The sequence below is a fragment of the Crocinitomix catalasitica ATCC 23190 genome (genome assembly GCF_000621625.1).
GTDB lineage: Bacteria > Bacteroidota > Bacteroidia > Flavobacteriales_D > Crocinitomicaceae > Crocinitomix > Crocinitomix catalasitica.
In genome coordinates this window covers 420,638-465,555 of record NZ_JHXV01000001.1, presented here as the reverse complement: position 1 = coordinate 465,555, position 44,918 = coordinate 420,638, and the positions used below count along the sequence as shown (strand labels likewise).

Below are 44,918 nucleotides of genomic sequence, written 5' to 3'. Positions count from 1 at the left end.
GCATGGTAGAAAGAGTAAATAGAACCATTAAGTCTAATACAATTTTAAAACACTCTTATAATTCATACGACCAGATGCATAAAGATCTCTTTAATTTTATGTGTAACTACAATTTATACAGAAGACATGGCTCACTGAGAAAAGAACTTGATGTTAAAACACCAATTCAAGCAATTTATAAATGGTATCAATTAGAACCTGAAATATTTATTGTAGAACCAAAAAAGTTTGAAAATAAACTACTAAATTTACAAGACAAGATTAATCAACTTCCGTTAACAACCTTGTGAAACTTTACAGTTAGTTGGTAGTGATTAGATAATAGTTGTTAGTTGTCATTCCTTGTTATAGCTTCGGAGGACGAGTTAGTTGATTCCCCAATGATATTTATTTTGCCACTGGCTTCGGTAAACGAGGTAGTTTTTCCTCCTTCGTTATATCACACATCGACGAAAGCTTCAGAGAAAAGGTAGTTGATTCTCTCCATATGAAATCAATAACATCTTTTAACTTATAGGTTTTTTATCGAAATCTTTTCTTCTCAATTCGAAATTCTCTCCAAGATATACCTTTCGCACCATTTCATCTGCTGCCAAGTCTTCGGCTTTGCCTTCACGAAGAATACTCCCTTCAAACAGAAGATATGTTCGATCAGTAATAGATAATGTTTCTTGTACGTTGTGATCAGTTATGAGGACCCCAATATTTTTCTCTTTTAGTTGTGCAACAATTTTTTGAATATCCTCAACAGCAATAGGATCGACACCTGCAAAAGGTTCGTCTAATAAAATAAATTTAGGATCCGTAGCCAAGGCTCTTGCAATTTCTGTTCGTCTTTTTTCACCACCAGAAAGACTTTGTCCTAAATTTTTTCTGACATGTGTCAAACCAAACTCATCTAATAAACTTTCTAATTTCTCTAAACGTTCGGCCTTTGTCCGTTTTGTCATTTCTAATACCGTCATGATATTATCCTCAACTGACATCTTTCTAAAAACAGACACTTCTTGTGGAAGATAACCAATCCCCAATTGCGCCCTTTTATACATGGCGTATTTGGTTATGTCAGTACCATCTAAATATACTTTACCTTCATTAGGCTTAACCAAACCAACAATCATATAAAAAGAAGTTGTTTTCCCAGCACCGTTAGGACCTAATAAACCAACAATTTCACCTTGATTAACTTCAACAGATACCCCTCTTACAACTTGTCTACCTTTATATGATTTCTTTATATTATCTGTTCTTAATTTCATACTTTAAAAATCTGATGAAAATTTAAATTTAATGCCAAAGTTTGTAACTGGCTGTCCATAGAGATCTAAATTATCTCTATATGATAAACGCCAAACTGCATCAACGCGTATAAATTTAAGAATATTTTCTAAGCCTAAACTTACTTCATAATACGGGCTCGTAAATTTATTTGAAAATGCAGGCAATAACATTTCAGCATTATGTCTATCATCATATCTACCAATAACCATTCGCGCATTGTACACCAATCTCAGTTTCAATTTGCGGACCAAAGGAATTCTATCCATAATAAATCCTTGTAAATGATGTTCAAAATCTACCCCTACCCACTCATCACTAATGAATTCGTAATAATTCATTAAATTAAACGATGTCGCTTGCAAATAATAGGTCTCATTCCCCGGATGAATCTGCAAAAAAGGATAAGGAACAGAACCAAATATCTTTCCTGCGTAGACAGTATAATTTATTCGACCTAACAAACCTAGACGAGGTCTATGATTCCAAATAAAATCAAGTCGATGAAAACCATATTCACTTGCTAAAAAATCTTTTATTCCCCAGGTATGGGTAAGTGATATAATTGGATATTTAGACCCCATTGAGATTCGATCAAATTGGCCAGCGAGGAATTTTTCTTCCCTTGTATACATTATTTGATTTCGAATTTGGAAGGATGTAATATCAGAAATCTGAATGGTATCTCCCGACTCTGGATTCAATCGGCTATAATCAGAACTTCCCAAAGGAATATAGTTTTTCCATTCTACCGTATGAAAGGTACGCATATCAACACGATAATCTTTTTCAAATCCTACAGTAGCCTGATGAACCATTGTTAACTTATCAACTGGACCGACTGACAATAAACTGGTTATTGAATTCCCCACATCTCCAACAGTCGATGTCAATCCTAATTGTTCAATTTTTTTTCGATAACCAAAACGCAACATCTCTCTCGGATTGTCACTAATCTTCCATCGCAATGACCCTCCATACTTTATAACTTCGTCCTTTAAACCATAAGCTGCAAAACCTGAAATTTCTACTTTTTTACTGAATTTATTCGATGTTCTTAAACTCAACATAAAACGAGTCCCTTCCACTACATTCCTATTGTAAGCGTCGTATAAACTACCTATCTCAATTGGTCCGACCTTCCAAAAACCAGTATAAGCGAGGTAAACAAGATTTTCCATAAATTTATAACTCGCATTCCCTTTTAAAGAATCAACCATTTCTATTACACCTGCCTCCTCTTTGCTTAAACTTGTAAAACGTTGGGCATCCCAATAACTATTATCACGCGATTCTGCACTATCAGACAAAACAACATCTGAAAGGTAAAAGTCGAACGGTTTAGGTTGATTGAGTATAAAATCTTTTCTGGTGACATTCTTGTGAATAGTTACCCCCATCAATTTCACGTCTTTCGAATCATTAAAGAGATCAAAATTGGCTTCCATCTTTTCAGACGCCAATAAAAACAAACTATCATTTACAGCTTTATATTCTTGTTCAACATAAAAACCTGAAACATAATTCAAATTGACATCATCTGGTATTTCAGCAATGATTTTCTTTAAGGCAAATCCTTTTTGTGTAATCCATATTTTGCCGTTAAACATTGCATCACCTTTTCTTTTTGGGCGGAATTGGATATTAAAGCAGGGCACATTTTCTATGGTGTCATTCTCTAATAAAATATACTTATAAAATAGCCGTCCTTCTTTTGCAATTGGACTCATGAATTCCTTATTGAAGAGCTCTACATAATCTTCATAAACATTCACATCTTGATACATTTGACCAGTGAATTGCCCCAATTGTAAGTTATCTACACCTGTTACTCTTGATGCATTTATAATTTCTTTTTCTTGTTTTGGTTGACCATTAAAATAATAGGATGAGATTCCTTCAGTCAAAAGCACAGGTAAATAGTTTTTATTATTAACCGTATCCATGTAATCCATGATAAAGTCAAATTTTTTGAAGACAGCTCGCTTCTTAAATTCTTCGGTCATATTGTTAATATCGAATTGCATTTTATTGTAAATATTACATTGCAACGCCGATAAATTATCTGGATTGTTTTTGACCTTATTTTTATGTACCTCTTTCAAAATTGCAAAAGCCGGATTTTCTCCTGGTGAAATGATAATCTCAGTTAGACTAGTTATTGACTCTCTAAGATAAATAGTTGAATCTACGTACTTACCTCTTTTTAATGGAATTTTGATGGAAGTATACCCAATTGCACCGCATATAAGAGTATCAAATTTTTCTTTCGATTCGATTAAATATACACCATTAATATCAGCTCGAACAGCGCTCTCAGAAATTTCAAAAAATAGTTTTGCAAAAGGTATCGGCTGATTGGTTATTGTGTCTGTGACGGTACCTGAAATTTTAATTTGAGCACTTAAATTAAGCGAACAAAGCAAAGCTATTGCGATTAATTTAAAATGCATTTTCATATTTTTCTAGCTGCAAACATATTGGGCTCAACAAAGCACTATTTTTTTAAAGAAGCTTTGTATCTTTTCTTCTCAATTCGCTTGGCAATAATTATACCAATCTCGTATAATACTATAATCGGTAAACTGACAATCACCTGCGTAAATAAATCAGGCGGCGTAATAATTGCTGACACAATAAGTATGGCAACCAGCGCATGCTTTCGAAACTTCTTCAAAAACTTGGCTGATATGATTCCAATTTTTGAGAAGATTAAGATGATTACAGGCAATAAAAATAAAAGTCCCGTAAAAAACACAGTTGAAATAATTGTTTTCAAATATGAATTAATGGTAATATTATTTTCAATTTGGTCAACCATTTTCCAATTTCCTAAAAACTGAACAGACAATGGCGCAACCACAAAATACCCAAAAGCAATTCCTATAAAGAAAAGTAACGAAACAAAAAACACAATACCTCTTACCGATTTCACTTCAGATTGTCTTAAACCGGGCTTAATAAATCCCCAGATCTGATGAAAAACAATTGGGAAGGCTACTATTAACCCTCCAATAATAGCCATCATTAAGTTAGTACTGAACTGTCCTGACATTTCAACACTTTGAAAATCGATATCAATACGCCCGGAGCAAATATTAAACCCCCAACAGAAGAATCTAAAGATGGGGAATTCCGGTTCGGCTAAAGCCAAAAAGATATTATTTGTTATCCAAGATGTAAAATAAAAAATAGCAATGGCAAAAACAACCACAGCAATTATACTCTTGACTAATCTCCATCTCAGTTCTTCGAGGTGGGATAAGAACGGCATATTTGTATTTTCTTCACTCACAGCTTGCAAAAATACTATATTTTAAACCACCTTTTGATTGTTTTACGCACATTTTAATTCTTATTTAAAACTATTGAATATAAGCTGGAACTTTCGATTTGATTTCAGCATTTTCAAAATAAACTTTTTTCACTTTTAGTTTCCCTAACTTCTTAAGAACTTGTCCTTTTTCGGCTTCATCCTTAATCCATAATTCAGCTTGTTTTTTCATCGTTGCAATCCACAAGTCAGCCTCATGTTTAGCACGCACACCCGCATAAAAATCTATCTCATTTAACGTTGGATTTTTCTTTTTAAACTTATCATACCCCGTTTTATATTGTGAAAAATTAATGGGCAACATATTGTCATCGCCTACCGTTAATTGTAATTCGATAATATCATTCTCTTTGGCATAATAAAGAACAGCTCCGTCACTTTTTGGATGTTCAGGATCATAAGCTATAACTTGGTCTCCTTTTAAAGACTTAAATCTATTCGATTCTACAACGCTAATTCCAGCTGATGTACAAGTTAAATTAAAGTCGACTTTTTCTTGTGCCAGTAATTTGAATATTTCAAAAGTTTGCAACGAATCACTTGCCGTAAAATCTTTAACTTGATCATCCTTTTGAATTTTTCGCATGGTATACTTATCAGCATTGTCCACATAACTTAAATCAATATGCGTAAAATTCTCCTCAGTTCTTTTCTCAAAAACATCCTTACCGAATGTAATATGATATACCCTAAACGATTCTGATTTACCTGAAGGCGCAAAAGTAAAGTCTTGTGTTTTATAATTAAAAATCGCACCATCGATAAAAGTATAAATATGATTATTTTGTTCATATTCCATTACCAAATACCCCATATTTTTCTTCATCTTATCCAATTTGGTTTCATATTTCGTCAGTGTTTCAAATGCTTTCTCCATTTCAATTTTTAGTTTAGCTAAAATTGATTTTTGCTTGACTAAAATTCCATTCAATTGCAATAAATGATTCTGTTCAATATTTCTCTTCTTATCCAATTTCGTCATGGCACCTTGAATGTGACCACTTCTATCTTGATCTGACAAGGACAAGTCTTTCTTTTTTAATTTTTTCTTCTTTATTTTTGGTGGAGCGGAAGGTGTATGCCGAATGACATCTAATCTATATTCAGACTTTTTAATAGCCATTTTGGTACTTTCAATTTTCTTTTCATAAAGATCTATCTGGTATTCATAACCTCGTTTACCATATAAATCTTCTTTTAATTGTGCAATATGCACAAATTCAAGCTCGTGCATTAAACGCCAATAAGTAACTCCTTCACCAAATGTTGAATCTGGAGAAACTAAACGATGTTCATTTTTGCCATAAAGCACATACGAATTCCCTCCTTTTTGGATCACTAAAGTTGTTTGCCGCTCTGGATGAAAACCAAAAACATCAAAATGCATGACAGTTGATTGATTCCCGTCGTTTTTGTATTCTCTAATTAATACATCATCAGTCTTCAATTCATCCAACTCTTTCTCAACATTTAATACTTGGTTTATATTAAATCGAAACAATCCTTTTTCATCTGGCAAATTCCTTGTGAACGGGGTATAAAAACCACCTTCTAAATCGGCCCAATTTGAACCATCACCAACGGCAGATAAATCACTATTATTTGACATGTTTGTTCCCGTCAATAATTCTACCATTTGATTCGCTCGCATATTAACATACTTCTCTTGTGCAGCCATTATTGCATTAATAATCAACATTTGCTCAAGTTGATCGAAATTTGTATTTCTTATCGCCGCCAACTTATCGTGAACCGTCAATGAATGTGTATAATATCCTTGTAATGATTCTATCAATACATAATCTCCATTATTCAGGGTGCGAACAGCTTTTTGAGGTACTTCTTCGAGTACAAATTTTTCAAACACTTTAAGTCGATCTCTATAAATTTGATCGGCTTCATCTGTTGAATTCCTAAAATGAAGAGCTTCTCCTAATTCCCACAAAGCAAATCGTATTGCCAAATCTCGCACAATCCCATTCGACTTTCTTTGGAATTGATCTTGATGTAAGATTAATTTATCTGGAGATTTAATTATTTGCGCTTCGATATATTTATAATCGGGCAACGTATCATTGATGTACGGTATAGAATCTGTAAATTCGAAAAGATGGAATAATTCTGGTTGTAGAGTCTCAGTTTTTCGAGCAACATAATAAAGGTATGTTTTTTCTTCTCCAGACAGATCGTCCCAACTGGTTTGCGTGAAGCCGATATTCGTTATTAATAATAAAAATAGATAAAAGTATTTCATGTAATATATTTGTCGCGTACAGATAAAAAACTCAAATTCCGCATTTAGTTACGCTAAATTACTTAATTTAAGTAACTGAATTTCGATTGATCAGGAAGGTTTTCAACAGTCAAATTAAAATTAAGTTTAAACTTTTCCTTGCTAAAAATACATGTTTAAACAAATATAATTGTACTTTTGGATTTTATCAGGAACAATTCCTGCGTATTTATCTAACCATTAACAACTAAAAGAATGAAAAATATTATCTTGAGTATTGCCTTTTTACTTCCCTTATTAGGATTTTCGCAATCATTAAAAATTAAAAGTAACCTGGTTAAGGTGACATTTGTAGCAGATATGCAAAACACGTCTGGCAGCATAGGTGGATTTGAAGCAAAGATTAACTTTGATAAAAACGACTTAACCAAATCTACTATCTCAGGAAGTGTTGATGTAAGTACATTGGATACTGGCACAAAAAAAAGAGACGAACATTTAAAAAGTGAGGACTATTTCAATGCTGCGAAATATCCAAAAATGACTTTTACAAGTACCTCAATAGTTGAAAAAGACAATCAACTAATAATGACAGGGAAATTAAAAATCAAAGAAACTGTTCGTGAGGAAGTAGTTATTTTCACTTTTAGTGACAACGTATTCACAGGTACCATGAAAATTAATGCTACTGATTACGAAATGGGAAATTTCTCAAAGAAGAAGCCTGAAAAAACTAATATTAAAATAAAATTCGAAATTCCAGTAGGAGAATAACACACTTTTAGGAATACAATTTTGTAAAAAAGCCTGAATAAAAGTTCGCCCTTTTATTCAGGCTTTTTTAACTTAAATGCTTAAATTTGACTGAAGAATTATAATTTGAATTTGGCAATGCCAAATAGTTAATGGAGCATTTAAATCAACTTTTCGGAAAAAAACCAGTTAAAAAAGGCACTATCACTGAGCTGGCGGAATTGGCGAACTTACGAATTTTAGAAAAGGATATTTCTGACAATAATTATTGGACCCTCATTGAAGACTCTCTTACGCTAACGAAAAATCAATACGAGCAAGAAAACTATTTGATTGAAGCATTAATCAAATTCAATCCTGAAGAAATAATTGGATTCCATCTCAAAACAATTCACTTCATTAATCAGTTAACAGATATTAAAATTTCTTGTGCTTCATTCATCATTAATGGGAATGATCTCACTGAAACAGTCGAACATTTTAGATATTGGATTCTGTCTCGTGGCAAGACAGTTTATGATACCGCTTTAATTGATGCTGATTATTTGATAAGCGAAATCTCACCTGAAACTAATTTCTATGATTTTGAAGGATTCAAACGTATTGCTTCAAAAGCATTCAAAAATTTAACAGAACAAGAAATAGCAGATTATATTGATTCAAAAAAGCTGAAAACTGCACCTTCTTTGAATGATGCCATTCGTTGGGACGAAAATGATCCTGAAACTTTGCAAAAACATTGCCCCAATTTATTCGCCACACTCTGGAAATAAAAAACCACCAGGTCTGGCACCCCGGTGGCTAAATCAATAATAATTTACTATGAAAAAAAGACCCAACCCTTGCGTCTTCTCTTTACTGTATGTCCAAATAAAAAAAAGGTAACTATTATTTTCTAAATTATTTTTTTTGTCGTATTATATCATTAAAATAATATGCAACTTTACGCAATTATTTAATGGGTGTAAACATCGCGCTACAACTGTGACAAAGAGATGAATACGAGCATTAAAATTGACAAATAAAAGAATTAATTTTTCACTTTTTACAATGGAAGAAATAGAAAACATTGAACTCGTTTTTTTAACGTTAGAAAATTACAAGGATTTGCAACCTGCTATTAAATTAGCATATCCTGATTTACCCAATCCTTTTTGGAGTGAGAAGCACATTAAAACGCTAATCACAAAATTCCCCGAGGGACAAATCGTAATTCAAGTGAATGGAAAAGTGGCAGGTTGTGCATTATCTATTATTGTTGATTATGACGATTTTGACAATCACCATACCTACAATGATATTACTGGTAATTATACCTTTAACACCCACAATATTGAAGGGAACGTATTGTATGGTATCGATGTATTTATTAAACAAGAATTTAGAGGCTTAAGACTAGGTAGACGTTTATATGATCACCGTAAAGAACTTTGCGAAAGTTTGAACCTAAAAGGTGTGGCATTTGGCGGTCGAATTCCAAATTACGGACAATTTAAGGATACGATGACCCCAAAAGAGTATATTGAAAAAGTGAAACGGAAAGAAATTCACGATCCAGTTTTTAACTTTCAAATATCAAACGACTTCCACCCTGTTCGTATCATTAAAAATTATTTAGATGGTGATAAAGCATCTGATGATTATGCCGTTTTATTAGAATGGGACAATATTTACTATGAGAAAAAAGAAAAAAAACCGAGTAGAAAAAAAACAAATGTTCGACTGGGCTTAATTCAATGGCAAATGCGTTCGTATTCGCATCTTGATCAACTATTACAACAAGCTGAATACTTTATTGATTCTGTTTCAAGCTACCGATGTGACTTTGCATTATTCCCTGAATTCTTCAATGCACCTTTAATGGCTAAAGATAACCACCTTCAAGAACATGCAGCGATTAAAAATCTGGCACAGCATACAGAAACAATTGTACAAAAGTTTTCTGAAATGGCCATTTCATACAATATCAACATCATCACCGGAAGTATGCCTGAGGTAGTTGACGACCGCTTATATAATGTTGGTTATTTATGCCGTAGAGATGGTTCTGTTGATAGATATGAAAAACTCCACGTTACACCAGACGAAGCAAAAGTTTGGGGCATGCAAGGAGGTAATAAACTACATACTTTTGATACCGACTGTGGAAAGATTGGTGTATTGATATGTTATGATGTTGAATTCCCTGAATTGGGAAGATTATTAGCGAATGATGGCATGGATATATTATTCGTTCCTTTCTTAACGGATACACAAAATGGGTTCTCAAGGGTTCGGCATTGCGCTCAAGCAAGAGCTATTGAAAATGAATGTTATGTTGCAATTGCAGGATCTGTAGGCAACCTTCCAAATGTACACAATATGGACATTCAATATGCTCAATCAATGGTGTTCACTCCTTGTGATTTTGCATTCCCCACGAATGGGATTAAAGCTGAAGCAATACCCAATTCAGAAATGATATTGATTGCCGACGTAGACATCTCCTTATTGCGAGAACTCAATCAATTTGGTTCTGTAAAAAACCTTCAAGACAGAAGGTTGGATTTATACAGTCTGAACAAGAAATAAAACTAAATCGCAATCAGATTTTAAACAAAAAAGCGGCTATCGAAATTCGATAGCCGCTTTTTTAATCTTATAAAATGACCTAATTAATCATTCAGGGCATTTTCTAAAGCGTGATCATAAATATCTTTAATTTCATTTACGAAACCAAAGTGTTCATCATCAACACACATTTTTCCTTTTGTTACATGACCTAATAATGTATATGGTACAGATTGTTTCATCATGTACTCGATAAAGTCATCTTCTTGATCTTCATTAATCGTAACAACAACTCTACTTTGTGCTTCACCGAATAAGAAAGCATCCTCTCTAACCTCAGCATCCGATACAATATCAAATCCAAGATGAGAAGGCATTCCCATTTCAGTTAGTGTGATAAATAATCCACCATCTGCACAATCATGCGCTGCATTAATCAATCTATTTTGAATTAAGCCTTTCACAGTTTCTTGTAATTCAGCTTCTTTATCTAAATCAAAATAAGGTGCTGGTGAAGCTTCAATTCCGTGAAACGAAACTAAGTATTCAGAAGAAGAGATATCATTCTTTGATTCTCCAAGAATAAAAATCAAATCACCTTTTGATTTAAAATCTAAAGTCATGATTTTAGATTTATCCTCAATTACACCAATCATTCCAATAGTTGGTGTTGGAAAAACTGGCACCTCAACACCATCAATTACTGTTTGGTTGTAAAAAGATACATTCCCACCAGTAACCGGCGTTTTAAATTTTAAACATGCTGCAGACATTCCTTTAATTGCTCCGACAAACTGCCAATAACTTTCAGGGTTATATGGATTACCGAAGTTCAAACAATTTGTTATTGCACTTGGCACACCACCAGAAACTACAATGTTTCTTGCTGCTTCTGAAACGGCAATTTGTGTTCCTATTTCTGGATCAGCATTTACATATCTCGAATTACAATCAACAGTCATTGCTAAAGCTCTATTAGAACCTTTTATATTACTGATCCCTGCATCAGAAGGGCGATTAGTACTCATTGTTTTAGTACCAACCATCGAATCATATTGCTCATATACCCATCTTTTAGATGCGATATTAGGATGAGCCAATAATTTCATTGCCACTTCCTTCAAATCTTCAGGCTCTGGCACGTCATCAATATTAAACTTTTTGAATTCTTGAAAGTATGCTGGCTCTTTATATTCTCTATCATAAATTGGAGCACCACCACCTAATACAAGTGATTCAGCTGGAACAGAAGCGACAACTTTACCATGCATAGAATAGTTAATCATTCCACCTTCAGTTACAACACCAATTTTGGCAGCATGTAAATCCCATTTATCAAAGATACCTTCAACAATTGCTTCTTTACCTTTTTCAATTACAACCAACATTCTTTCTTGCGATTCAGATAATAAGATTTCCCAATCTTTCATATCCTCTTGTCTTGTTGGCACTTTAGATAAATCAATATCCATACCTACATTATCACCTGCTGCACTCATTTCACATGAAGAACAAGTAATTCCCGCCGCTCCCATATCCTGCATACCTACAACGGCATCAGTTTTTGCTAATTCTAAAGTCGCTTCTAATAATAATTTTTCTTGGAAAGGATCTCCAACTTGAACAGCTGGTAAATCTTCAGAAGACTCTGCAGTAATATCTTTACTTGCAAAAGCCGCTCCTGCAATTCCATCTTTTCCTGTAGCAGAACCAACGATATAAACTGGATTCCCAACACCCGCAGATGTCGCAGAAATCATTTTACCTTCTAAAATACCTGCAGAAAATGCATTTACTAATGGATTTGTATTGTATGATTTATCAAACATTACTTCACCACCAATAATTGGAATACCAAAAGCATTACCATAATCACCAATACCTTTTACAACTCCTTTTACCAACCATTTGGTTCTATCTTTTGTGATATCTCCAAAACGCAATGAATTTAACTGCGCAATTGGTCGAGCACCCATGGTAAAAATATCTCTATTTATTCCACCAACACCTGTTGCTGCACCTTGATAAGGTTCTAAAGCACTTGGATGATTATGCGATTCAATTTTAAATACACAACCAACACCATCACCTATATCAACTAGACCGGCATTTTCTTCACCCGCCTTAACCAACATATGTGGTCCATCTTTAGGCAATGTTTTTAGCCATTTAATTGAATTTTTATACGAACAATGTTCCGACCACATCACTGAATAGATAGACAGTTCAGTAAAGTTCGGCGTTCTGCCCATTGCCTGTTTAATTAATTCGAATTCTTCGGCTAGTAAACCAAGTTCTATAGCATTGTCAACTGTAGCAATAGTTTGTGTATTATTTTCCATTTTTAACTCCTAAATGATTTGGCCACAAAGTTAATTATTCTCTATGGTTTAACCCCGTAAAATTCACGAATTTTTTCGCCAGTGGCTGACGATTTATAAAAAAATAAAAATTATATAGATATAGATTAAAAAATAATAGTTCAACAATTAATCTATTCTTCAAATTTGGACTATTGTTTTTTAAAAAAATGTCAGCATTAATCCTGATTGCTTAAATTGAAAATGACAAGTTTTCAATTTAAGTCCATCAACCTGACAATAAACTTATCTAAACGAAGGATTCACACTCATTTCAATCGGATTCTTTACTATTTTTTTCAATATCTATTTAAATGAATCATTTCAAGCAAATGCTTATTTTTGCTTTGCAATATGTCCTACCTACTCTTTTTCATAGTTCTATTAGGAGCAATCTATACTTTATATCGTTTAGCAGAAAAATCGATATTGAGTTTTAAAACGATCCTATTAGGCTTTGGAATTAAATTAATTTTCGCGACTAGTTTCATTCTTGTATTCACGCATTACTATGGAGACAATCACCTCAACGGTGATGCCTATTCCTTTATGAATGACAGTCGCGTACTGAATGAGTTCGCTCAAGAAAATACCTGGGACTATTTAAAATTAATGGTTGGCGTAAACCCTTCTCACGAAGAACATGTCAATGGTCACTTGAACAATACAAACATTTGGGCTTACGGTGATAATGGGGACCTCATGAATGACAATAGGTTACTAATCAGAATCAATTCTCTAGTCCATTTCTATTCGAATAACAACCCATATATTCATGCATTTACCATGAGTTTATTGGCTTTTATCGGCCTCTTATTAATTCACAGATCGTTCTCTCCTTTTATTAAAAATCCTAAACTTTTCTATTGGACACTACTATTATTCCCTTCAATCGCATTCTGGTCGAGCGGAATCACAAAAGAAAGTTTAATGATTTTCGCTATTGGTATTTATTGTTTTTATCTATTCAAAATATTTAAAACATTCAGTTGGACACATCTTGCAGGTTTACTTTTAGGTATATTTTTATTGGTTCTCAATAAACCACATATTGGTTTAATTCTAATATCCTTCAGTTTCCTCTTTATATTGGGTGCATTATCGAATTGGTCTAAAAAATGGATTTATATCACCCCTATCCTAGCTATTGCCCTTATTACCATATCAACTTATACCCCCAACAAAATAAACTTGCTACACAAAATCTCCTACAAACAACAAGATTTAATCAACTTTGGAGAAGGTGGATATTTTTTCATTACCGATAGTTCCTTCTGTGCTTTTGATTATAAATTCAATCAGAATTTCAAACTCCATGAAGGAAAAAAAATAGAAGTATTAAAACCTACCGTAGGCAAATATAAATTGTTTGGTGTTTCAAAATTTAATCTTTTTACAATGCCCAGCGGTGACCAACTTTTCGATTTATACCTAGTGGTAACACCATCTAGTAGCTATATTAAAACAAATCCAATCAATTACCAACGCATCAATTTAGTAAAAAGCTTGCCTGATGTTGCCCTCAATACTGTTTTCCGTCCCTTCCCATGGGACAATGGAAGTTCCATTAAATTTTTAGCCTTGGTTAACAATGTTTTATTCTTACTTATTATTCTAATTGCCTTCTTTTATTTAAGGCCCCTTAATAATCAAGAACTTTATATCTTTACATATCTAATAGCTGCGGCGCTACTAATTTTATTGATTATTGGTTGGACAACGCCTATATTAGGAGCAATTGTTCGATATAAAATGGCCGCAGAACTCCTAATTATCATTGCCGTATTTATTCGATTAAAACCTATTAAAAAATAACTCAAATGAAAATAATTTATTTCGGATTAATCCTAAGTTTATTCGTTGGCTGTTATAAAAGTGATACAGCAGATTTGATTATTCACAACGCTAAAATTTATTCGTGCGATGAAAACTTCACCATTTATGATGCGATGGCCATTCGAGACGGTAAAATAATTCAATTAGGGCCGGAACGAGAAATCTTAAATGGCTATAAATGTGACAATATTATTGATGCAAAACTGCGTCCAGTTTACCCAGGTTTTCATGATGGGCATTGTCACTTCTTAGGATATGCACAAGGATTTGCTGAAGTAGATTTACGTGGATCAAAATCCTTCGACGAAGTACTGAATAAAATTGCTATTTATCAATCCAAAAATGAAAGACCATGGATTATTGGTCGAGGTTGGGATCAATCTTTATGGGCGAATGATAGTTTCCCGACAAACGCAATGTTAAACGAATTATATCCAGAAATCCCCGTTCTTATCCGCCGGGTTGACGGTCACGCAGCCATTGCCAATCAAAAAGCTTTAGATATAGCAGGAATCGACACAACAACTCAAATTCCAGGAGGGTTGATTGAAAAAGTAAATGGACAATTAACGGGCTTATTATTAGACAATGCATATGATGTAGTGATGAAACAGGTTCCAGTTTTAACCGAATCTGAAAAACTAGCCGTATTGCAAAAAGCCGAACAACAACTTTTTCAAGTCGGGTTAACTTCAATTAATGATGCCGGAATAGATGCTATAGACAGAGACTTATTTATAGAGTGGTATAGCAATAACGCTTTATCAATACGAGACTATGCCATGTTATTTCCTGACGATGACAATATTAATTATGCCAGTAAAGAAGGCAAATACAAAACAAACAACCTCGCTATTCGATCGTTTAAATTAATTGCTGATGGATCTTTAGGATCAAGAGGAGCCTGTTTAATTCATCCGTATTCAGACCAACCAAATCAACACGGTTTTTTACTGCGTGACTATATCGAAATTCGAGATCTAGCTGAATTAGCAGCCGAAATCGGTTACCAAGTCAATACACATGCCATTGGCGATTCTGCCAATCGTGTAATGTTGAATATTTACACCGAAACCGTTCAAAAAATTGCCGATCACCGCTGGAAAATCGAACATGCACAAGTCATTAACCCTAACGATTTTAATTTATTTGAAGCCATTCGTATTATTCCATCTGTTCAACCTACGCATTGCACATCCGATATGCGCTGGGCCGAAGAGAGATTAGGTTCGGAAAGAGTCAAATACGCCTACGCTTATCAAACACTACTAAAAAAAGCAGGTCGAATTGTATTAGGAACAGATTTCCCAGTTGAAAACATTGCACCTTTAGAGACTTTTTATGCAGCCGTTTCTCGTCAGTCGAAAGATGGTCAACCTGAAGGAGGCTTTTATCCAGACGAAAAATTAACGCGTAAACAAGCATTATTAGGCATGACATTGTGGCCTGCTTATTCTAATTTTGAAGAAGATGAAAAGGGGAGTTTATCGATCGGTAAATTTGCTGACTTTGTCATCCTTACCAAAGATATTATGACCATTGATGACAGTGAAATCCTCAGCACTTATGTCGTTCAAACATTTTTGAATGGCGAAGAAGTTTATAATGGGGATTAGTTGATCCTTCTTCGCTAAAACAACGAAGGACGAAGTAATAGTGATTAGAAAAAACTTATTTACTTCCAAACAGCAGTGTTTTGCATGTCTTCAACAAAGATTATACAGCACCATTGTTAGTTAAGATGTCCATAAAATTTATTTAAATATGGGCGTTCCCGCTTCTGCTCAGCGGGCGTGCTTTTCGCTCTAATCTTTTGTCTCTCAACTTCGTTGCGAGACAAAAGGATATCCGCTGCAATCACTAACGCAGAAAGATCAAATAAATCATTTTTGTTCATTGTATTATACACACCTGGTAATAGATTAAAGATCGGATTATATAAGCGCCACTAACCTCAGGATATTGCTTAGCGTAATGTTCAGATCAAGAAAGAATAAGCTTTTTGAGAGAGGAAATTTGTCTAGATCAATTCCATAAAAAGAGAAAAGCGATCCACCTAATGGGCGAATCGCTTTTCAAACCAAAACAAAGAAATCAATTCCGATTTAACTCGGAAGGGGAACCACCCCCTATTAAACAATTAGCATAAACCAAAACGCTAATCGTTGTCGTTTTTAGAACGAAGGACATGATATCGTTCTAAAGTTTTTTGTTGGCTTTTTACATGGTATATTGTATCCTAAAGATAACTCATGTGATCCGCCAGATGCGTTTGTCAAAGGTGAAATTGTAATATCATAACTATATCCAAGTCTAAAAGAACCATTATCAACACCAATTGATAAAATAAATGCGTCTCTCGCTCTCCACCATGCTCCTGCTGTAAACGCTCCGTACTTTATATATGTTCCAAAATTCAATTGCATAAAACCATCCTGGTATGTGTATATAATGTTAGGAGAGATAGAAGTTACATTACTATACTGAGATCCTTTACCAAATTCGATATTTGTTCCAACGTGAGCAGTAAACCTCATTGGTAGATTTGATTGTCCGTCAGGGTTTAAGATCAAACTTTCTTCAGGTGTATTTAAATGTTTTGCTGCAAATCCAAAATAAAAGTTTTTCGAATAACCTACAATTCCTGCTGATAAATCGATAAATCCTTTCGTTCCCCATCCACTTTCTGACACTCTACCTCTAGGCAAGTCTCCAGTTTGATAAATAAAACCTCTACGCGGATCAATTTGATCACCAAACGTTAATTTATTCCAGTCTAAGAATTTTTGATTCCAGCCAGCTTGCGCACCTATTAAAAACGTGAACTTCCTTGAAACTTGAAGGTGGTAAGAATACGCCAAGTTTAAAGTAGTCCAATTTAAGGTGTTTTTTCCAGCCATATCATTTGTAACCATAATCGCAACACCGCCGCGCAATACATTCACAAATTGATCATAAGAAATACTATTCGTAACAAAAGCTCCTGAAATATTTGCCCACTGATTTCTATAATTCAGATTAACACGGGGACAACCATTGGAGCCAGCCATAGCAGGATTCAAGTATATCGGATTCGCATAGAATTGCGTGAATTCCGGATCTTGAGCAAAACCATTTAAGCTAGTGATAGTTAATATTAGCAGTATAAGTTTTTTCATTATCTTAATATTTAAAACGTGTGTTTTTAAGTTTGCCATTGAATCTAATTGTCAAATTATGTGACAAAAACTTGTCATTTTCAACAATAGATTGAGTCTGATCGATATGATACATTAATTTGAATGCTCTAAACTTCATTCCAATCGAACCCACAAAATCTTTATCACTTGAAACAGAACCCCCGATCAAGAAATTATTATATCTATAATTTAAGCCTGTCCACGCCTCCGATTTTTCACCGGTTTTTTTATACGCGACAAAAGGACTAAACGTTACTGTTTTTTTATCATTTTCCCAATCTCCACCAATAATTACTGATGAGACTAGTGAAGCTTGTTTAGGATCTCCATCTTCGGTCGCATATACATTAGCATAATGACCTCCGATATTGTCAACATTTGCTCCTAGGTAGAACCATGTCGTATTCAATACGAATCCTAATCCATAATCTTTATACCAAGCACTTCTAATGGTATTGGTAGTTGCCTCCGATCCTGAATTCAAGACCTCTCCCCTAATCAATTCAAATTCTTTATTTGCCCCTACTAAAGAAGTCTTTTGAGCAATTTGTCCCATTACTACTTTAATCGCAGGTTCAAACACTATATCTTTTGAAATTGAAAACTTAGGTGAATAAAATAAAGCCACATTATAATCTCCAAATCCACCATTCGAAAGGAAATTCGCATTGACCATCATACCAATACCTCCTTTTATAGAAGAAGCATAGGTATCAAAACTATAACTTGCACTATGCGAATTCTGATCAGTACCATACCATTGATTACGGTAACGTGCTTCAAATCTAGATTTCAACATTGCTCCAGTGAACCCAGGATTAAATGCCATTAATGAATTCTCAGGCATCAACAATTCTGGATCTCGTAAATTGACCAGTCCAACAGGGTAGCTCAATGCACGTTCAATTTTGTTTTTTACTTTTTTCAAAGCTGTTAAAGCAGTCCCTTGTGACTTGAACTCTTTTTTCTGCTTCATGTCAAGATTTAACCCGTCATCTTTCGGGTTATTTTGATATGCAGATGAATATTTATCACCATTTAATTTAGCTTCGGCTTGTTTAATCGCATCACTTTTAGTTTTTCTCGCTTCATTTTTTGTATCATCAGAAAAAACAGGTGTTGCACTTGCCATTCCAAACTTCTCTGTTGGATAATCAAATGTACGGGTTGTTTGCGTATTTGCCGAATTAGTATTTGCTCTATTATTATTTGAATTATTTCCATTACCAAACCTACTTTTCAAATTGTGTCGACTATTTAACGAATTTGAATTAGCATTCGTTTGAACGGCTAATAACGATAGTTGATTTTGATTATTTAATTCATTAGCATCTTCTTCATTTATTCCTAATCTATTATTAGTATAAGATTCTTGTGTAGTTTTATTATTTGAGACCGTTGAAATTAATTCACCGTCATTTGTAGAAATAGGATGATTTGCTATTGCATCAGTGTTTTGAAATTGACGATTGGCAAAAAACAGTACTGAACTTGTACCGAAGAGTAATAATATAGCTGCTGCTGAACGCCAGTTCAACCATGCTAAAATGCGACGCTTTTTGATAAGCGAGTCTTGATGCATATAGATAACATTGTCATCTGCAACAAAAGTTTCTTTCCAAACCTCTGCATCAATCTCATAATTTGGATTTTCTTGTAGAAAATTTTCAAAATCGTCTTTCTCATTTTGAGAAAGATTTCCTTCCAAATAATCAAACATCCACCTGTCAAAATTCTCAGGTATATTCATATGATAAGTGTTAGATCTTTTAACTGCTTTTTAATTTTATTACGAGCTCTGAATAAATAAACTTTCACCTGTGCCTCAGAGAGGTTTAAGATTTCGCCTATTTCTTTATAATTGTATCCTTCCAAATCTCTCAATAAGAGAATTGATTTTTGAAGCGGCGGAAGCAATCCTAATGATTTGTCAATTAATTCCTTCATTTCAAACGAAGCAGTGTGACAATTTTCATTCGGCTCTGAAGTATTATTCTCTCTATAAGAAATTCGGCTATTTTTCTTAATCATATTTAACATGCCATTGTGTGCACATGTAAACAACCAAGCTTTTGCCTTTTCTACTTCAACCTTTTTCCGATTCTTCCACAATTTTTCAAAAACATCCTGAACAATATCATTTGCGTCCTCCGTATTCTTTAGGTATTTCAGTGCATAACCGAATAACCTTGAAGAAAAATCAGTAACGATAATATTGTATTCTTTTCTTGTCAAAATTGTAGTGGATCAATTAAATTCAGTCCCTTTTATCAGCTAAAACAATCTAACTCATCAAAAGTTACATTTCAATAAAAATTTTTTAACATTTATTTTTTTACAATTTACAAAATTATTATCAGGTAGCCCAACGTATCATGTTTTTTAGTATCTTACAGAGAATATTAATTATATAATTTATAAGTACATATCACATGAACGTAACACGCTTATTTGATCTCCCTTACAATCAATTAAATACCTATCCAAAGGCTGATGCTTTTAATGATAAGGTGAATGGGGAATGGAAAAAAACATCCACACAGAGTTATATTGACCAAGCCAATGCCGTAAGTCGAGGGCTCATTAAATTAGGTGTTCAACCTGGTGATATGATTGCTTTAATTTCTAATAATCGATCGGAATGGAATATAATGGACATCGGCATTCAACAAGTTGGTGCAATCGGTGTTCCGGTATACCCAACTATTAGCGAGGAAGTATATGCTTATATTTTTAATGATGCCAAAATCAGCTTATGCTTTGTTTCTGACGAAGCTCTACAATTAAAAGTAAAAAGCATAAAAGATCGTGTACCAACTTTAAAAGAAATTTATTCTTTTGAAAAGGTGTCAGATTGTAAAAACTGGAAATCAATTTTATGTGAACCAGACGCTACTTTAGATGCAGAGATTGAAAAGAGAAAAGCTGCAATTAAACCAGAAGACTTAGTAACATTAATATATACTTCTGGTACTACAGGAAATCCGAAAGGCGTGATGCTTTCGCATAATAATTTATTGAGCAATGTAAAAGCTTGCGAACCGAGACTTCCAGTTGAACCTACAGGAACCGCTTTGAGTTTTCTACCCGTATGTCATGTTTATGAGCGTATGCTACTTTATTTATACCAATATAAAAGTGTATCTATTTATTTTGCCGAATCAATGGATACAATCGGAGACGATTTGAGAGAAGTAAAACCGAATGTATTTACCGCTGTTCCGAGACTGCTTGAAAAGGTGTTCGACAAAATAATGGCGAAAGGGGAAGCATTGACTGGAATTAAGAGAAAATTATTCTTCTGGGCTGTTGCTCTAGGAGAAGAATATGACGTTGTCGGAAAATCTGCTTGGTACACATTTAAACTAAAAATTGCGAGAAAGTTAATTTTCAGTAAATGGCAAGAAGCTTTAGGCGGTAGAGCTGAAGCTGTAGCATCTGGAAGTGCGGCATTACAACCGCGATTGGCTAGAATATTTTTAGCCGCAAACATTCCAATTATGGAAGGGTATGGATTAACAGAAACCTCTCCAGTGATTAGTGTGAATTGTGCAACAGACAATAAGGTAAGAATTGGAACAACGGGGGCTGTTATTGACGGTGTCCAAGTTAAAATAGCTAAAGACGGTGAAATATTAGTAAAAGGCCCTAATGTAATGATGGGCTATTATAATATGCCAGAAAAAACTGCGGAAGAAATTGATGCAGACGGATGGCTTCATACTGGAGACATCGGTGAATTTGTAGAAAATGAATTCCTTAAAATTACAGATCGTAAAAAAGAAATTTTTAAGACTTCTGGAGGCAAATATATTGCACCTCAATTAATGGAGAACAAGTTTAAAGAATCTAGATTCATTGAACAATTGATGGTCATTGGTGAAAATCAAAAAATGCCAGCCGCTTTAATTGTTCCAGATTTCGAATTTGTTAAGGCTTGGATCAAATTAAAAAATCATAATATCGGCACCACTAATAAAGAAATGGCCAATTCTGATATCGTAAAAGATAGAATCAAAGAAGAAGTTGATCGATTGAATGCTGGTTTTGGAAAATGGGAACAAATTAAATTATTCGAATTGGTTGATAGTGTTTGGACTCCTGAAACTGGAGAACTGACACCGACATTAAAGCCTAAACGAAAAATAATTCTAGAAAAGTATAAAGTTTTATACGACAAAATATACGGCAAACAATAATCCTTTAAATTTTCTCTAGGATGAGAACCCTGTTTTAAAATACATTAAAATGCGACTTATTTCAACTTTTATTTTTTGTATTGTATCAATTTTAGGAATTTCTCAAGATAAGTCTGTCTTGTTTATTGGTAACAGTTTTACCGGTGCATACAACTTGCCTGACCTAGTTTATAATATTGCTCTATCAAAAGGTGAAACAATGATAGTAGATGCAAGTATGCCTGGCGGTTCTCGTTTTCAAACTCATAAAGTTTTAGATTATACTTTGGATAAAATTGCAAGTAGAAATTGGGATTATGTGGTGCTACAAGAACATGTCCAACTTGCGGTATTGCCGGAAGAAATTGCCGGCGATGCTTATTCTCCGCCACATGCAACAGAATTAAACACTATCATTAAAGACAATTACGCTTGTACGGAAGTTGTTTTCTACATGACTTGGGGCATCAAATATGGCGATGCCTTTTTTTGCGATGAATATCCACCAGTATGCACTTACGAAGGTATGCAAGATGAATTGCGAGATGCACATATAGCGATGGCCAATGATTATGGAGGAACAGTTTCACCAGCGGGCGAAGCTTGGAGAGCTGTAATTAATGAAGATCCAGACATTGAACTCTATGACATGGATAGTGGACACCCGAATATTAATGGTGCGTATTTAACAGCTTGTGTAATGTTTGCCACAATTTATCAATCGCCATCAGTAGGCGCTACATTTACCGCTGATATTGATGACGAATTGGCATTATTCTTCCAAACTAAAGCAGACGAAATTGTTTTTGGTTCACCCGATATTTGGCGAATTGGATTTAATGAATTATCTGCTGATTTCTATTTCGAAGAATTCAGTCCAATGACATACTCATTTACAAGTGAAGATGAAACAATTGATGAATGGGAATGGACAATTGATGGAATACTATATACAGAGGAGAATCCAACACATACCTTTCCTGAATATGGTAGTTATGAAATAGAATTAAAAGCACTCAATGATTGTGATACAATTATTAGTACGGAAATATTAACGTTAACGGATTTAGGATTAAACAATAACGAATTACACCTGTCTATTTACCCCAACCCAAATCAAGGAATATTTAAAATTAAAAGCAACGTAACATCATCAACACCCGTTACGATATTGGACATGAGTGGCAGAACTATAATAGATTTTCAAATCGATGAAAAGGAAACTGAGATTAGTTTAGATTTATTACCTGACGGTATTTACATCTTACAAATTCGAGACCGCCAGTTTAAAATCTGTATTCAATAACCAAACTGTTAAATATTAAAACACAGTATCCATTTTTATCACAATGATCCTGTACAATAAAACAAATTAAAACATGCGATTAATTGTAATATGTCTTTTTTTTATTTCTACCAGCGCAGTGATCGCACAAGAGAAGTCAATTTTATTTATTGGTAATAGCTACACCGCTGCATATCACCTTCCAGCATTAGTCGACAGCCTAGCTGTTGCAAATGAACACACCGTATTTATTGACAGTCACAATCCCGGCGGAACGAGGTTTGAACAACATAAAACAAATCCAACCGCACTTGACAAAATAGCCAGCCGAAATTGGGATTATATTGTATTACAAGACCAAAGTCAAATTCCAGCTTTACCAATCGAAATTGTTGGCGCAATGAATTCGCCTGAAAACGCAGCAGATTTGAACGATATTATTAAAGATAATTACGCATGTACCGAAGTCGTTTTTTACATGACTTGGGGAAGAAAGACAGGAGATGCGGACTTTTGCCCTGATTACCCACCTGTTTGTACTTATGAAGGTATGCAAGATGAGCTAAGTTCAGCTTATGTCTTAATGGCCAATGAAAATGATGCAACAGTTGCTCCAGCTGGCGAAGCTTGGCGAGCGGTTATTAACGACGATCCAGATATTGAATTATATTCTGGCGACGGTAGCCACCCTAATATAAATGGCACTTATTTAACCGCATGCGTAATGTATGCTACGATGTTTCAAAGCCCGAGTCTAGGCACAACTTATACTGCAGGAATTGATGCAGAACTTGCTGCTTATTTTCAAACCAAGGCAGACGAGGTTGTTTTTGGAACACCAGAAGTTTGGAGAATAGGCGCCAATGACCTTCTTGCCAACTTTAATTATGAAGAAACAAGTCCGCTTACTTATTCTTTTTCAAGTGAAGACGAAGCAGCTACAGCTTGGGAATGGAATATAGATGGAACAGTTTATTTAACAGAAAACCCAATCCACACTTTCCCTGCTATTAATGAATATACAGTTGAATTGACAACAAATAATGATTGTGATACGAGTACACGATCGTTAATAATGAATCTAGCTGCAGATGCAGGAATTGAAAATAATGAAACAACATTCTCAATTTACCCCAATCCAAATAACGGTATTTTTAAAATTGATGGCGTATACGCAGGAGAAGATTTACGCATTATAGATTTAACAGGAAAAATAGTATTTGAAGAGCAATTGAAAAACACAATTGAAACAATCAATATTAGTTTTTTACCGGCTGGAATATATTTCTTAGCCATTAATCATTCTAAACAAAAAATAAGTATCCGTTAATAATTAAACGAAGCTTTCAAACTTAAATCAAGACTTTGATATGAATGTGTTAATGCTCCTGATGAAATAAAATCCACACCCGTTTCAGCATAACTTAGAATTGTATCGCCAGTAATTCCACCTGAAGCTTCCGTTTGATATTTTGATGTATCAATAATCTTTAAAGCTTCACGAATTTGATCAGGACTAAAATTATCCAACATAATTCTATCGACCCCACCTACAGCCAAAACGGCTTTTACTTCATCCAAATTTCTTGTCTCAACTTCAATTTTTAAATCCAAATTATTCTTTTGAAGATAATCTTTTGTTCCTAGGATTGATTCTTTAATTCCACCGGCGTAGTCCACATGATTATCTTTGATCATAATCATATCGTACAATGCATACCTATGATTATTTCCACCACCAATTTGAACCGCCCACTTTTCCATCAAACGAATTCCAGGTGTCGTTTTCCTAGTATCTAATAATTGTGTTGGTAAATGCGCAATCAACTTTGCTAATTCATTCGTTTTGGTTGCAATTCCACTCATGCGTTGCATAAAGTTTAGCACCAATCTTTCACCACTTAAAATAGAACGAGAAGATCCTTCAACATAAAAAGCGATATCACCATGTTTGACTTTCGCACCGTCCTTAATTAAAACCTCTAATTTAAGACTTGGATCTAATCTTTTAAAGATGATTTCTGCCAATTCAACACCAGCAAGAACTCCATCATCTTTAACGAGTAGCTTTGCTTTTCCTGTTGCATTTTCAGGAACAGTAGCTAATGATGTATGATCACCATCTCCGATATCCTCTTTAAAAGCATTGTCTATAATATCGAATAGTTCTGCTTTTTTATTTTCTATTAAGTCGATCATAAATTACACTGTAACTACAAATTTTTTGACATCTTCTTTAACAATCTCATTACCACCTAAAATTATTAAACGCTCAACAATATTCCGCAATTCTCTGATATTACCTGTCCAATTCACATCTTGTAGAGCAGTTATTGCATCTGGAGCAATTGATTTTTTAGCCATACCATATTCAGCACATAACTTTTCTAAAAAGTAATCTGCTAGAATTGGAATATCGTCTTTTCTATCGTTTAAAGAAGGCACTTCGATTATGATTACACTTAATCGGTGGAATAGATCTTCTCGGAATTGTCCATCAGTAATCATTTTACGCAAATCTTTATTCGTTGCGGCAATCACCCTTGGATTCACTTTTATATCTTGCTCACCACCTACTCTAGTAATCTTATTTTCTTGAAGAGCTCTCAAAACTTTCGCTTGAGCAGAAGCACTCATATCTCCAATTTCATCAAGGAATAACGTTCCTTTAGATGCCAATTCAAATTTTCCTTTCTTCTGTTTTACAGCAGAGGTAAAAGCGCCCTTTTCATGTCCAAAAAGCTCCGACTCAATCAATTCAGAAGGTATTGCAGCACAATTCACCTCAATAAAAGGACTAGATTTTCTGGCACTATTTTCATGAAGCTGTCTTGCCACAAGTTCTTTACCCGAGCCATTAGGTCCAGTAATCAAAACTCTTGCATCCGAAGGGGCAACCTTCACAATCATTTCTCGAATTTGATTCAATGGCTCAGAAGATCCTATAATTTGATAATTTTTAGAATGCAATTTTATTTGCTTCTTCAAAACTTTCGTCTCTTCAACCAGATTGGTTTTGTCAAGCGCATTTTTGATGGTAACAAGAATTCGATTTAGATCAAGAGGTTTCTCAATAAAATCGTAAGCACCATTTTTAATAGAATCAACAGCCGTTTCAATATTACCATGACCAGAAATCATAATAATTGGCGTCTCTAAGCCATCATTCTTTAACTTAGTTAGCACTTCTATTCCATCCATTTGCGGCATCTTAATATCACAAAAAATAACATCATACTTATTATTCTTTGCTTCCTCAACACCCGCAATTCCGTCTTCTACAACATCAACAGTATAATTTTCAAATTCTAAAATTTCTTTTAGTGTTCTTCTGATACTTCTTTCATCATCAATAATTAGAATTTTTGGCATAATAGATTTAATAAATTGGCTTTTTGATTAAAGATGGGTAAAGATAGGAATTTTTTAATTTGAACTGGGCAGGCAGATTATGAATCACCATCCTAAAATGAACAATATTCCAATTAGAGAACAAATCAGTTCAATAATTCTGTAGTTTTAAAAAATAATAGCCGAAATGAATATTTTTTTATTTAGTATTGTTCTTTATTAAAAAAAGTATAGGCTATAAAATGGATAATTACAGCAATTTAACAGTAATAGGTAGTGAAGAGTGGTGTGCATTTGAAGATTTAGGAACTCCTGCTATTCGTGCTAGAATAGATTCAGGCGCACAAACTTCGTCAATTCATGCATCAGACATTGAACCTTTTATTAAGAACGGTGAAGAATGGGTTAGATTTGAAATTCACCCATTGCGTGAATCCAGAAAAGTAATTATTAAGAATGAATGTCCAGTAGTAGCGATACGAAAAGTAAAAAACACAGGCGGTGTCAGTGAAAGACGCTATGTAATCAAAACGAAAGTTACTATTGGCCAAGAAAAATTTGAAATAGAACTAACATTAGCCAATCGTGACGCAATGGGATTCAGAATGCTTCTTGGAAGAGAAGCTATGAATGAACGATTTTTAGTCGATCCGTCAGCAACGTATTTATTGGCAGATTATACGGATAGTCAAATCCATAATTTTTATAAATCAGTAAAAAAATTAAATAGCGGTTTAAAGATTGGTCTTTTAGCATCGAATCGAGAACTATATAGTAATAAACGAATTATTGAAGCAGGAGAAGAGCGTGGACATACCATTACATTTCTAAACATCGAGCACTGTTTCATGAAAATGGATGCCACCCAACCAGAAGTTAGATACAGAGGTGGATCTATTTTAGAAGAATTGGATGCCATTATTCCAAGATTACGTCCTTCAATGACACATTATGGATGTGCATTAGTACGTCAATTCGAATCGATGGGAACTTATTGTCTTAACGAAGCAGCATCAATTTCAAGATCAAGAGATAAATTATTTTCATCACAAATATTTGCGATGCATGGTATAAACGTACCAATTACAGGCTTTGCTAAATCACCACAAGACACAAAAGGATTGATTGAAATGGTGAGTGGCGCTCCTTTAATTGTAAAACTATTAGAGAGCACACAAGGTAAAGGTGTTGTATTGGCTGAAACGAATAAAGCTGCAGAAAGTGTAATAAATGCTTTTAAAAGTTTAAACGCAAACATTCTCGTTCAAGAATTCATCAAAGAAGCTGGCGGAAAAGACATTCGTTGTTTTGTGATTGATAATAAAGTTGTTGCATCCATTCAAAGAGAAGCGCAAAAAGGTGAATTCCGTTCCAATATTCACATGGGAGGAAAAGCAAGTGTCATTCGAATTACAGCTGAAGAACGCCGGCTAGCAATCAAAGCTGCCAAAGTTTTAAACTTACCAATTGCAGGTGTAGACATCATCCGATCAAACAAGGGGCCAATGGTACTTGAAGTAAATTCATCACCAGGGTTAGAAGGAATAGAAGGAGCTACAGGAATCGATATTGCAGGTTTAATGATTGGCGCAATTGAGAAAAAATTAAAATATGAACGCAAGTAGTTTATAATACTATTTACGTTCGTATTCTTTATTTAAAGTATCTAAAGTCTTGTCCCGATTTAATATTCAAAAGCGCGTTATAAATTAGTTTTATTCCGTTTTCTACGTCATTTCTATGTGCCATTTCAACAGTTGTATGCATATAACGTAAAGGCGTTGAAATTAAAACCGAAGGCACACCAGCGTTAGAATAAGCAAATGCATCCGTATCTGTTCCTGTTGCTCTTGACACAGCAGCACGTTGGAATGGTATTTTATTTTCTTTAGCCGCATCAATAACTAAGGACAATAAATTATTCTGAACCGCAGGCCCATAAGTTAAAACTGGACCAAGTCCACTTTTTAAATCACCCTGCAATATTTTATTAAGCATAGGCGTTGAAGTATCATGACATACATCAGTAACAATGGCTACATCAGGCTTAATTCTTTCAGCGACCATCTGTGCACCTCTTAGACCAACCTCTTCTTGAACCGAATTCGTTATATACAAACCAAAAGGAAGATCAATATTATTCTTCTTGAGTAATTTAGCAACTTCAGCAATCATAAACCCACCGATTCTATTGTCAAGTGCACGACCAACGAACTTCGTTTTATTCATGATCATGAACTCATCTTCATAAGTGATTACACAACCAACATGTACGCCGAGTTTTTCAACCTCGTCTTTAGACTCACATCCACAATCTAAGAAAATATTAGCTTGTGTTGGCCCTTCAACTTTTCCTTTTCGTGTATGAATAGCAGGCCATCCAAAAACAGCTTTCACAATACCATTATCGGTATGAATATTTACACGTTTAGAAGGGGCAATTTGATGATCCGATCCACCGTTTCTTCTTAAATAAATAAAACCATCATCAGTGATATAATGAACAAACCATGAAATTTCATCAGCATGAGCTTCAATCACTACTTTATATTTTGCTTCGGGATTTATAATACCAACTACAGAACCATAATTATCTACCCAATAATCGTCAATTGACGATTTAATATAGTCCAACCAAAGCTTTTGACCTTCAGCTTCAAAACCCGTAGGAGAAGGATTGTTTAGGTATTTTTCTAAAAATTGAATTGATGATTTTGACAATTTGTAATTCGCTGTTCCCATAGGCTAAAAATACGACAAAAATTATCTTTTCGTCATTCAATGCATCCTATTCATTTAAATTCTATTAATTTCAACTTTTATTTTAGAAATAATTATTTTTTTTTAATACAATTTCAGATATTGTCTATTTTTCAATATTGTATTATTAATATCTTAATTCTAAAATAATTAGCTTAAAGCTGAGGATTTACGTAAGAAAGTATTAAATTTGATTTTTTAAAAAAATTGTGAAGAAACTATTCGTTATATTATTATCAATTTCTATTAATTCTTTCGCCCAATCTAATGATGGTGAGAGCGTTAAAGAAATGTTCAAAGCTGGTCAACAGGCGTTTCAAAGCGGAGATTTGGCTACAGCAAAAACAAAATTTTTAGCCGCAACCAAGCAAGATGTCAAATTGCATGAAGGATTTACAAATTTGGCGATCATTAATTATATGCAGGGAGACTACCAAAACGGAGTCGAAAATGCAGAAAAAGCTTTGGCGTTAAAACCTAATTCGACCGATGCAAATTTATTTTTAGGCAAAAGTAATTTCAAATTAGGGAATTATAAAGCTGCGAAAATTAATCTAGAAAAAGCTATAGCTGGAGGATTAAAAACAGGTTCTTCACAAAGCTTATTAGGGTGGACTAATTATTCTTTAAACAAATATGAAGAGGCATTGGTTAACTTTAATTCAGCAATCGCTCTAGACAAAAACAATAACGATGCTTATCGTGGTAGAGCTAAGGTATACAGTGCTCAAGGAGATTTTGAAAAAGCAACCTCAGATCTTCAAAAATTAATAGACATCAATCCAGAAGATAAAAATGCATATCTTAATTTAGTTCAAGCATATTATACAGCTGGAGACAGTGTTAAAGCTGATGACTTAATTGTAAAACGCAGTGGGTCGGCAGAAGCTAAAGATAAAATTGATTTGTTATTGGTTCAAGGAAATTATTATTTCAAACAAAACAATATAGAGGCAGCTAAAAAAGCCTTTAATTCTGCATACGCTATCGATAAAAACAATGTATCTACTCTTGTAAATCAATCAGGCGTTTTAATTGCTGAAAGCAAATATAAAGAAGCAGTTGAAAAAGTAAATGAAGCGATTGCTATTGACGATGAAGTCAAAGAAGCATATTTTAATCGTGGAATAGCAAATGAAATGCTTCGCAATGTTTATGAAGCATGTAGTGATTGGGAAACAGCCTTTATTTTAGGTTCGTTAGAAGCAGAAAAATATTTAAATAGCGCAATTTGTAATGAATAAATTAATATACTTTATAGCAATTCTTGCTTTAAATTTTCAAACATCAACAGCTTGGTCTCAAGACAAAGATGTGCCATTTGATAAGAAAATTTTCGCAAACGACAAGAGTGGTTTCAATGAAGCTGTTAAGCAAATAAAATTAGGTGATGGTTTATTCTATGATGGCCAAGATGAATATATAGCGCATGCAAATATGCACTTTTTGAAAGCTCAAGCCTTCAATCCTTATTCTTCTGTTTTAAATTATAAGATTGGTGTTTGCTATTTATATGGTTCGGAAAAAGCGAAAAGTTTAAAACATCTTCAATTTGTTCAAAAAGTAAATCCTGATTTAGAAAAGGAATTACCTTTTTATTTGGCGCAAGCTTATCAGTTGAATAACGAATTTGATTCTGCGATTGTTTATTACCAAAAATATAAAAACATTGCTAGTTCTGGGGATATTGAACAACAAGCATATATTAATAAAAAAATTCGTGAGTCTCGTAAAGGAATTGAATTGATGGCTGATCCAGTATTGGTTTGGATTGAAAATCTTGGTGACAGTATCAATACAGAGTATCCTGAATATGCACCGGTAATTTCTGCGGATAATAAAGTTATCCTTTTTACTGCTAGACGTCCAGATTCTAAAGGTGGAAAGACGGATAGACTTGACAGATATTATGAAGATGTTTATTATTCGGAGAGAGAGTCTGAAGGAGAATGGTCACAAGCTAAGAATATTGGTGAACCAATTAATACATCAACGCATGATCCGACAGTTGGTTTAGCACCAGATGGTAAAAGTGTTTTAACTTATCAAGGTGTTAATTCTAAAGATGGAAACGTTTTAATTACAAAACAAAATCCTGATGGAACGTGGCAAACGCCAAAAACTTTAAGTGATAAAATTAATACAAAACATCACGAGTCAAGTGCGACTTTATCATTTGATGAAAAGACGATGATTTTCGTTTCTGATAAACCAGGTGGATATGGTCAGCATGACATTTATATTACTAAATGGAATGATGCAGATAGTGCTTGGGGAGATCCGACAAACATCGGTGGAACAATTAATACACGCTTCGAAGAAAAGGGTGTTTTCTTAATGGCAAATGGAACTACACTATACTTCTCTTCTGATGGACATGATAATATAGGTGGATTAGATATTTTTAGAACAGATCTTAACCCAGAAACAAACGAATGGTCAAAACCAGAAAATGTAGGTTATCCTATTAATACACCTGATGATGATATTTATTTCGTTGTTACTGGTAATGGTCGTTACGGTTATTATTCTTCTTCTAGATTTGGTGGATATGGTGAAAAAGATATCTACAAGATTACTTTCTTAGGAGAAAAGAAAAAGCCTTCTATGCTTAACCCTGTAAATGATTACAGTGCAATTCCAAGTGCTGGAGCTTATTATATGGTTGACTTACACGATGACGGTAAACCAAAAAATAATATTGAAACGCCTGGTAAAAACTTGGCCAATTTAAGTGGAACTGTTAGAAATAGCGATACTAAAAACGGTATTAACAGTAAGGTTACTGCACGAAACACGAATAAAAAAGAAGCTTTAAAATTTGTTGAAACAAGTAATAGCGGACAATATAAATTTGACTTAAAACCTGGTGATACATACGAACTAGTAGCGAGTGCTCCTGGGTACGTGTCTCAAACTAAAACGGTCAAAATGCTGGACGGTGGAATTACTAAATTCGATTTCAATCTTGTACCTGTTGTTGTTTCTGAAATCAAAACAATAGAGAAAACAGAAGAAGACAAGACTGAAAACAAAAATATAACTGCTCCTGTCGATGCGAATAACACTGATACTAAATCAGAAAAATCTGAATTAACAAAGACTGACCCTGTTGAAAAAGATAATAAAGTTGAGGACAAAGTTGAAGATAAGGTTGAGGACAAAGTTAAAACAGGTGATGTAGTTGACAATGTCAAAACTAGCTTTGACATCAAAGATATTTACTTCGAATTTGACAAATCAAATGTTAATCATATAGCTCTTGGTGTTAATGGTCAAAAAGAATTAAACGAACTTGCTGCTCACTTAAAAAACAATCCTTCTTTAAAAGTTAAGTTAACTGGACATACAGATCAAAGAGGTTCGGCTTCGTACAATAAAACATTGTCGTCGAAACGTGCGGACAATGCTAAGAAATACTTAATTCAAAAAGGTATTAGCGCAAGTCGTATTGAAACGGAAGGACAAGGAGAGTCTCAACCTAAAGTTGGATTGTCTGAGATTCAACAAATGTCAACGAACAGGGAGAAAGAAACAGCCTATCAGCGTAATAGAAGAACGGAAATCACGTTGTTCTAAAACAAAGATTGTTCACGTTATTTACTTTTAATCTTAAGTTACTAATTTAAGACAGATGAGACTTACACTAACTATTACGGGAATTATACTATCTATTTGTTCCTTTTCTCAAAGAACATATACGCTTGAGGATTTCTATACCTACAATCCTGATCTAGAACAAAAGGTTGCTGAAATATTCGACGGATTAAACGATACAACTCGTGCCGGTCAAATGATCATTCCAGCTGCAGGTAGATTAGGAAAATCACAAGAACATCTCAACCTATTAATTGAAAAAAAATACATCGGTGGTATTCTTCTATTAAACGGAACAAAAGCTGGTTTTACAACGATGGTAAAAGATTTTAATACCATTAATTCATCAGTTAAAGGTCTACCGTTTTTATATTCTGCGGATGCTGAGCCAAGTTTAATTGGTTATAAGATTAAAAATTGTGCACCTGTTAAAAAAGCAGGATCAATGATTGATCGCAACGAGGTTAAATATGCTGCCAACTCAATCAGTAATGATCTTATAGATATAGGAATTAATTTCAATTATGCTCCTGTTGTAGATGTTTCACCAAACGAAGCGATTTCATATCGAGCATTTGGAGACAATCCTGATACTGCGCAAGTATGGTCAAAAATGTTTATAGAAACGACACAATCACATGGAATAGTAGCTACGGCTAAACATTTCCCAGGTCATGGTTACGTAGTTGGTGACACACATAAAAAACTTGTATATATCGACGGTGAAATGCGGGAGCTAAAAAATTATCCACCGTTAATTGAAGCTGGAGTTTTGGCTGTAATGATTGCACACATTGCCATTAAAAACAACGACACATATAATACGAATGATTTACCATCTTCGGTATCTCCAAAAGTAGTAACAGGTTTATTAAAAGACGAATTAAAATTTAAGGGATTAATTGTTACAGATGCTATGAACATGGGAGGCGTTAGTTCCATACCTCATTGTGAATTATTGGCTGCTCAAGCTGGTTGTGACTTAATTTTAATGCCCATTGACGAAGAGAAAGCATTATTTGACATAGTTGGTCAAATGCAAAAAGACAAAGCGTTTAAATCAGAGGTTTATTCGTCAGTTCGTAAAATCATTCGAATGAAAGTTTGTTTGGGACTAGTTGATTAGACACCTACCCTAATCCTTTAACAAGAAGACATAAAAAAAGCCAACTGAAATCAGTTGGCTTTTTTAGTATTATATATAGGCGAATTAGCTATTTCCTTTTTTGTAATCTTCTAAGAATTTTGCAAGACCACTGTCGGTTAAAGGATGTTTTAATAATCCAGTGATTGAACTTAAAGGTCCAGTCATTACGTCAGCTCCTATTTCAGCACAATTAATAATATGCATAGAATGTCTAACTGATGCTGCAAGAATTTGTGTTTCGAACATATAGTTATCATAAATCAATCTGATTTGAGCAATTAAGTCAATGCCATCAGAAGAAATATCATCTAAACGCCCAACGAATGGAGATAAATAAGTTGCTCCTGCTTTAGCTGCTAAAAGTGCTTGTCCCGCAGAGAAAACCAATGTACAATTCGTTTTAATTCCTTTATCCGAAAAATATTTAATCGCTTTGATACCATCTTTAATCATTGGAATCTTTACAACGATATTATCGTGTAATGCGGCTAAGTTTTCACCTTCTTTTATCATTCCAGCATAATCAGTAGAGATTACCTCTGCACTAACATCACCATCAACTATATTACATATGTCAACATAGTGTTTCAAGATATTGTCTTTACCTGTTATACCTTCTTTTGCCATTAAGGATGGATTGGTAGTTACACCATCTAATATCCCTAAATCATTCGCTTCGCGAATCTCATCTAAATTTGCTGTATCAATAAAAAATTTCATCTAATTAATTTTTATGGTCCAAAAAATTCAGACCAATAATTTCAGTTACAAAGATAGGAGTATGCCCCGACAATTGACGAATTATTTATTAACAGAATATAAAGTTGTGGGGAATAAAAGAAAAAAGTGGGTAAGCTACCTGTATCGCACCGCTACAACCGTTGACCCTTGCTGCGTTCCCACCCTGGGGGATTAAACAGGAGCTGGTCGTACAGGACTTACCCGCCACAAAAGTAGGAAAAGTTAAATGAATAATAAGGTTAAATCAATACTTTTTTACGAAAAAAAATAAAACCTGATTTTTAGTCATAATTCTCATGCATTTCGAGCACAATTATTTGCATTTCTCTCCTTAAAGATTTTGGCTTAATCACTTCTATCTGTGACCCATAAGATAAAATAGTACGTTTCAACTCCTCAGAAATGATAACTTTCAATTGAAAAGTATTTCTGTTTGTACCTTCTTTAATTAATTTTTGACTTTTATGTAAAGGCTGAGATTCGACATATTTAGAACCTATTTTATCAATTTTAAAAACCACTTGTACGGGAGAAGTATCATTTGCTGTAATACCAATTGAGTTTTCAAAATAATTATCAGGATCAAAATCAATCGGTTCATAATAATTGGTATTCGTTTCTGTCAAATTCGACATCCGATCTAAACCAAAGGTTATAATTTGCAATTTGGATATTGAATAGGATATTAAATACCATCGATTTCTATATTCTTTTAATAATAGCGGTAAAACAGATCTCGGTTTCGTCTTATCGCTAATGAAACTTGTATATTCAAAATCAACTATTTGTTTTTCTTTGATACATTTCAATAAGATAGGTAGCATATCACTCCCGCCTGTTTCTTCAACCGTTTCAAATTGCACAAAATTATCAACAGCTAAATCAGTTGGATTATTAGAAATATGAACACGATCGAATATTTTATCAATTGCAAAACCGAATTGCTTAAATAAATTCACATCCCTAAATTGCATTAGTGTTTTAGAGGCAAATTTAATTGCATCAATATCATCTTCAGACAAAGGAATTTTATCGATACTATACTCATCGTCCGAATAATAATATCCTTTTTCTATTTTGCTATATTTAATCGGCGCATCAAATTCCATACGCATCGCAAACATATCTTTTTCAATAGTTGAATCACAAATATCACTTCCCTCCGTACTACCGAAAATAGCTTCTTCACAAGCTTCTCTCAACTGTTCTTTAGTAGGAAAGGGCTTGTATTTATTTCGTAAACTTCTATCAATTATTCGATAGCGTAATTGGGCATTTTTGATTTTTGACATTTGTAACTATTTTACTCAATAAAGTTATAAAAACATATTAATTTTACAGACGATGAAGGCAATAATAATATTGATTTTTAGTTTTGGACTGAATTCATTTAGTCAAACTGACAATACTATAAATTGTTCAGTTAGGGATAGTGTCACCAAATATGCAACAGGATTTATAGGAACTCCATATTTATATGGTGGCGGATCGAAAAAAGGATTCGATTGCTCTGGATTAGTTCACCATGTATATACCCATTTTAATTATTCAGTCCCAAGAACCAGTAGAGGTTTTGGAGATGTGGGTATAGAGATTGAAAAGTCAGAAGCGTCCCCTGGTGATATCATTATATTTAGTGGAACAAAATCAAAAAAGGAAATTGGCCATGTTGGTATTATTCATTCAATTGATGAAGATGAAATTGTATTTATACATTCCTCCTCCTCTAAAAAGCATAATGGTGTTATTCTATCAAATTTAGAAACCACTGGTTATAAAGAAAGATTTATTAAAATAATTAGAATTATAAAATGTTAAGAACAATATCAATTGCCCTATTTTTCACACTTGTATCATGTTCAAATAAAAAGAATGAAACTGCGGTCGAACTCGGGCAGCAAGGTTCGGGATTAGTTGCAGACACTTGTTTATGTAGTGACTTGACAATTGACTCGCTCGGTAATATATTAAAAGACGCAAAGCCTTTTACAGGAGTTTGTTATTCAACTTACCCGAATAGCGATAAAAAATATATGATTAAAAGTTTAATGAACGGTGAATTACATGGCAAAACTGTTTATTTAGGTCAAGATGGGGAAGTATTGATGCAAGAGCTGTATGAATCTGGACAAACAAAAAGGTCGGGAGAGTTAGAACGATTGACTTGTGATTGCAACGAATTGAAGCCAAATCAAACTAAAAATGACGCAGGTGAAGTGGTTAATATTGTGGAGTTAGACAATATTCCTTACACAGGCAAATGTCGATCGAATTACCCTGAAAGTCATCAAATTTATTTGGAAAGAAACTATAAGTCCGGCTTATTAGATGGTTATTCGATATATTACGACAAGCAAGGATTAACCATGTATATGGAAAAATACGAAGCCGGAAATTTGGTTAAAACTATTTACGAGACTAATTCATAATTAGTCTTGTTCAACTTGAGGAGCGATTTTAATAAACTTCTCTTCTCTATAGCCGAATAAATTATAGAATTTAATCGCTTTCAATACACTTTCTGGCACATCATCTTCCCAATTAGAAACACCTGAATGAATTTTAGATAAAACATCATCTGAAAGGATATGTAATAATTTCCCATTGAAATTTTTAATCCCCTCTACTTTATTTGTTTTAGTCATATAATCCAACAACCCTCTTAGGTGATCTGGAATTTGAAAATTATCAATATTATATAACTCTCCATTCTCCACGTTTACAGCAGGATAAACATACATTTTAATATTGTGTCCAAAACCTCGGCCAAAAGCTTCTAAAAGTCCACCGTTAAGCGTATTGTAATACTTTTCGTCAAAAATAGTTTGCAGATTGTAAATCCCCAATAGAACACCAATCTTCTTCTTTTTAGTGATTGAAGACAAATACTCAATCATTTTATAATGCTTCAGGTAATTACTGATCATTACCGTATATCCCATCGAACATAATAAATCAGCTCTATCAATAAAATCACTGTCAGATATTTTACCATCTGCAGTTAAATCCTTTAAAGTCAATTCTAAAAGAACAGTCATATTCTCCTTCTCTACATCCTCCTCTTTCAAATACAATTCTGTACCATGTTGAATCATGTCAACATGTACCTTTGTTATTGGTCTAAATCGACCACGCATTAACAAAACATTCTTTTTGTACAATGCTGTACTTGGCTGCAATACTGTCCCACTTTGGTCGAACATTGTAGCATCTGTCAATCCCTTTTTTACTAATTTTAAAGCGATAATTCTATTGTCCAATTGCTGTAAATCAGCACCTGAAACACGTAACATATCTATCTCTACTCTTGATCTTGACAGACGATAAGTTAAAGCATCTAAGAAAGATTCGATATCACTATGTTCGAAATAAGCAGCATGAATTAGGTTTACCCCTAAAATACCTAAGGCTTCTTGTTGTCTTTTATGACTTGTATCATGCATTCTGATATGCATAACAATTTCATTTGGCGCCATGCCAATTTGATCTTGAAATTTTAATCCAATCCAACCTTGACCTTGATTCGTTTTATGATAATTTAGAGATTCAACAGTATTTGCAAATGCAAAAAATCGGCTAGTTGCATGTCTTTCATGCAAAGTTTTTTCGAGGGTTGAATATTCTTTATTCAACATTTGCATCAATCTGTCTTCACAGACATAACGTGCACATTTTCCGTACATGCTGTCCGATACTTTCATATCGTATGCTGAATGCGTATAAGCAATTGTTCCTGACGAGCCACCTGCTTTAAAAAAATTCGCCGCAACCTCTTGTCCCGCACCTATTTCAGCGAAGGATCCATAAATATCTTGGGTCAAATTTATTTTCAATGCCTTCTCCTCTGTCGTCAATCTTCTCTTATCTTGCATGTAAATTTTTTATATTATTGTAAAGGTACTAATTATTGAAAAGAAAATTATTAATATACTAACGTGTAAAAGGACAAAAAAGTTTAATTAACATGCTATAATCGTTTAAATGTCCTTTAGAGAAAGACCAATTCTTTTCCTTTCCTTATCTATTGAAATCACTTTAACCAGTATATTATCGTGTATTTGAATAAAGTCCGTCGGGTTATTTACATATTCATTTGATAACTGTGTTTTATGAATCAAACCATTTTCTTTAATTCCAATATTCACAAAAGCTCCGAAATCCGTAACATTCGTTACAATTCCATTGAGTTTCATGCCTTCTTTTAAGTCTGATATAGATTTAACGGCATCAGAGAATGCAAAAACAGTTGCACTTTGGCGTGGATCGCGACCAGGTTTTTCAAGTTCCGTAAAAATATCATCGATCGTAAAGGCACCAACTGTACTTCTTTCCTCTTCTGTAATTGCTCCTTTTATTTTTGACACCTCTTCAACCGATCCAACCAAATCATTTAACGCTATTTTACCTTTTTTTGCCAAGCTTTTTACAAATGCATAATTTTCCGGATGAACAGCACTATTATCAAGGGGATTATCACTCTTTTTCACACGTAAAAATCCAGCTGCCTGCTGATATGCAGTATTCCCCATTCGAGGAACTAATTTAAGGGATTCTCTATTTTTAAAAACGCCATTCTCTTCTCTATATTTAATAATATTCTCCGCCAACTTAGGACCTAATCCTGAAACATAAGCCAATAAATATTTAGAAGCCGTATTTAAATCTACTCCTACTCTATTTACGGCTCTAACCACAACATTATCCAATTGCTTTTGCAGCAAAGTTTGATTAACATCATGTTGATATTGACCTATTCCTAAAGACTTGGGATCTATCTTAACCAGTTCCGCCAAAGGATCCATTAAACGTCTTCCGATAGATACTGCACCACGAACAGTGACATCATAACTAGGAAATTCTTCCCTAGCAATTTTAGAAGCAGAATAAATGGATGCTCCATCCTCTCTTACAATAAACACATCCAAATCTCTATCAAAATGTATCTTTTTAATGAATGCCTCCGTCTCTCTTCCTGCAGTTCCGTCTCCAATCGCTATCACTTCAATTTTATAAGCCTGCACCAATTGACTAATTTTCGACGCTGCTTTGCTCACCTCTTTTTGCGGAGGATGTGGGAAAATATTTTCGTTGTGAACCAAATCACCTTTGTGATCAAGACAAACAACTTTACAACCAGATTTAAATCCAGGATCAATTGCCAAGGTTCGTTTACCACCAACAGGAGGCGCAAATAATAAATTTTCTAAATTTTTTGAAAAGGTCTCGATAGATTGTTTATCAGCAAGATCTTTATAATAATTTTTAGTTTCTGTTTCTAAACCAGGCTGTAATAATCTTTTATAAGCATCTAAAATTGTTGTCTTTACGATATCTGCAGCTTGATTGTCATTCTTCACGAAAAAACGTTCCAACCAAGAGATCGCATACTCTTTATTTGGTTCGATTTTCATGCGAAGAAAACCTTCGTCCACACCTCTTAATATGGCAAGTAATCGATATGCCGGACAATTCGCCAACTTTTGTGTAGTATCAAAATAATCACGGTATTTAGTAGCTTCTTCAATCTTTGCTTTTACCGGTTTGGTTGTTACAACGCCATGTTCGATAAAAGATTCTCTTAATTTTTGACGAACGACTGTATTTTCATTCATCCAATCAGCGATAATATATTGAGCACCTTGAACGGCATCTTCAGCTTTTGGATAATCTTTCGATTTATATCGATTTGCAATTCCGATGATATCGCCGTTATCTTGTTTCATGATGATTTTTGCTAGCACCTCAAGACCGGCTAATCGTGCTTTTTCGGCATTCGTTTTTCGCTTAGTTTTATAAGGCAGGTAGAGATCCTCCAAAGTCACCAAATCATAAGCTTCCTTAATCTTGTTGATTAACTTTTGATCATGAATCCCCTTCTCTTCTATAACACTTAGAATATAAGTTTTACGTTTGTCGATTTCATCGTATTGATTCGATAGGTTTTCTATTTTCTCAATATCCAATTCATCTAAATTATTGGTTTGTTCTTTTCTATATCTCGCAATAAAAGGAATGGATGCTCCCTCTTTTAATAATTGAATAGTTCGGGAAATAGACTTTCCCCCAAGACCACTATATTGCTCAACGTATTGCTCTTTATTCATACCAAAAATTTAAAGAAGCTAATTTAGGTAAAATCATTACTTTTAGACTTAGTAATGATATAATAATATCCAATCTTTTCTTCTCAACACATATGTTATCACACGATTTTAAGGACTTAAAAATAATTGAAGTGGCTAGTGTTCTAGCGGGACCTTCGGTAGGCTTATTTTTTGCAGAAATGGGTGCCCATGTTTTAAAGGTTGAAAACAAAAAAACTGGAGGTGATGTAACCCGATCATGGAAATTACCAACTGAAGATAAAAACAATGGAATTTCGGCTTATTATGCTTCCGTAAACACGGGGAAAGACGTCATTTTTCTCGATCTTACTGTTCAGTCAGATTTAGAACAATTATATCAGGAAATAAGTTCTGCCCAAATTCTAATTGCGAATTTCAAGCATGGCGCTGCAGAAAAATTAGGTTTAGATTTTGCAACTGTACGAAAATATAATAGTCGAATCATATATGGAGAAATCAGTGGTTTTGGCAGTGAAAGTGACCGTGTAGCTTATGACTTAATTCTACAGGCAGAATCTGGATTTATGTCAATGAATGGACAACCGGATTCGTCCCCCGTAAAAATGCCTGTTGCCTTAATTGACATCTTGGCTGGACATCAATTAAAAGAAGGCATATTGGTTGCGATGTACCGACAAGCCTTGGGTAAAATTCAAGCTGTTAAAATTGAGGTTTCTCTATATGATACGGCATTGGCCTCACTAGCCAATCAAGCAACAAATTGGTTAATGGCTCATCACATTCCAGAAAAAATGGGCAGTTTACATCCCAATATTGCGCCATACGGGGAGTTATTTACAACAAAAGACGAGGTTCAAATTACATTCGCTATTGGTAACGATAAACAATTTAAGGAACTATGTAATGTATTAGACATTTCTGAATTAAGTATTGATCCTTTATTTTTAGACAATGCCAAACGTGTTATCAATAGAATAGCCTTAGCGAAGCAATTGCAAGCGGCGATTGGAAAAATAGATATCGACGGGCATTTGGATCGGTTTCATCAACGCATGATTCCTGTTGCTGAAATTAAAAATTTGAAGACTGTTTTCGAATCAGCAGCTGCTCAGAAATTAATATCTCATTCGACTGTTGACGGACAATCAATCGCTTATGTGCGCTCTTCAATTTTCAAAATAAGCGAATAACTATTTATTTCGTCGCAATTGTTTTTTAACGCGATCATCAATTAAGCGCAATAAAAGTCGACTTGAATTCGCATCTAAACGACGGCCAAAGGATTTTGTTTTTTTGAAATAATCAAAAACTAAAGCATCCGTTCCGAGTGCCCAAAAGGCATTTTCAAAGTAGGCACCGAATGAAGTATTTTCATCTTTACGTTGGCTAAAATTTTTAATATTTTGAAACAAGAAACGGCTTGCCTTTCCGTAAGAAAAGATAGACTTTTTAATACTCATATCCGTTTCGTTTATCTTGATTAATTCTTTACCGAATCGGTACCATAATAACGACTTCAAAACTTTGAATTCAAAATATGCCCAGAAAGCAATAAATACAATTCCGTATATTAATTGATTATCAATAGTCTCTTGATCAACCTCACCTTGATAATTCAAACTAGCAAAACCAGTAAATACTAAATAGATCATTACCAATCCAACGAAAGTGAATCCCAAAACCCAAAGAGTTAATAACATTTCTTTCCACCATACACGCAAAGGACGAATGATAATCGTTGTAATATTATTATCGTCTTCAAAACTAACTCTATCGCCTATCCATTTACTCATACTTTGAATTTTGGTACAAAAATAAAAAAAGGAAGGCTGATAGGCCTTCCTTTTGTATCAATTATATGATATTTTCTTTATTTCATTACTTGAACTATTCCGTCAAATCTATATCTCTTATCTGTCGAACGATCCTTTGCTTCAATCATCCAAACATACATACCGTCATTAACTAGACCTGAACTGCCATAAGAACCGTCCCAAGCAGCTTCAGCATCGAATGATTCCCACATTTTTTCACCCCATCGGTTAAAGACTGTTAAGTGATAATCGTAGATATCAATTCCTTCTATATAGATTCTCCAAGTTTCATTGTATTGATCACCATCAGGCGTGAATACGTTTGGCGCAAAAATCAATACATCACTAAAGATTTGTACAATTCTCGTTGTAGAGTCAACACAACCATGTTCGTTAGTGGCATATAATTTAACTTCATAGTTCGCTGCAATTCCTTCAGGATATTTCACTTGAGGTTCAAACTCACTTGAAACTTCAGGTAAAGCACTTGGCATTAACCATTCGTAAGTATTATCATCGCCTGATGTTTGATTAACAAACCCAACATCAGTATTAAAGATATTAGTTGGATTAGGATTAGCAAAAAATGCAGGTTTAGGCGCACTGTATATCGTCACATAATTATTCGCTGTGAAAGCGCTTACACAACCATCTGCAGAAGTTAATCTCAAATTAACATCATATAAACCTTCTAGAAAAAACTCATGTGAAATCTCATTAATATTCGTATAGTTTTTTCCATCTATACTCCATAATGCTTCATCAATTGGTCCGATTGAAGGCGTTGTATTTTCAAAGTTAACCGTCGTAGGTTCACATCCCCAAACAATATCAGACGTAAAAGAAGGCGATAAAACTTCTCCCATCTCTGTTGTAGCACAAATTAATATTGGGTCTGTCTCACAACCGTCTGTTACTGTCGCACAATATTCCGTTTCGACTAAAGGATTTGTTAGCACCTCAGAAGTCGTTACTCCTAATAAGCCACTACCATTTGTTGTCCAGCTGTAAAAATAAGTACCATCTCCACCAGTTACACCAGTCACTGCTGTTGCAGCTTCATCACCTGGACAAACTTTAGGACTAGTTGTAATAACAGCATTTAAAGGATCAAAGACAGTCAATTCAATTTCCAAAGTATCAGATACACAACCTTCACCCGATTGCACATAAACATATACAGTCGTTGGTCCATCAGCCGAAGGAATATCAATTGATCCAGTAGGTTCTGAAATCTCCGTATCATCATAATACCAGAAATAAGTATAACTCAATCCTCCGGTACCTACCGCAACAGGACTTGCTGTGCCGTTTATACAAATTGTTGTATCCGAAGACACTGAAATACCTACATCACCAGGAGAAGGTAGAACCGCTTCACTTTCAAATTCACAACTTGCTGGATCTCTTGAAATAACAGTGTATGTTCCAGGCGCTAACCCATCAAAAACATTTGAAGGTTGCCAAGTTAAACCACCATCAATACTATATTCTTCAGCTCCTAAAAAGCCGGTTGAATTAACTATTATCTCACCATCATCTAAAGAACAAGAAGGAGGAATAATATCTGTTGTATGTTCTTCAACAGAGAAAGTAATAAGTACAGTATCCGATTCTTCGGGACAAATACCCGTTCGTTCGTTAGCATATAATACAAATCTATACGTACCAGGTTCACTTGCTATCGCCATGGCATCTAATTCATCATCATCCGGAGCAAAAAGCACCAAAGGAGCTGGTGGGCCACCAAAAAACTCATCCATTTCCCAGTCTATTCTTGCGTCAGGATTCTCTAATGTTCCTGCAAAAACATAACCATCTGCAAAATCTTCATCCCAACAGATTCCATCATCAAAACCAGCAAAAGGCAAAGCAGGTTCTCCAACTGTAATTGTCACAGTAGAATCGTATTCACAACCGAATGAATTGACAACGTAGTATGTATACTCGTATACACCTGCATCTTCATGTAAAATTGTTATTGTATTTGCATCCGCAGAAAAATCAATAATTGTTGGATCACCAGCTCCCCAATAAGAAGAATCAGACTCCGCACCAATAGTTGGCGTAAAAGAAGTTGATTCGGGTGATAAATAATCGGCGAAATTAATTTCCCAACCAGGTAATGAGCCATCGTCAATTCCCCAAAGATCACTAAAAATTAAGTTCCATGTTCCATTAATAGGACATCCATCTAAATCACTAAAATCGTCTACAGGTGCATAATCCCCTTCAGGCAATGTAGCAACAAAAGCTGCTGCTTCAGCCCAAGTATCCAAGCCGAACTCTGGAGTAAAACAATAATGGTAAGGAACACCATAAGTACTTGGATCATCACAATCAATTGACATATCAATTGGTTCACCAAGATAGGTTCCACCTCCCAATTGGTTGTGCAATCGCATCGTTTGACCCGTTGGACATTGCACTGTAAGT

The 44,918-nt window shown here is 34.3% G+C and carries 32 protein-coding genes, 1 other RNA gene and 1 pseudogene (1 of these 34 cut by a window edge); 16 read left to right on the top strand and 18 right to left on the bottom strand.

The genetic code is table 11. From position 1 onward, the window contains the following. A pseudogene (locus tag T367_RS25005) lies at positions 1–290 on the top strand (hypothetical protein); the annotation flags it as partial. 216 nt (positions 291–506) lie between these two features. Here the strand turns inward: T367_RS25005 and lptB are convergent. The 4 genes from lptB to T367_RS0102280 form a co-directional block, all read right to left on the bottom strand. Continuing rightward, positions 507–1,259, bottom strand: a complete 753-nt coding sequence (lptB, locus tag T367_RS0102295) for an LPS export ABC transporter ATP-binding protein (protein WP_027418404.1) — start codon at positions 1,257–1,259, stop codon at positions 507–509. 3 nt (positions 1,260–1,262) lie between these two features. Continuing rightward, entirely contained in the window at positions 1,263–3,731 is a 2,469-nt protein-coding gene (locus T367_RS0102290) for a DUF5686 family protein (protein ID WP_169736010.1), read from the bottom strand. Positions 3,732–3,775: 44 nt separating this feature from the next. Then, positions 3,776–4,573 (bottom strand): twin-arginine translocase subunit TatC, encoded by a 798-nt coding sequence (gene tatC, locus T367_RS0102285; RefSeq protein ID WP_027418402.1) that lies wholly within the window; start codon positions 4,571–4,573, stop codon positions 3,776–3,778. 70 nt (positions 4,574–4,643) lie between these two features. Continuing rightward, a complete protein-coding gene (locus tag T367_RS0102280) occupies positions 4,644–6,866 on the bottom strand; it encodes a hypothetical protein (RefSeq protein WP_027418401.1) in 2,223 nt (740 codons plus the stop codon). Between the two features lie 234 nt (positions 6,867–7,100). Here T367_RS0102280 and T367_RS0102275 point away from each other — a divergent pair, with 234 nt between their 5' ends. The 3 genes from T367_RS0102275 to T367_RS0102265 all read left to right on the top strand — a co-directional run bounded on the left by T367_RS0102275 (position 7,101) and on the right by T367_RS0102265 (position 10,169). Beyond that, positions 7,101–7,619, top strand: coding sequence for a YceI family protein (locus T367_RS0102275; RefSeq protein WP_027418400.1), 519 nt, complete (start codon positions 7,101–7,103; stop codon positions 7,617–7,619). A gap of 131 nt (positions 7,620–7,750) precedes the next feature. Next, positions 7,751–8,371 (top strand): DUF4240 domain-containing protein, encoded by a 621-nt coding sequence (locus tag T367_RS0102270; protein ID WP_027418399.1) that lies wholly within the window; start codon positions 7,751–7,753, stop codon positions 8,369–8,371. Positions 8,372–8,648: 277 nt separating this feature from the next. Next, on the top strand, positions 8,649–10,169 hold the full coding sequence (locus tag T367_RS0102265; protein ID WP_027418398.1) for a carbon-nitrogen hydrolase family protein: 1,521 nt from the start codon (positions 8,649–8,651) through the stop codon (positions 10,167–10,169). Positions 10,170–10,252: 83 nt separating this feature from the next. On the opposite strand, the gene purL is transcribed toward T367_RS0102265, so the two are convergent. Then, complete coding sequence (gene purL / locus T367_RS0102260) at positions 10,253–12,490, bottom strand: phosphoribosylformylglycinamidine synthase subunit PurL (RefSeq protein WP_027418397.1); 2,238 nt, start codon at positions 12,488–12,490, stop codon at positions 10,253–10,255. 372 nt (positions 12,491–12,862) lie between these two features. Between purL and T367_RS0102255 the strand changes: the two genes are divergently transcribed. Together T367_RS0102255 and T367_RS0102250 are read left to right on the top strand one after the other, a co-directional pair. Beyond that, entirely contained in the window at positions 12,863–14,323 is a 1,461-nt protein-coding gene (locus T367_RS0102255) for a hypothetical protein (RefSeq protein ID WP_027418396.1), read from the top strand. Between the two features lie 5 nt (positions 14,324–14,328). Then, positions 14,329–15,960 (top strand): amidohydrolase, encoded by a 1,632-nt coding sequence (locus tag T367_RS0102250; protein WP_027418395.1) that lies wholly within the window; start codon positions 14,329–14,331, stop codon positions 15,958–15,960. Positions 15,961–16,518: 558 nt separating this feature from the next. Here the strand turns inward: T367_RS0102250 and T367_RS0102240 are convergent. From T367_RS0102240 to T367_RS0102230, 3 genes are read right to left on the bottom strand one after another with little or no spacing between them, the layout of a single operon-like run. Continuing rightward, positions 16,519–17,502, bottom strand: a complete 984-nt coding sequence (locus T367_RS0102240) for a PorP/SprF family type IX secretion system membrane protein (RefSeq protein ID WP_169736009.1) — start codon at positions 17,500–17,502, stop codon at positions 16,519–16,521. A gap of 4 nt (positions 17,503–17,506) precedes the next feature. Then, positions 17,507–19,273 (bottom strand): type IX secretion system membrane protein PorP/SprF, encoded by a 1,767-nt coding sequence (locus tag T367_RS0102235; RefSeq protein WP_084274278.1) that lies wholly within the window; start codon positions 19,271–19,273, stop codon positions 17,507–17,509. After that, positions 19,270–19,758 (bottom strand): RNA polymerase sigma factor, encoded by a 489-nt coding sequence (locus T367_RS0102230; RefSeq protein ID WP_027418392.1) that lies wholly within the window; start codon positions 19,756–19,758, stop codon positions 19,270–19,272. Before T367_RS0102230 ends, T367_RS0102235 begins: the two co-directional genes overlap by 4 nt. Before the next feature lie 197 nt (positions 19,759–19,955). Between T367_RS0102230 and T367_RS0102225 the strand changes: the two genes are divergently transcribed. The 3 genes from T367_RS0102225 (at position 19,956) to T367_RS0102215 (ending at position 24,316) form a co-directional block, all read left to right on the top strand. Next, the gene (locus tag T367_RS0102225) at positions 19,956–21,722 is read left to right on the top strand and encodes an AMP-dependent synthetase/ligase (protein ID WP_027418391.1); all 1,767 of its coding nucleotides are present in this window, start codon (positions 19,956–19,958) and stop codon (positions 21,720–21,722) included. Between the two features lie 49 nt (positions 21,723–21,771). Beyond that, positions 21,772–23,007 carry a T9SS type A sorting domain-containing protein gene (locus T367_RS23560; RefSeq protein ID WP_051568286.1) on the top strand — a complete coding sequence of 412 codons (1,236 nt, stop codon included), beginning with the start codon at positions 21,772–21,774 and terminating at the stop codon, positions 23,005–23,007. Positions 23,008–23,080: 73 nt separating this feature from the next. Next, on the top strand, positions 23,081–24,316 hold the full coding sequence (locus T367_RS0102215; RefSeq protein ID WP_027418390.1) for a T9SS type A sorting domain-containing protein: 1,236 nt from the start codon (positions 23,081–23,083) through the stop codon (positions 24,314–24,316). Here T367_RS0102215 and nadC read toward each other — a convergent pair. Together nadC and T367_RS0102205 are read right to left on the bottom strand one after the other, a co-directional pair. After that, positions 24,313–25,185 carry a carboxylating nicotinate-nucleotide diphosphorylase gene (gene nadC, locus T367_RS0102210; RefSeq protein WP_027418389.1) on the bottom strand — a complete coding sequence of 291 codons (873 nt, stop codon included), beginning with the start codon at positions 25,183–25,185 and terminating at the stop codon, positions 24,313–24,315. The genes T367_RS0102215 and nadC overlap by 4 nt on opposite strands. A 3-nt stretch (positions 25,186–25,188) precedes the next feature. Then, positions 25,189–26,358, bottom strand: coding sequence for a sigma-54-dependent transcriptional regulator (locus T367_RS0102205; protein ID WP_027418388.1), 1,170 nt, complete (start codon positions 26,356–26,358; stop codon positions 25,189–25,191). 221 nt (positions 26,359–26,579) lie between these two features. Between T367_RS0102205 and rimK the strand changes: the two genes are divergently transcribed. After that, complete coding sequence (gene rimK / locus T367_RS0102200) at positions 26,580–27,962, top strand: 30S ribosomal protein S6--L-glutamate ligase (RefSeq protein ID WP_027418387.1); 1,383 nt, start codon at positions 26,580–26,582, stop codon at positions 27,960–27,962. 28 nt (positions 27,963–27,990) lie between these two features. Here the strand turns inward: rimK and T367_RS0102195 are convergent, their stop codons facing one another. After that, positions 27,991–29,079, bottom strand: coding sequence for a M42 family metallopeptidase (locus T367_RS0102195; RefSeq protein ID WP_027418386.1), 1,089 nt, complete (start codon positions 29,077–29,079; stop codon positions 27,991–27,993). A 227-nt stretch (positions 29,080–29,306) separates the two neighbouring features. Between T367_RS0102195 and T367_RS0102190 the strand changes: the two genes are divergently transcribed. From T367_RS0102190 to T367_RS21055, 3 genes are read left to right on the top strand one after another with little or no spacing between them, the layout of a single operon-like run. Beyond that, on the top strand, positions 29,307–30,341 hold the full coding sequence (locus tag T367_RS0102190; RefSeq protein ID WP_027418385.1) for a tetratricopeptide repeat protein: 1,035 nt from the start codon (positions 29,307–29,309) through the stop codon (positions 30,339–30,341). Continuing rightward, positions 30,334–32,676, top strand: a complete 2,343-nt coding sequence (locus tag T367_RS23555; protein WP_027418384.1) for an OmpA family protein — start codon at positions 30,334–30,336, stop codon at positions 32,674–32,676. The genes T367_RS0102190 and T367_RS23555 overlap by 8 nt, the downstream gene beginning before the upstream one ends. Before the next feature lie 55 nt (positions 32,677–32,731). Then, positions 32,732–33,820: a glycoside hydrolase family 3 N-terminal domain-containing protein gene (locus T367_RS21055; protein ID WP_051568285.1), complete on the top strand. Its 1,089-nt coding sequence runs from the start codon at positions 32,732–32,734 to the stop codon at positions 33,818–33,820. 84 nt (positions 33,821–33,904) lie between these two features. Here the strand turns inward: T367_RS21055 and fsa are convergent, their stop codons facing one another. From fsa to T367_RS0102170, 3 genes are all read right to left on the bottom strand, one after another. Next, on the bottom strand, positions 33,905–34,561 hold the full coding sequence (gene fsa, locus T367_RS0102175) for a fructose-6-phosphate aldolase (protein ID WP_027418383.1): 657 nt from the start codon (positions 34,559–34,561) through the stop codon (positions 33,905–33,907). Between the two features lie 125 nt (positions 34,562–34,686). Further along, positions 34,687–34,785: signal recognition particle sRNA small type (gene ffs / locus T367_RS24450), an RNA gene on the bottom strand. 78 nt (positions 34,786–34,863) lie between these two features. After that, positions 34,864–35,874, bottom strand: coding sequence for a helix-turn-helix transcriptional regulator (locus T367_RS0102170; protein WP_027418382.1), 1,011 nt, complete (start codon positions 35,872–35,874; stop codon positions 34,864–34,866). A gap of 52 nt (positions 35,875–35,926) precedes the next feature. Between T367_RS0102170 and T367_RS21050 the strand changes: the two genes are divergently transcribed. Both T367_RS21050 and T367_RS0102160 read left to right on the top strand, forming a co-directional pair. After that, a complete protein-coding gene (locus T367_RS21050) occupies positions 35,927–36,400 on the top strand; it encodes a C40 family peptidase (RefSeq protein WP_051568284.1) in 474 nt (157 codons plus the stop codon). Then, on the top strand, positions 36,394–37,011 hold the full coding sequence (locus T367_RS0102160; protein ID WP_027418381.1) for a hypothetical protein: 618 nt from the start codon (positions 36,394–36,396) through the stop codon (positions 37,009–37,011). The genes T367_RS21050 and T367_RS0102160 overlap by 7 nt, the downstream gene beginning before the upstream one ends. Here T367_RS0102160 and T367_RS0102155 read toward each other — a convergent pair whose 3' ends face one another. Then, positions 37,012–38,454, bottom strand: coding sequence for a hypothetical protein (locus T367_RS0102155; protein ID WP_027418380.1), 1,443 nt, complete (start codon positions 38,452–38,454; stop codon positions 37,012–37,014). A gap of 105 nt (positions 38,455–38,559) precedes the next feature. Then, positions 38,560–40,686: a helix-hairpin-helix domain-containing protein gene (locus T367_RS0102150; RefSeq protein ID WP_027418379.1), complete on the bottom strand. Its 2,127-nt coding sequence runs from the start codon at positions 40,684–40,686 to the stop codon at positions 38,560–38,562. Between the two features lie 92 nt (positions 40,687–40,778). Between T367_RS0102150 and T367_RS0102145 the strand changes: the two genes are divergently transcribed. Continuing rightward, positions 40,779–41,858 carry a CaiB/BaiF CoA transferase family protein gene (locus T367_RS0102145; RefSeq protein WP_027418378.1) on the top strand — a complete coding sequence of 360 codons (1,080 nt, stop codon included), beginning with the start codon at positions 40,779–40,781 and terminating at the stop codon, positions 41,856–41,858. On the opposite strand, the gene T367_RS0102140 is transcribed toward T367_RS0102145, so the two are convergent. Together T367_RS0102140 and T367_RS0102135 are read right to left on the bottom strand one after the other, a co-directional pair. Then, positions 41,859–42,461, bottom strand: coding sequence for a hypothetical protein (locus T367_RS0102140; protein ID WP_027418377.1), 603 nt, complete (start codon positions 42,459–42,461; stop codon positions 41,859–41,861). It lies immediately after the preceding gene. Positions 42,462–42,538: 77 nt separating this feature from the next. After that, positions 42,539–44,918: the 3' portion of a T9SS C-terminal target domain-containing protein gene (locus T367_RS0102135; RefSeq protein ID WP_027418376.1), read on the bottom strand. It continues 1,067 nt past the right edge of the window; the window shows 2,380 of its 3,447 coding nt (coding positions 1,068–3,447); its start codon lies off the right edge, out of view; its stop codon occupies positions 42,539–42,541.

Excerpts from the sequence above, each read along its gene's own strand:
- lptB (WP_027418404.1), bottom strand. The coding sequence starts at position 1,259 with ATGAAATTAAGAACAGATAATATAAAGAAATCATATAAAGGTAGACAA.
- T367_RS0102290 (WP_169736010.1), bottom strand. The coding sequence starts at position 3,731 with ATGCATTTTAAATTAATCGCAATAGCTTTGCTTTGTTCGCTTAATTTA.
- T367_RS0102280 (WP_027418401.1), bottom strand. The coding sequence starts at position 6,866 with ATGAAATACTTTTATCTATTTTTATTATTAATAACGAATATCGGCTTC.
- T367_RS0102275 (WP_027418400.1), top strand. The coding sequence starts at position 7,101 with ATGAAAAATATTATCTTGAGTATTGCCTTTTTACTTCCCTTATTAGGA.
- T367_RS0102270 (WP_027418399.1), top strand. The coding sequence starts at position 7,751 with ATGGAGCATTTAAATCAACTTTTCGGAAAAAAACCAGTTAAAAAAGGC.
- T367_RS0102265 (WP_027418398.1), top strand. The coding sequence starts at position 8,649 with ATGGAAGAAATAGAAAACATTGAACTCGTTTTTTTAACGTTAGAAAAT.
- purL (WP_027418397.1), bottom strand. The coding sequence starts at position 12,490 with ATGGAAAATAATACACAAACTATTGCTACAGTTGACAATGCTATAGAA.
- T367_RS0102255 (WP_027418396.1), top strand. The coding sequence starts at position 12,863 with ATGTCCTACCTACTCTTTTTCATAGTTCTATTAGGAGCAATCTATACT.
- T367_RS0102250 (WP_027418395.1), top strand. The coding sequence starts at position 14,329 with ATGAAAATAATTTATTTCGGATTAATCCTAAGTTTATTCGTTGGCTGT.
- T367_RS0102240 (WP_169736009.1), bottom strand. The coding sequence starts at position 17,502 with ATGAAAAAACTTATACTGCTAATATTAACTATCACTAGCTTAAATGGT.
- T367_RS0102235 (WP_084274278.1), bottom strand. The coding sequence starts at position 19,273 with ATGAATATACCTGAGAATTTTGACAGGTGGATGTTTGATTATTTGGAA.
- T367_RS0102225 (WP_027418391.1), top strand. The coding sequence starts at position 19,956 with ATGAACGTAACACGCTTATTTGATCTCCCTTACAATCAATTAAATACC.
- T367_RS23560 (WP_051568286.1), top strand. The coding sequence starts at position 21,772 with ATGCGACTTATTTCAACTTTTATTTTTTGTATTGTATCAATTTTAGGA.
- T367_RS0102215 (WP_027418390.1), top strand. The coding sequence starts at position 23,081 with ATGCGATTAATTGTAATATGTCTTTTTTTTATTTCTACCAGCGCAGTG.
- nadC (WP_027418389.1), bottom strand. The coding sequence starts at position 25,185 with ATGATCGACTTAATAGAAAATAAAAAAGCAGAACTATTCGATATTATA.
- T367_RS0102205 (WP_027418388.1), bottom strand. The coding sequence starts at position 26,358 with ATGCCAAAAATTCTAATTATTGATGATGAAAGAAGTATCAGAAGAACA.
- rimK (WP_027418387.1), top strand. The coding sequence starts at position 26,580 with ATGGATAATTACAGCAATTTAACAGTAATAGGTAGTGAAGAGTGGTGT.
- T367_RS0102195 (WP_027418386.1), bottom strand. The coding sequence starts at position 29,079 with ATGGGAACAGCGAATTACAAATTGTCAAAATCATCAATTCAATTTTTA.
- T367_RS23555 (WP_027418384.1), top strand. The coding sequence starts at position 30,334 with ATGAATAAATTAATATACTTTATAGCAATTCTTGCTTTAAATTTTCAA.
- T367_RS21055 (WP_051568285.1), top strand. The coding sequence starts at position 32,732 with ATGAGACTTACACTAACTATTACGGGAATTATACTATCTATTTGTTCC.
- fsa (WP_027418383.1), bottom strand. The coding sequence starts at position 34,561 with ATGAAATTTTTTATTGATACAGCAAATTTAGATGAGATTCGCGAAGCG.
- T367_RS0102170 (WP_027418382.1), bottom strand. The coding sequence starts at position 35,874 with ATGTCAAAAATCAAAAATGCCCAATTACGCTATCGAATAATTGATAGA.
- T367_RS21050 (WP_051568284.1), top strand. The coding sequence starts at position 35,927 with ATGAAGGCAATAATAATATTGATTTTTAGTTTTGGACTGAATTCATTT.
- T367_RS0102160 (WP_027418381.1), top strand. The coding sequence starts at position 36,394 with ATGTTAAGAACAATATCAATTGCCCTATTTTTCACACTTGTATCATGT.
- T367_RS0102155 (WP_027418380.1), bottom strand. The coding sequence starts at position 38,454 with ATGCAAGATAAGAGAAGATTGACGACAGAGGAGAAGGCATTGAAAATA.
- T367_RS0102150 (WP_027418379.1), bottom strand. The coding sequence starts at position 40,686 with ATGAATAAAGAGCAATACGTTGAGCAATATAGTGGTCTTGGGGGAAAG.
- T367_RS0102145 (WP_027418378.1), top strand. The coding sequence starts at position 40,779 with ATGTTATCACACGATTTTAAGGACTTAAAAATAATTGAAGTGGCTAGT.
- T367_RS0102140 (WP_027418377.1), bottom strand. The coding sequence starts at position 42,461 with ATGAGTAAATGGATAGGCGATAGAGTTAGTTTTGAAGACGATAATAAT.